General features: G+C 40.7%; 60 protein-coding genes (1 of these 60 only partly in view). 40 read left to right on the top strand and 20 right to left on the bottom strand.

Annotation, left to right across the window (positions count from 1 at the left end; genetic code table 11):
• Positions 1-263: 263 nt before the first annotated feature.
• The 9 genes from I2F62_RS04030 (at position 264) to I2F62_RS03990 (ending at position 9,216) form a co-directional block, all read left to right on the top strand.
• Positions 264-479, top strand: coding sequence for a hypothetical protein (locus I2F62_RS04030; protein WP_324625734.1), 216 nt, complete (start codon positions 264-266; stop codon positions 477-479).
• A gap of 123 nt (positions 480-602) precedes the next feature.
• Entirely contained in the window at positions 603-1,505 is a 903-nt protein-coding gene (gene prmA / locus I2F62_RS04025) for a 50S ribosomal protein L11 methyltransferase (RefSeq protein WP_324625733.1), read from the top strand.
• Positions 1,506-1,521: 16 nt separating this feature from the next.
• The gene (locus I2F62_RS04020) at positions 1,522-2,316 is read left to right on the top strand and encodes a DUF3426 domain-containing protein (RefSeq protein ID WP_324625732.1); all 795 of its coding nucleotides are present in this window, start codon (positions 1,522-1,524) and stop codon (positions 2,314-2,316) included.
• A gap of 481 nt (positions 2,317-2,797) precedes the next feature.
• Positions 2,798-3,067 carry a DNA-binding transcriptional regulator Fis gene (gene fis, locus I2F62_RS04015; RefSeq protein ID WP_001086304.1) on the top strand — a complete coding sequence of 90 codons (270 nt, stop codon included), beginning with the start codon at positions 2,798-2,800 and terminating at the stop codon, positions 3,065-3,067.
• Positions 3,068-3,138: 71 nt separating this feature from the next.
• Entirely contained in the window at positions 3,139-4,713 is a 1,575-nt protein-coding gene (gene purH, locus I2F62_RS04010) for a bifunctional phosphoribosylaminoimidazolecarboxamide formyltransferase/IMP cyclohydrolase (protein WP_324625731.1), read from the top strand.
• A 98-nt stretch (positions 4,714-4,811) separates the two neighbouring features.
• Positions 4,812-6,095 carry a phosphoribosylamine--glycine ligase gene (purD, locus tag I2F62_RS04005; protein ID WP_324625730.1) on the top strand — a complete coding sequence of 428 codons (1,284 nt, stop codon included), beginning with the start codon at positions 4,812-4,814 and terminating at the stop codon, positions 6,093-6,095.
• A 460-nt stretch (positions 6,096-6,555) separates the two neighbouring features.
• Positions 6,556-7,428 carry a MetQ/NlpA family ABC transporter substrate-binding protein gene (locus I2F62_RS04000; RefSeq protein WP_324625729.1) on the top strand — a complete coding sequence of 291 codons (873 nt, stop codon included), beginning with the start codon at positions 6,556-6,558 and terminating at the stop codon, positions 7,426-7,428.
• Positions 7,429-7,498: 70 nt separating this feature from the next.
• Positions 7,499-8,524, top strand: a complete 1,026-nt coding sequence (locus I2F62_RS03995) for a methionine ABC transporter ATP-binding protein (protein WP_324625728.1) — start codon at positions 7,499-7,501, stop codon at positions 8,522-8,524.
• Positions 8,521-9,216: a methionine ABC transporter permease gene (locus tag I2F62_RS03990; RefSeq protein WP_324625727.1), complete on the top strand. Its 696-nt coding sequence runs from the start codon at positions 8,521-8,523 to the stop codon at positions 9,214-9,216. The genes I2F62_RS03995 and I2F62_RS03990 overlap by 4 nt, the downstream gene beginning before the upstream one ends.
• A gap of 72 nt (positions 9,217-9,288) precedes the next feature.
• Here I2F62_RS03990 and carO read toward each other — a convergent pair whose 3' ends face one another.
• Positions 9,289-10,026: an ornithine uptake porin CarO gene (gene carO / locus I2F62_RS03985; RefSeq protein ID WP_324625726.1), complete on the bottom strand. Its 738-nt coding sequence runs from the start codon at positions 10,024-10,026 to the stop codon at positions 9,289-9,291.
• Positions 10,027-10,417: 391 nt separating this feature from the next.
• Between carO and dapD the strand changes: the two genes are divergently transcribed.
• The 5 genes from dapD (at position 10,418) to I2F62_RS03960 (ending at position 13,727) form a co-directional block, all read left to right on the top strand.
• Positions 10,418-11,239 carry a 2,3,4,5-tetrahydropyridine-2,6-dicarboxylate N-succinyltransferase gene (dapD, locus tag I2F62_RS03980; protein ID WP_324625725.1) on the top strand — a complete coding sequence of 274 codons (822 nt, stop codon included), beginning with the start codon at positions 10,418-10,420 and terminating at the stop codon, positions 11,237-11,239.
• A gap of 113 nt (positions 11,240-11,352) precedes the next feature.
• Positions 11,353-12,066, top strand: coding sequence for a 7-carboxy-7-deazaguanine synthase QueE (queE, locus tag I2F62_RS03975; protein ID WP_324625724.1), 714 nt, complete (start codon positions 11,353-11,355; stop codon positions 12,064-12,066).
• A 25-nt stretch (positions 12,067-12,091) separates the two neighbouring features.
• A complete protein-coding gene (gene queC, locus I2F62_RS03970; RefSeq protein ID WP_324625723.1) occupies positions 12,092-12,763 on the top strand; it encodes a 7-cyano-7-deazaguanine synthase QueC in 672 nt (223 codons plus the stop codon).
• 13 nt (positions 12,764-12,776) lie between these two features.
• Complete coding sequence (locus tag I2F62_RS03965; RefSeq protein ID WP_324625722.1) at positions 12,777-13,178, top strand: hypothetical protein; 402 nt, start codon at positions 12,777-12,779, stop codon at positions 13,176-13,178.
• Between the two features lie 84 nt (positions 13,179-13,262).
• The gene (locus tag I2F62_RS03960; RefSeq protein WP_324625721.1) at positions 13,263-13,727 is read left to right on the top strand and encodes a peroxiredoxin; all 465 of its coding nucleotides are present in this window, start codon (positions 13,263-13,265) and stop codon (positions 13,725-13,727) included.
• 64 nt (positions 13,728-13,791) lie between these two features.
• Here I2F62_RS03960 and I2F62_RS03955 read toward each other — a convergent pair whose 3' ends face one another.
• Positions 13,792-14,349, bottom strand: coding sequence for a nicotinate-nicotinamide nucleotide adenylyltransferase (locus I2F62_RS03955; RefSeq protein WP_324625720.1), 558 nt, complete (start codon positions 14,347-14,349; stop codon positions 13,792-13,794).
• 114 nt (positions 14,350-14,463) lie between these two features.
• On the opposite strand from I2F62_RS03955, the gene I2F62_RS03950 reads away from it, so the two are divergent.
• Complete coding sequence (locus tag I2F62_RS03950) at positions 14,464-15,315, top strand: enoyl-CoA hydratase-related protein (RefSeq protein WP_324625718.1); 852 nt, start codon at positions 14,464-14,466, stop codon at positions 15,313-15,315.
• Between the two features lie 108 nt (positions 15,316-15,423).
• A complete protein-coding gene (locus tag I2F62_RS03945) occupies positions 15,424-16,176 on the top strand; it encodes a nitroreductase family protein (protein WP_324625717.1) in 753 nt (250 codons plus the stop codon).
• A gap of 7 nt (positions 16,177-16,183) precedes the next feature.
• On the opposite strand, the gene I2F62_RS03940 is transcribed toward I2F62_RS03945, so the two are convergent.
• The 3 genes from I2F62_RS03940 to purL all read right to left on the bottom strand — a co-directional run bounded on the left by I2F62_RS03940 (position 16,184) and on the right by purL (position 20,995).
• Positions 16,184-16,498: an NGG1p interacting factor NIF3 gene (locus I2F62_RS03940; RefSeq protein ID WP_324625716.1), complete on the bottom strand. Its 315-nt coding sequence runs from the start codon at positions 16,496-16,498 to the stop codon at positions 16,184-16,186.
• A 27-nt stretch (positions 16,499-16,525) separates the two neighbouring features.
• On the bottom strand, positions 16,526-16,933 hold the full coding sequence (locus tag I2F62_RS03935; RefSeq protein ID WP_324625745.1) for a hypothetical protein: 408 nt from the start codon (positions 16,931-16,933) through the stop codon (positions 16,526-16,528).
• Positions 16,934-17,161: 228 nt separating this feature from the next.
• Complete coding sequence (gene purL / locus I2F62_RS03930) at positions 17,162-20,995, bottom strand: phosphoribosylformylglycinamidine synthase (RefSeq protein WP_324625715.1); 3,834 nt, start codon at positions 20,993-20,995, stop codon at positions 17,162-17,164.
• Positions 20,996-21,451: 456 nt separating this feature from the next.
• On the opposite strand from purL, the gene I2F62_RS03925 reads away from it, so the two are divergent.
• The 9 genes from I2F62_RS03925 to pal all read left to right on the top strand — a co-directional run bounded on the left by I2F62_RS03925 (position 21,452) and on the right by pal (position 29,299).
• Positions 21,452-22,792, top strand: coding sequence for a deoxyguanosinetriphosphate triphosphohydrolase (locus tag I2F62_RS03925; protein WP_324625714.1), 1,341 nt, complete (start codon positions 21,452-21,454; stop codon positions 22,790-22,792).
• A 13-nt stretch (positions 22,793-22,805) separates the two neighbouring features.
• Positions 22,806-23,405, top strand: a complete 600-nt coding sequence (gene ruvA, locus I2F62_RS03920) for a Holliday junction branch migration protein RuvA (protein WP_324625713.1) — start codon at positions 22,806-22,808, stop codon at positions 23,403-23,405.
• Positions 23,406-23,409: 4 nt separating this feature from the next.
• On the top strand, positions 23,410-24,411 hold the full coding sequence (gene ruvB, locus I2F62_RS03915; protein ID WP_324625712.1) for a Holliday junction branch migration DNA helicase RuvB: 1,002 nt from the start codon (positions 23,410-23,412) through the stop codon (positions 24,409-24,411).
• Between the two features lie 12 nt (positions 24,412-24,423).
• Positions 24,424-24,837 carry a tol-pal system-associated acyl-CoA thioesterase gene (ybgC, locus tag I2F62_RS03910; RefSeq protein WP_324625711.1) on the top strand — a complete coding sequence of 138 codons (414 nt, stop codon included), beginning with the start codon at positions 24,424-24,426 and terminating at the stop codon, positions 24,835-24,837.
• A 14-nt stretch (positions 24,838-24,851) separates the two neighbouring features.
• The gene (tolQ, locus tag I2F62_RS03905; RefSeq protein ID WP_324625710.1) at positions 24,852-25,553 is read left to right on the top strand and encodes a protein TolQ; all 702 of its coding nucleotides are present in this window, start codon (positions 24,852-24,854) and stop codon (positions 25,551-25,553) included.
• Positions 25,553-26,005, top strand: a complete 453-nt coding sequence (tolR, locus tag I2F62_RS03900) for a protein TolR (RefSeq protein ID WP_324625709.1) — start codon at positions 25,553-25,555, stop codon at positions 26,003-26,005. The genes tolQ and tolR overlap by 1 nt, the downstream gene beginning before the upstream one ends.
• Positions 26,006-26,011: 6 nt before the next feature.
• Positions 26,012-27,328 (top strand): cell envelope integrity protein TolA, encoded by a 1,317-nt coding sequence (gene tolA / locus I2F62_RS03895; protein ID WP_324625708.1) that lies wholly within the window; start codon positions 26,012-26,014, stop codon positions 27,326-27,328.
• 82 nt (positions 27,329-27,410) lie between these two features.
• Positions 27,411-28,694 (top strand): Tol-Pal system beta propeller repeat protein TolB, encoded by a 1,284-nt coding sequence (gene tolB / locus I2F62_RS03890; protein WP_324625707.1) that lies wholly within the window; start codon positions 27,411-27,413, stop codon positions 28,692-28,694.
• A gap of 35 nt (positions 28,695-28,729) precedes the next feature.
• Positions 28,730-29,299, top strand: a complete 570-nt coding sequence (gene pal, locus I2F62_RS03885; RefSeq protein WP_324625706.1) for a peptidoglycan-associated lipoprotein Pal — start codon at positions 28,730-28,732, stop codon at positions 29,297-29,299.
• A gap of 51 nt (positions 29,300-29,350) precedes the next feature.
• Here the strand turns inward: pal and I2F62_RS03880 are convergent, their stop codons facing one another.
• Positions 29,351-29,554: an NF038105 family protein gene (locus I2F62_RS03880; protein WP_324625705.1), complete on the bottom strand. Its 204-nt coding sequence runs from the start codon at positions 29,552-29,554 to the stop codon at positions 29,351-29,353.
• 180 nt (positions 29,555-29,734) lie between these two features.
• On the opposite strand from I2F62_RS03880, the gene I2F62_RS03875 reads away from it, so the two are divergent.
• From I2F62_RS03875 to I2F62_RS03855, 5 genes are all read left to right on the top strand, one after another.
• Positions 29,735-30,706, top strand: a complete 972-nt coding sequence (locus tag I2F62_RS03875) for a class 1 fructose-bisphosphatase (RefSeq protein ID WP_324625703.1) — start codon at positions 29,735-29,737, stop codon at positions 30,704-30,706.
• 70 nt (positions 30,707-30,776) lie between these two features.
• Positions 30,777-31,556 carry an RNA methyltransferase gene (locus I2F62_RS03870; RefSeq protein WP_324625702.1) on the top strand — a complete coding sequence of 260 codons (780 nt, stop codon included), beginning with the start codon at positions 30,777-30,779 and terminating at the stop codon, positions 31,554-31,556.
• Positions 31,557-31,778: 222 nt separating this feature from the next.
• Positions 31,779-32,390 (top strand): RNA polymerase sigma factor, encoded by a 612-nt coding sequence (locus I2F62_RS03865; protein ID WP_324625744.1) that lies wholly within the window; start codon positions 31,779-31,781, stop codon positions 32,388-32,390.
• Positions 32,383-32,715 carry a hypothetical protein gene (locus tag I2F62_RS03860; protein ID WP_324625701.1) on the top strand — a complete coding sequence of 111 codons (333 nt, stop codon included), beginning with the start codon at positions 32,383-32,385 and terminating at the stop codon, positions 32,713-32,715. The genes I2F62_RS03865 and I2F62_RS03860 overlap by 8 nt, the downstream gene beginning before the upstream one ends.
• Complete coding sequence (locus I2F62_RS03855) at positions 32,705-33,124, top strand: DUF3106 domain-containing protein (RefSeq protein WP_324625700.1); 420 nt, start codon at positions 32,705-32,707, stop codon at positions 33,122-33,124. The genes I2F62_RS03860 and I2F62_RS03855 overlap by 11 nt, the downstream gene beginning before the upstream one ends.
• Before the next feature lie 10 nt (positions 33,125-33,134).
• Here I2F62_RS03855 and hda read toward each other — a convergent pair whose 3' ends face one another.
• Entirely contained in the window at positions 33,135-33,848 is a 714-nt protein-coding gene (gene hda, locus I2F62_RS03850; protein WP_324625699.1) for a DnaA regulatory inactivator Hda, read from the bottom strand.
• A 27-nt stretch (positions 33,849-33,875) separates the two neighbouring features.
• Positions 33,876-35,072, bottom strand: coding sequence for a chloramphenicol efflux transporter CxpE (gene cxpE, locus I2F62_RS03845; protein WP_324625698.1), 1,197 nt, complete (start codon positions 35,070-35,072; stop codon positions 33,876-33,878).
• 128 nt (positions 35,073-35,200) lie between these two features.
• On the opposite strand from cxpE, the gene purM reads away from it, so the two are divergent.
• Together purM and purN are read left to right on the top strand one after the other, a co-directional pair.
• The gene (gene purM, locus I2F62_RS03840; RefSeq protein ID WP_324625697.1) at positions 35,201-36,268 is read left to right on the top strand and encodes a phosphoribosylformylglycinamidine cyclo-ligase; all 1,068 of its coding nucleotides are present in this window, start codon (positions 35,201-35,203) and stop codon (positions 36,266-36,268) included.
• Positions 36,265-36,897, top strand: a complete 633-nt coding sequence (gene purN, locus I2F62_RS03835; protein WP_324625696.1) for a phosphoribosylglycinamide formyltransferase — start codon at positions 36,265-36,267, stop codon at positions 36,895-36,897. The genes purM and purN overlap by 4 nt, the downstream gene beginning before the upstream one ends.
• Positions 36,898-36,926: 29 nt before the next feature.
• Here purN and I2F62_RS03830 read toward each other — a convergent pair whose 3' ends face one another.
• Complete coding sequence (locus tag I2F62_RS03830) at positions 36,927-37,733, bottom strand: alpha/beta hydrolase (protein WP_324625695.1); 807 nt, start codon at positions 37,731-37,733, stop codon at positions 36,927-36,929.
• Between the two features lie 24 nt (positions 37,734-37,757).
• Positions 37,758-38,786 (bottom strand): signal peptide peptidase SppA, encoded by a 1,029-nt coding sequence (gene sppA, locus I2F62_RS03825; RefSeq protein WP_324625694.1) that lies wholly within the window; start codon positions 38,784-38,786, stop codon positions 37,758-37,760.
• Positions 38,787-38,913: 127 nt separating this feature from the next.
• Here sppA and I2F62_RS03820 point away from each other — a divergent pair, with 127 nt between their 5' ends.
• Positions 38,914-39,873 (top strand): lysophospholipid acyltransferase family protein, encoded by a 960-nt coding sequence (locus tag I2F62_RS03820; RefSeq protein WP_420713710.1) that lies wholly within the window; start codon positions 38,914-38,916, stop codon positions 39,871-39,873.
• On the opposite strand, the gene I2F62_RS03815 is transcribed toward I2F62_RS03820, so the two are convergent.
• The 5 genes from I2F62_RS03815 to I2F62_RS03795 all read right to left on the bottom strand — a co-directional run bounded on the left by I2F62_RS03815 (position 39,844) and on the right by I2F62_RS03795 (position 45,998).
• Complete coding sequence (locus tag I2F62_RS03815; RefSeq protein ID WP_324625692.1) at positions 39,844-42,270, bottom strand: DNA internalization-related competence protein ComEC/Rec2; 2,427 nt, start codon at positions 42,268-42,270, stop codon at positions 39,844-39,846. The genes I2F62_RS03820 and I2F62_RS03815 overlap by 30 nt on opposite strands.
• A gap of 80 nt (positions 42,271-42,350) precedes the next feature.
• Positions 42,351-43,034 carry a lipoprotein-releasing ABC transporter ATP-binding protein LolD gene (lolD, locus tag I2F62_RS03810; RefSeq protein ID WP_324625691.1) on the bottom strand — a complete coding sequence of 228 codons (684 nt, stop codon included), beginning with the start codon at positions 43,032-43,034 and terminating at the stop codon, positions 42,351-42,353.
• Positions 43,027-44,262 (bottom strand): lipoprotein-releasing ABC transporter permease subunit, encoded by a 1,236-nt coding sequence (locus I2F62_RS03805; protein ID WP_324625690.1) that lies wholly within the window; start codon positions 44,260-44,262, stop codon positions 43,027-43,029. The genes lolD and I2F62_RS03805 overlap by 8 nt, the downstream gene beginning before the upstream one ends.
• Before the next feature lie 319 nt (positions 44,263-44,581).
• Entirely contained in the window at positions 44,582-45,514 is a 933-nt protein-coding gene (locus I2F62_RS03800; protein ID WP_324625689.1) for a DMT family transporter, read from the bottom strand.
• 1 nt (position 45,515) lies between these two features.
• Positions 45,516-45,998, bottom strand: coding sequence for a YaiI/YqxD family protein (locus I2F62_RS03795; protein WP_324625688.1), 483 nt, complete (start codon positions 45,996-45,998; stop codon positions 45,516-45,518).
• Positions 45,999-46,210: 212 nt separating this feature from the next.
• Between I2F62_RS03795 and I2F62_RS03790 the strand changes: the two genes are divergently transcribed.
• Complete coding sequence (locus tag I2F62_RS03790; protein ID WP_324625743.1) at positions 46,211-47,137, top strand: hypothetical protein; 927 nt, start codon at positions 46,211-46,213, stop codon at positions 47,135-47,137.
• Positions 47,138-47,186: 49 nt separating this feature from the next.
• Positions 47,187-47,324 (top strand): hypothetical protein, encoded by a 138-nt coding sequence (locus I2F62_RS03785; RefSeq protein ID WP_324625687.1) that lies wholly within the window; start codon positions 47,187-47,189, stop codon positions 47,322-47,324.
• A gap of 64 nt (positions 47,325-47,388) precedes the next feature.
• On the opposite strand, the gene serC is transcribed toward I2F62_RS03785, so the two are convergent.
• On the bottom strand, positions 47,389-48,468 hold the full coding sequence (serC, locus tag I2F62_RS03780; protein WP_324625686.1) for a 3-phosphoserine/phosphohydroxythreonine transaminase: 1,080 nt from the start codon (positions 48,466-48,468) through the stop codon (positions 47,389-47,391).
• Positions 48,469-48,817: 349 nt separating this feature from the next.
• On the opposite strand from serC, the gene I2F62_RS03775 reads away from it, so the two are divergent.
• The 5 genes from I2F62_RS03775 (at position 48,818) to I2F62_RS03755 (ending at position 54,383) form a co-directional block, all read left to right on the top strand.
• Positions 48,818-50,326 (top strand): TolC family protein, encoded by a 1,509-nt coding sequence (locus tag I2F62_RS03775; protein ID WP_324625685.1) that lies wholly within the window; start codon positions 48,818-48,820, stop codon positions 50,324-50,326.
• 19 nt (positions 50,327-50,345) lie between these two features.
• On the top strand, positions 50,346-51,434 hold the full coding sequence (locus I2F62_RS03770) for an HlyD family secretion protein (protein ID WP_324625684.1): 1,089 nt from the start codon (positions 50,346-50,348) through the stop codon (positions 51,432-51,434).
• 2 nt (positions 51,435-51,436) lie between these two features.
• Complete coding sequence (locus tag I2F62_RS03765) at positions 51,437-52,564, top strand: ABC transporter permease (protein ID WP_324625683.1); 1,128 nt, start codon at positions 51,437-51,439, stop codon at positions 52,562-52,564.
• Positions 52,561-53,664, top strand: a complete 1,104-nt coding sequence (locus I2F62_RS03760) for an ABC transporter permease (RefSeq protein ID WP_324625682.1) — start codon at positions 52,561-52,563, stop codon at positions 53,662-53,664. The genes I2F62_RS03765 and I2F62_RS03760 overlap by 4 nt, the downstream gene beginning before the upstream one ends.
• A 356-nt stretch (positions 53,665-54,020) precedes the next feature.
• On the top strand, positions 54,021-54,383 hold the full coding sequence (locus tag I2F62_RS03755; RefSeq protein WP_324625681.1) for a DUF5339 family protein: 363 nt from the start codon (positions 54,021-54,023) through the stop codon (positions 54,381-54,383).
• Between the two features lie 154 nt (positions 54,384-54,537).
• Here the strand turns inward: I2F62_RS03755 and groL are convergent, their stop codons facing one another.
• From groL to I2F62_RS03735, 4 genes are all read right to left on the bottom strand, one after another.
• Complete coding sequence (gene groL / locus I2F62_RS03750) at positions 54,538-56,172, bottom strand: chaperonin GroEL (protein ID WP_324625680.1); 1,635 nt, start codon at positions 56,170-56,172, stop codon at positions 54,538-54,540.
• Between the two features lie 61 nt (positions 56,173-56,233).
• Entirely contained in the window at positions 56,234-56,524 is a 291-nt protein-coding gene (locus I2F62_RS03745; protein ID WP_324625679.1) for a co-chaperone GroES, read from the bottom strand.
• A gap of 192 nt (positions 56,525-56,716) precedes the next feature.
• Complete coding sequence (locus tag I2F62_RS03740) at positions 56,717-57,478, bottom strand: metallophosphoesterase family protein (RefSeq protein WP_324625678.1); 762 nt, start codon at positions 57,476-57,478, stop codon at positions 56,717-56,719.
• Positions 57,459-57,671, bottom strand: partial view of a diacylglycerol/lipid kinase family protein gene (locus I2F62_RS03735; protein WP_324625677.1) — the 3' portion only. The gene runs 729 nt beyond the window's last position; the window shows 213 of its 942 coding nt (coding positions 730-942); the start codon falls outside the window, past its right edge; its stop codon occupies positions 57,459-57,461. The genes I2F62_RS03740 and I2F62_RS03735 overlap by 20 nt, the downstream gene beginning before the upstream one ends.

Here is a 57,671-nt window from a genome sequence, read left to right as displayed (position 1 = left end):
ATTTATCTGACTTGTTTAGCTTTAGGCATGATCGAAATTTTTAAACATTGCTTGGGCGCGATATTGAAGCATGCTAAAAAACCGTTTTATTTGTAACAAACTAAGACAACATCATCTGTTTTATTTATTTGTATTTCATGAAAATTTCACAAAAAAAGCTTTTTCCCATTTTTAATTTGAATTAAACACAGTAAATGCGCAGCTTGAATTTCTTAATTTTTCGATTATATTCCGAGCAATGTTAGCTTATAGAAGAAGTCGGTATGCGTGTTTGGCAAAAATTATTCGCAACACATACAGAGCGTAATGCCCATAAAAATCATGTGGCATGGATTGCCAATCATGGAATATGCAAAACCAACCAACAATTGCTGCAAACCTTAGCCAACACTGAAGATAAAGATATTATTCAAGGCATTACTCAAATTCTGCTCTCTCGCGGCTTTAGCCGAAAAGAATTACTACAGCGCCGTAACTAATGGAGAAAGCATTATTCTCATGTACGAAAAACAGCGTGAGAATTTTTATTGCGGCTTTGTCACTTTCCCAAGTTCCTACGATCTCGTACAATGGTCTAAACAATTCTTTTAGGTTATCTCTACGTGAAGTGGCTACAAATACATATTACTGTTGATCAAGCACAAGTTGATTTTGCAGAAACCCTCTTTTTATCTTTAGGTGCAGTCAGTGTCACTTTAGATGATGCAGAAAATCAGGAATTGCTTGAACCACTTCCAGGGGAAACACCTCTTTGGAATAAAGTCATTGTGACGGGTATTTTCCAACAAACTGACGAAGAACCTGTCGATGCAGTATTGCTGACCCAGTTCTTAGAAAACCAAATTCCAAACGCACCGATTCGTTCGGCTGAACTTGAAGATCAGGTTTGGGAACGTGCGTGGATGGATTATTACGAGCCAATCGAAATTTCAAATAAATTTTGGATTGTGCCAGAATGGCTAGAACCCCCTGAAGCCGATGCTGTAAATATTAAGCTCGACCCAGGTTTAGCCTTTGGTACAGGCAACCATGCTAGCACATTCCTATGTTTGCAATGGTTAGGACAAACCAATCTTAAAGATAAAATCGTGATTGATTACGGTTGTGGATCAGGCATTTTAGGTGTGGCTGCGTTGTTACTTGGTGCTAAAAAAGTCTATGCAACCGACATTGACCCACAAGCAGTTTTAGCAACTAAACAAAATGCAGAATTGAATGGTGTGTTAGACCGTTTATTTGTTGGACTTCCAGAAGAATTCAATAGTGAATTCAAAAACCAACAAGCAGATGTTTTAGTCGCAAATATTTTAGCAGCGCCGCTTATGGCTTTAGCACCAGAATTTGCCAAACTACTTAAACCTGCGGGCGAATTTGCTTTGGCAGGTGTTATTGATGAGCAAGTTGCAGATGTATCTGAAGTTTATCAAGAGTTCTTCGACATTTTAAATATTGAAAAACGTGAAGAAAATTGGTGTCGTATTTCTGGTCAACGTCAAGTTAACTAAAGATTAGGCATAGCTTATGTCAGACATATTTGTTCAATGCCCTAAGTGTTCTCGTAGCTACGTGGTGTCGCCCATTCAGCTCTCGCTTTCGCATGGACAAGTATGCTGCACAGGCTGTCAATTCAAGTTTAATGCTTATGACTATTTAAGCCTTAAAAATATGAATCAGGTGCTTCCGGTTAAATCCGACACAATATTGGCAACTCCACAGTTAAACAGCCCAGCCTCACACAATGCCGCTTTAAAAATTTTTGATCGCACCATCGCAGCATCAAATATCGACTTTAAAACCTATTTAAATAATGCCAAAGCTGTAGATATCGAGCCGCCTTTTTTTGATCAAGCATCAACAGAGCAGCTTCATGTAAAAGAATTGCCCTTAAATCAGCGTCAGCCCAAACCCATCATGCCCTTTGTTTACATGTGGCTTGGCACCCTTTTATTTGTTGTTCTCATTCTACAATTCATCGAGCGTAGCGAAAATTTGCATTCGACCTTGCCATTCACGCAGCACACGTTAACCACTACAATTATGAGCACAGAACAAGATGAACCGAATCTGCTGCGCATCACTGGACAGATCAGCAATAGCGCTCAAATGGCACAGCTGTATCCTAATTTAAATATTATTGTTAAAGCGCAGAATGCAAAGGAACAGCAATTTGTGTTTAAACCTGATGAATATTTGCCCTTGCATTTAATTGCCCAGCAAAAAATTCAGCCACAGCAAGAATTGCTCTTTCAGATCGAGCTTCCGATTCAATCTTCAAGTTCTCAATCCATCCGTATTGAGTCAAAATACGCAAAGTAACTTTGATCTAAATTACATCATATTTACAATTTTAAAATTGATTGCAGATAAAAGCCTCAGTTTCACGGCTTTAATCTAAAAGATAGATATTAAAATGAATAACAATCCAAAAAAACGATAAAATTTAACTTTTTTTTGCAGCAAATTTACTCATTTTTTTTTAGACAATGGTATTATACGCGCCACGAAAGCTTGGCTACGCAAACGTCTCGTATATAAATCCCATAACTAAATGTCTACAGAATGTGCATAAAGTATTTTTTGCATATTGAGTGGCTTTTTTTATTTTGATTTTAAGGCTGTAACAATTTTTAAATAACTGTTACGCTTATTTTTTAGCCAAATCGAGAAGTTTGTGGCAAGCTAGCTACTGATTTTTTAATGTTGATCTTATCAAATATAAGATCTGCATTTTTTAGCCTTTTATAAACTCAAACCACTTTACCCAAGTGGTTATAGATTAATTTCGGATTAAAAACGCATGAATAGCAAATCTCCTATTTTTACTGCACAATCTGATGTTGCTCTTCGCATCCATGTGGATCGCGCAGTTCGCCATTATTTTGCACAATTGCAAGGTGAGCAACCATCTCAGGTTTACGACATGGTGTTAGCAGAAATGGAGAAACCTCTTTTATCTGTGGTCTTAGAATATACCCGTGGCAACCAAACCCGCGCCGCTGAAATTTTAGGACTTAACCGCGGGACTTTACGTAAAAAATTAAAAGCTCACGGTTTGATGAGTGAATAATTGATAAAATGCTCACGTTTTCGTGGGCATTTTTTTTGCCTATTTATTTTGATCTAAAGACTTGATATCTCATGACTATTAAACGCGCATTAATCTCTGTTTCTGATAAAACTGGTATTGTTGAGTTTGCTCAAAACTTGGCAGCTTTAGGGGTAGAACTTCTATCGACTGGCGGCACATATAAATTGTTAAAAGACAATAATGTTGCTGTGGTAGAAGTGTCTGAGCACACGGGCTTTCCTGAAATGATGGATGGTCGTGTAAAAACATTACATCCAAAAATTCACGGTGGTATTTTGGCGCGTCGTGGCGTTGATGAAGCTGTGATGCAAGAACACAACATAGACCCAATCGATTTAGTGATTGTCAACTTATATCCATTTGCAGCAACGGTTGCAAAACCAAACTGTTCATTGGCAGATGCTATTGAAAACATCGATATTGGCGGACCAACAATGGTTCGTGCTGCGGCAAAAAACCATGCTTCTGTGGGTATTATTGTCAATGCGACCGATTACGACACCGTAATTGCTGAATTAAAACAAAACGGTGCGTTGTCTTACGAAACGCGTTTTGACTTAGCGGTAAAAGCTTTTGAACACACCGCACAATACGACGGCATGATTGCCTCTTATCTTGGTGCGCGTGTAGGCAAAACTGAAGGCGAAGCAGATACTTTTGCACGTACGTTTAATACGCAATTGGTCAAAGCACAAGATTTACGTTACGGCGAAAATCCACACCAAGCGGCAGCATTTTATGTTGACCCTACGGCAAAAGAAGCGTCAGTTTCAACGGCAAAACAATTACAAGGCAAAGAATTGTCGTACAACAACATTGCCGACACAGACGCAGCCCTTGAATGCGTGAAATCTTTTGCAAAACCTGCTTGTGTGATTGTAAAACATGCTAACCCTTGTGGTGTTGCGGTATCTTTAGACGGCATTCAAGCCGCTTACGATTTAGCGTATGCAACCGATCCTGAATCTGCTTTTGGTGGCATTATTGCATTTAACCGTGAGTTAGATGTTGCAACGGCACAAGCGATTGTAGATCGTCAATTTGTAGAAGTGATTATTGCACCAAGCATTGCTGACGGCGTACTTGAAGTAACTGGCGCGAAGAAAAATGTTCGTGTACTCACCTGTGGTAGCTTACCAAATATTGATGAACGTGCTGCACAGTTAGACTACAAACGTGTGAACGGTGGTTTACTGGTACAAGATCAAGACTTAGGCATGATTAAAGCAGCCGACTTGAAAGTTGTAACCAAACGCGCACCAACGGAACAAGAAATTGATGATCTTATTTTTGCATGGAAAGTTGCAAAATATGTAAAATCAAATGCGATTGTGTATGCCAAAGGCCGTCAAACCATTGGTGTGGGCGCAGGTCAAATGAGCCGCATCAACTCTGCACGTATTGCCGCAATTAAAGCGGAACATGCAGGTTTAGTGGTTGAAGGCGCTGTTATGGCATCGGATGCATTCTTCCCTTTCCGTGATGGAATTGACAATGCAGCCAAAGCCGGCATTAAATGCATTATTCAACCGGGCGGTTCTATGCGTGACGAAGAAGTGATTGCAGCAGCAGATGAAGCCGGCATTGCCATGGTCTTCACGGGCATGCGTCATTTCCGCCATTAAGATAGACATAACAATCAACACGTTCTAAATAACTTTACAAAGCCCTGAAAATTGAACTTTCGGGCTTTGTGACTTTTCGATTCATGGAGTATGAACCGATGAATATTTTAGTTTTGGGTAGCGGTGGTCGTGAACATGCATTGGCATGGAAAATCGCGCAAGATGAAAAAGTCAGCCAAGTTTTTGTTGCGCCAGGCAATGCAGGCACTGCAACAGAAAACAAATGTCTGAATGTAGAACTCAATATTTTAGATAATCCTGCCATTATTGCTTTTGCCAAAGAAAATAATGTGGCATTAATTATTGTTGGCCCAGAAGCACCATTGGTTAACGGTGTGGTAGATGCTTGCCGCGCGGCAGATTTAAAAATTTGGGGACCAACCCAATATGCAGCGCAGCTTGAAGGCTCAAAAGCGTTCGCGAAGCATTTCTTAAAACGCCACAATATTCCAACTGCATTTTATGATGTGTTCACTGAAGTCGATGCTGCCAAAGCCTACATCACAGAAAAAGGTGCGCCGATTGTCATTAAAGCCGATGGACTTGCTGCGGGCAAAGGTGTAATCGTTGCCATGACCAACGAAGAAGCATTTGCTGCGGTTGAAGACATGTTAGCCGGCAACAAATTTGGTGATGCAGGCTCACGCGTGGTGATTGAGCAATTCCTTGCTGGTGAAGAAGCCTCGTTCATTTGCATGATTGATGGTAAAAACATTTTACCAATGGCTACATCGCAAGACCACAAACGTATTTTTGAGGGCGATCAAGGCCCAAATACCGGTGGTATGGGGGCATATTCTCCTGCGCCTGTGGTTACAGCAGACGTCTTTGAGCGCGCCATGAATGAAGTGATGCGTCCAACCGTTGAAGGTATGGCCGCCGATGGCCACGTTTATACAGGCTTCTTATATGCCGGTTTGATGATTGATGAACAAGGTCAGCCACGTGTCATTGAGTTTAACTGCCGTTTTGGCGACCCAGAAACCCAGCCAATTATGATGCGTTTGCAGTCGTCATTGGTTGAATTGGTCGAAGCCGGCATTGAAGGCAATTTACCTGCTGAAGCTGAGTGGGACGCACGTAAATCGATTGGTATTGTGCTTGCAGCAGAAGGTTATCCAGAAACTGTGCGTAAAGGCGATGTCATTTCTGGTTTAGGTCAATCTCCGGAAGGCACAAAAATTTTCCATGCTGGCACAGCAATGTCTGAAGATGGTCATGTCATCACTTCAGGTGGGCGTGTACTGTGCGTAACCGCACTAGGCGACAGCGTACTCGAAGCACAAATTAATGCTTTAGAAGTCTGTGGCCAAGTGAACTTTACGGGCATGCAATATCGTTCAGATATTGGTTACCGTGCCATTGCGCGTGAAAAAGCCTAACTGCACTTGCACATTAATTGCACTAAAAAAATGCATGCTTCGGCATGCATTTTTTTATACAAAAAATCTAATTCATTATTTCTCATATACATTGTGATTTTTATTGTTTTGACTTATATCAATAAAACTTTATAATTCCAATTACTTACATTAACACCTGTATGAAATTGTGTTGTCATAACTCAAGTCATATTTAACACCAATACATCAACTAAAATTCAGCACGGTTTTATTGCTATAATAAAATACAACCTATGCACCAATTTAGTTTGCATTTATGTCAAATACTTTTGATGATAGTGCAGTAATTTTCGTATTTGGTAAGAGTGATGCCCTTCTTTTATAAAATCTAGATGCTGCTTTGCTCTTTGTTTTGATGTGATTCCGATTTCATCATGTTTTGATTCTCTGCTCTGCATATATTTTAGAGCCATATTATTTTAGGTAGGAATTTTAGCTCATGAAACAAGTATTGAGTGTTGTATTAGGTGCAAGTGTTTTACTTGCAGCAGGTTGTAGCAAACAAGAATCTGCAAGTACAGAACAAAAATCATCTGATGGTCAATTACAAAAAATTGTTTTGGCATCGACTGGTTCAGATACCGATGTTTGGAAATTTATTGCAACGTTACCTGAAACCAAACAAGCAGGTATTGAGCTTGAAGTGAAAAACTTCACCGACTATGTGGCAATGAACACCGCAACGGCGAACAAAGAAGTCGATGCGAACGCATTCCAATCGTACAACTACATGGTTGCTTATAATACAGCCAGCAAAATTGCCAAAGTTGCGCCTGTTTCAACTACCTATATTGAACCAATGGGTATTTACTCAAGCAAATACAAAAAAATTGACCAATTCCCTGCCAATGCAACCATTGCTATTCCAAACGATACAGCCAATGAAGCGCGTGCATTGTCTTTATTACAAACTGCAGGCTTAATTAAGCTCAAAGCAGACTTCAACCCAATTCAAGGGACAGTCAAAGACGTTACGGCGAATCCAAAGCAATTGCAGCTTAAACCAATTCCAATGGCAACTGCGGTACGCGTAAAAAGTGATGTTGACGCAATTGTGCTCGGCAATACTTTAGCGATGGAAGGTGGTTTAAATGTATTGAAAGATGCGTTATTCTACGAGCCAATTGACCAATCAACTAAACTTTATGTCAATCTAATCGCGACCACAGCTGGCCGTGAAAACGACCCGATCTTGCAAAAATTAGGCGCGTTGTACCATACCGCAGCAGTGAAAAAATTCATTGATGAAAAATTCGGTGGTACTAAAATTGATGTAAACAAACCTGTCAGCTATTTTACTGAAACCAAGTAAGTCAAATAGATGTGAATGAACAGGCAAAGTTTCTTTGCCTGTTTTTCTTTTTAGAATAGTTTCCGACCGTATGATCCAATTTAAAAACATCTCCAAACACTATCAGCTCAAAGGCCAAACCATTCGGGCGCTCGATCAAATCAACCTTGAGATTCCTGAAGGCAGTATCTTTGGCATTATTGGCTATAGTGGTGCAGGTAAAAGTACCCTGATTCGTTTGATTAATTTACTTGAGCGACCAAATGAAGGCCAAGTCATTATTCATCAAAAAGACTTTACTGCATTAGATGCACGTACCTTACGGCAAGAACGTACCAATATTGGCATGATTTTTCAGCATTTTAATTTGCTTGAAACCAAAACTGTGGCTGAAAATATTGAAATGCCAATGCAGCTTGTCGGTTTAAGCAAAGAAAAACGCCAAGCACGTTTAAATGAATTACTCAGTTTCATTGATCTTGCGCATAAAAAAAATGCTTATCCAGACGAACTTTCTGGTGGTCAAAAACAACGTGTGGGTATCGCGCGTGCGCTAGCCAATCATCCTAAAATCTTACTTTGTGATGAAGCGACCTCTGCACTTGACCCGCAAACCACTAAATCTGTACTGGAATTGCTGAAAAAAATTAATCGCGAACAGGGCATTACCATTGTGATGGTCACCCACGAAATGGATGTGATTGAACGCGTGTGTGATTATGTTGCGGTTATGGAAGCGGGTAAAGTAATTGAACAAGGTTCAACCATTGAAATTTTTAGTCGCCCACAGCACCCAACCACCAAAAATTTCATTCAAACAGTATTGCAACAACAATTACCACGCAATATTTTGAACCGACTTGAACATCCACTGGAAAATAGTATTTATTGTTTGCAATTTTTAGGTGAAACCGCGCAAGAAACCGTCATTCAAAGCATGATTAAAAAATACGATTTAAGCTTAAATATTTTATTTGCCAACATGACTGAAATTAATGGCACCGTTATTGGTCAAATGTTTGTCCAACTTTTGGGCGATACAAGCACACTACAGCAAGCCATTGACTATCTAAAACAGCAAGGGGTGGATGTGCGTCAAGAAGGAGTATTGGCATGAGAGATTTAATTATTCATTGCTTAACCATTTTGACACAACCGTTTTGGCACAGTTCATTAGGCATTGACCAATTTGTCGATGCCATGCAAGAAACCTTTCAAATGGTATTCTTCTCTTTCATCTTTGGTGGTATTTGGGGACTCCTTCAAGGCATAACCTTATTGGTTACCCGCCCAGAAGGTATTTTACCAAACCGCGCCATTTACCATCTGCTCAATCCGATTGTGAATGCGCTTCGCTCGTTACCTTTTATTATTTTACTTATTGCTTTAATTCCATTTACACAATGGTTGGTTGGTTCATCCATTGGCACATGGGCGGCGATTGTTCCGCTCACCATTTATGTTGGCCCATATATGGGACGTTTAATTGAAACGTCATTGCTAGAAGTGAATGCAGGGATTATTGAAACAGCCCAAGCTATGGGGGCATCTCCAGCACAAATTATTTTTAAGTTTATTGTACCTGAAGCGCGTAGTTCACTCATTTTAAACATGACCACAGCTACCATTAGCTTAATTGGTGCCACCGCAATGGCGGGTGCTGTAGGCGCAGGCGGGATTGGTGACTTGGCTATTTCTTATGGCTACCAACGTTTTGACAATAGCGCGATTATTTTAACTGTCATTGTGTTAATTATTTTGGTGCAAATTGTGCAAACTTTGGGGAATTGGTTGTCTAAATTACGCTAAATACCAGTTATTTGAATCCACCCAATAAAAAAAACGAGCCGCGGCTCGTTTTTTTATGCATTACTTTTAAAATTAGAATTTATACACCACACCCACTTTGGCAGAAGGCATCCATTTGTATTTTTCGCTGCTTGCGATTTTATTTTCTTCTGCTGCAACAGCATCGTTAAGATTTACGCCGTTGCCATTAGTTGCCGTACCTGTACTATTTAAATTTACACTTGGATTACCCACATAGTACGCACCGACTTCACTAAACATGCCCCAATGGTCGCTAAACATTGGACGCAAACCTAAACCAACATACGGCGCAATGTCATTTTTATAACTCAATTTACCATTCATTTTAACGTCGGATGTGGCATTAAAATCGGTGTTATTCACACTAAAATTACGACCATTGCTTACATTACGTGTAATATCGTAATCGTTATCTAAATACGCCGCACCTGCCGCAACATAGGCAGATTTCGCCCACATACCTTGGCTATTGCCCCAAGGATGAATTTCAGCATTTAAATAAACATTGTTGTTGTTCATATCTAGGTCATACTTAGAGCCGTTGACTTTAAGATTGTCTGACCAAGATACATTACCGCCGTTATAACCCAGCGTTACACCAACAATCGGATTAACATCCCAAGTGAAAGCACCGCCATAACCCGTTGTTCCCCCTTCTGCTCGAACAGAGCTTGGCAAATAGGTTTTATAGGTATTGCCTGGCTCTTTAATCACCTGTTCATCTGCCATTGCATAGCCAGCAACAGTTGCAAATGCAGAACAAATTAATAATTTTCGAATTTTATACATCTGGTTCTCCTTAGAAGGATTCAAGCTGAAGGATTTCATTGTGCATGGTTTGATTTAAAATCATGCATTCCTTAAGACAGCTTTCATCATAACTGGCTGAAATTTAACATTGCTTAGCAATTTCAGGTGAAATTAATACGTTTTTTGTGAGCGTATGCTAACTTTCTTATCTGTTAAATAAATTTAATTTTTCACAATCCAAATAAAAAACAGAAACTTAAATTAAAAATGTGTTTTGTGTCGCTAAATTAAGATACGCATTCATTACAAATAGATTGTTTTGTTCTCTGATGAGCAAAGAATTGGCAACTTTTCGCAATTTTCAAAGCCATAAGCGCTTTTTTTCGTGTAAAATTAGCACAATTTTTTGAATTGACTTTGGGAAAAGCAAATGTCTGAGCTTTCAACAATCATTGAGCAAGCCTTTGAAAACCGTGCTAACTTTACCGCAGCAGATTGCCCAGCAGAAGTACGTGCCGCTGTTGAACAAGCACTTCAAGGTTTAGACAACGGTTCACTTCGTGTGGCTGAAAAAATTGACGGTGAATGGGTAGTTCATCAATGGTTGAAAAAAGCGGTCTTGTTATCGTTTAAACTCAATGACAACAAAGCCATTGAAGCAGGCGACTTACGTTTTTATGACAAAGTCGACACCAAGTTCAGCGACTGGACTGAAGCGCAATTTAAAGAAGCTGGTGTTCGTGTTGTACCGCCTGCGGTTGCACGTCGTGGTAGCTTCCAAGCGAAAAATGTGGTGCTTATGCCATCTTATGTCAACATCGGTGCGTATGTTGATGAAGGCACAATGGTTGACACATGGGCAACTGTAGGTTCATGTGCGCAAATTGGTAAAAACGTTCACTTGTCTGGCGGTGTTGGCATTGGCGGCGTATTAGAGCCACTACAAGCTGGTCCAACGATTATTGAAGATAACTGCTTCATTGGCGCACGTTCTGAAATTGTTGAAGGCGTGATTGTTGAAGAAGGTTCAGTCATTTCAATGGGCGTTTACATCGGTCAATCAACCAAAATTTTTGATCGTGAAACAGGCGAAGTACATTATGGTCGCGTGCCTGCAGGCTCTGTGGTTGTTTCAGGCAGCTTACCTTCTAAATGTGGTACATACAGCTTGTATGCTGCCATTATCGTGAAGAAAGTTGATGCTAAAACTCGCGCAAAAACAAGCCTTAACGAATTACTTCGTGACGACTAATTAAGCGCCAAAGGAACATATTTGGTTCCTTTGTGACGTCAGTCGTTCTTCGTCTCTACGATCATTGACGGTCGTAGAGATTTTTCTTTTTAACATACTGCGGTTATTAAACTATGAGTTCCCCGATTCGCTCTTTGGCCATTCCTGTTACCGACCCTGCTGCGGGATTACGTATCACGGAAATTTTTTATTCTTTACAAGGAGAAGCCAATACGGCGGGCTTACCAACAGTTTTTATCCGTTTAACGGGTTGCCCTTTACGTTGCCATTATTGTGACACAACCTATTCTTTTGAAGGCGGCGCACGCCAGTCATTAGACGAGATTATTGCAACAGCAAAAAGTTATAATACCCCGTATATTTGTGTTACGGGCGGCGAACCTTTAGCACAGCCCAACTGTATTCACTTGTTAAATCAACTGTGTGAACAAGGCTTTGAAGTTTCTTTAGAAACCAGTGGCGCTTTAGATGTCTCAAAAGTTCATCCACGCGTGTCTAAAGTGTTAGATTTAAAAACTCCTGCTTCGGGCGAATCGGCACGCAACTTAATGAGTAATTTAGATTTACTGACAGAGCACGATCAAATCAAATTTGTGATTTGTGACCGCGCCGATTACGAATGGTCAAAGCAGCAACTTAAAACCTATCAACTGGATAAAAAAGTCAGTACCGTTTGGTTCTCACCTGCTTTTGCCGTAGAAAAAGGCAATGCTCGCCTACCCGACTTTGCCCGTGACTTGGCACAATGGATTTTAGAAGATCATTTACCCGTCCGTTTTCAGTTACAGTTACATAAAATTTTATGGCAAGATGAAACCGGCCGCTAATCAATTAAATAGTTTGGAGATGAAGATGCGCCCTCGTGCGATTGTATTACTTTCAGGTGGTTTAGACTCAACAACATGTTTGGCTTGGGCACAGGCAAATTATGAATGTATCGCCTTAAGTTTTATGTATGGTCAACGCTCAACCACCGAGCTAGATGCTGCAAAAGCGTTAGCACAGCGCGCGGGTGTTGAACATCGCGTCATTAATATCGATTTAGCCAATTTAGGTGGTTCAGCCCTTACCGACCATAATATTGCGGTACCTGAACAAGCCCAAGATGGCATTCCAGTCACTTATGTGCCGGCACGTAATACCATCTTCTTATCTTATGCATTGGCCGCAGCAGAAGTTTTCTCGGCTGAAGCAATTGTGATTGGCGTGAATGCGGTCGATTATTCGGGTTACCCAGACTGCCGTCCTGCATTTATTGATGCCTTTGCCAACCTTGCAAGTTTGGCAACTAAAGCTGGTGTTGAAGGAAAACCACTAAGAATTGAAACACCTCTGTTACATTTATCCAAAGGGAATATAATACGACTTGGGCTAGAACATGGTGTAGACTACTCTCAAACAGTCTCTTGTTACCAAGCAGATGACCAAGGACGTGCGTGTGGAAAATGCGACAGCTGTCGTTTACGTAAAGAAGGTTTTGCGCAAGCAGAAGTTGCAGACCCGACACGCTACATACCGCAATAAAAGGTAAATTACTATGAAATTCCTAAACTCTAAACTTGTTCTTTCTACTGTTTTTAGCGCAGTCGCTTTCACTGCAACTGCTTCACATGCAGCACAAGATCCATCAAAAAGTGCTGATGTTCGCGGTACTTTAATTAGTAACTGTAAAGAAGGTGCAAGCAAAGGCGGTAAATTAACAGCGGCTGAAGCAGACAAATTCTGTACTTGCCAAGTTGATGCTGAAGGTCGTTTAACCAAAGCTCAAGAATGGCAAATTGTTAGTACCGTAAACCAAAAGAAAAGCCCAAGCACACTGCCTTTTGTTCAACAACAAAATAAAGCCATTCAAACCTGTTTTGGCCCTCAGTTAACCACTAAATTAAAAAGCTTAACTGAAGAAGCCATGAAAAATGCACAGGCTCAACCAAAAAAATAAGCACTTAGGCTTGCTTTGGTTTGCTGTTTAAAATCTAACTAGCCACATTATGTGGCTAGTTTTTTATTTGTATACGAGGTCGCCATGCAACCGATTCAACTTCCAAATCATTCTTTTCCAACAACCTCTGGCGAAATCAATTTAAGTCAGATCGATACTCCTTGGTTAATTATTTATTTTTATCCTAAGGATTCAACACCCGGTTGTACCGTACAAGCGGTTGATTTTAGCGGCTTAAATGCGCAATTTGCAGATTTAAATACACAAATTATTGGGGTGTCGCGCGACTCAGTTAAAGCACATCAAAACTTTACCGCCAAACAAAATTTAAGCATTGAACTAATTAGCGATAAAGAAGAAGTATTATGCCAACTGTTTGACGTCATTAAAGAAAAAAATATGTACGGCAAAAAAGTTTTTGGCATTGAACGCTCAACTTTTATTTTTCACCAAGGCAAATTGGTTAAAGAATATCGTAAGGTTAAAGCTGCGGAGCATGCAGAACAAGTTTTAGCTGACTTAAAAGCATTACAAAATACAGCTGCATAAAAAAAGCCTCCAGCATTTTGTCTAAATGTTGGAGGCTTTTATCTGTTTAAACTTGAACAACCATTTAAGAAGGTTGCTTAATTAAAAACTGTTGTTGTAATTGTTGATAAATCGGGGTTCTTTGAAAATTCTTTAAAAACTCAATGGTGCCTTGTGGTAAAAATTGAGTTTGGATGTCACCTTGATAAAATGCTTCGCGGATAGGTGTTGCAGAGATTGAATTTTGCAAACTGTCTAATTCAATTAACTGCCATGTCGGAAACAAAGATAAATAATAAGACGAGTCATCCTTAAAATGACCAATCAGTCCAACTTGACTGCCCTGCACAACTTTTTCTTGTACCACCTGCTTGACTAAAGCAACCCATTTTTTATCGTCATAAACATCAATAATATGTACAAATTCAATTCGTGCCTGATCTTCAAGGCTGAAATTGCTTAAAATCATTTGCTCACGTTCTGCCACAATAAATGGATTTTTAAGCGTGCGTTCAGGCTGTGCCGAGCCTAATCCTACAATTACTTTTTCACTTTTTGTTAGAGCAATTTGAATTGTTTGCAGATGCGCTAAATGAAATGGTTGAAAACGACCAATGAAAACAACATAATCAAAATGATACATAAGGATATTCCATGACAGCCGTCATAGTTTGGTGGTCAACATGAGAAAAAATAGATTCAAGAGCATAACAATTTAAAGCCTGAAAATCACGGACTATATGTAAAAGGAACAGATATGACAACACTTCAATGCATTGATCAGCCGCACGAGCACCTGATTGCCAGCTTAGACAAAGGCGTGTTAACACTGGCAATTAATCGCCCTTCTACCAAAAATGCACTGTATAAAGAACTGTACTTATGGATTGCCAAAGCCATAGATGACGCCGATGCCAGTGACGACGTTCGGGTGATTATTTTGCGCGGTGCAGAACAAGATTTTACCGCAGGCAACGACATGCAGGATTTTTTACAGTCGATAGAAAAACCACTTGAAGGCCTTGCAGGTGATGAACCTCCGTTTGTATTACTTAAAGCCGTGGCGCGTTTTTCAAAACCATTTATTGTGGCTGTCAAAGGTGTTGCAATTGGTATTGGTGTAACGTTATTACTGCATGCAGATTTGGCCTATGCCGATGAATCGGCTGTTTTCCAACTGCCATTTGTCAGCTTAGGGCTTTCTCCAGAAGGTGCTGCAGGTAAACTATTGGTTGAACAATTAGGTTATCACCGTGCAGCAGAATTACTCTTAACTGCAGAAAAATTTGATGCACATACTGCTGAAAAATACGGCTTAATTAACCAAGTCTTTGCTGAAGATAACGTCCGTGCGCCTTATCATTTAATGGCATTGGGCGATAAAAATGCCTACGGTTATGCAGAAACCACAGCACAAAAATTGGCACAATTGCCGATTGCATCGTTAAAACTGAGCAAAGCTTTAATGAAAAAAGATGTTGCCAGTATTTTAGAACATATTGATATTGAAGCTGAAATCTTTATGGATCGGGTTAAATCGCCAGAACTCAAAGAAGCCGTGCAAGCCTTTTTAGAAAAACGTAATCCTGATTTTTCTCAATTTAACTAATTCAATTAAAAAACAGACATTCACCGTGATGTCTGTTTCATTTATAGCCTTCCCTTTTTTATTTTATCAATGCTAAGCTAAATCATACTCAATGTTTGGCAATCCATCATGACACACGAAAAGCAAGAAAAACCACGCTATTTTGAAGCTGCAGCAATAACCGATGCCGATGCGTTTAAGCAAGTGGTTCAAAGTCGCCGTTCGGTACGTAAATTTACGCAAACCCAAATTCCAGATGAAATCTTACAAGACTGCCTAGACCTTGCCCTACTTGCGCCAAATTCTTCCAACTTACAACCGTGGATGTTTTATGTGGTGCAATCTGAAGCACCGAAACAAGCCTTAGTCAAAGCCTGTATGGGACAACTTGCAGCACGTACCGCCGCAGAGCTCATTGTTTGTGTGGCCCGAACAGACCGTATTGATGAACTGGCTGCAGAAAATATTCGCCAATTTACCTTACCTAAAGTTCCTAAAGCGGTTAAAAGTTACTATCGTTTAATTGGCTTAAATTACAAAACAGGCCTACTCAATAGTATTGGACATGCAAAAAAACTGGCTTATGGCATTGCAAGTAAATTTACCCCGTTACCCATTACCGCCTTTAGCCCTGCAGACCGTAAATTATGGGCGGTTAAAAGCACTGCTTTAGCCTGTGAAAATTTAGTTTTGGCACTTCGTGCTTATGGCTTTGACAGTTGCATGATGGAAGGTTTTGATGAATCGCATGTGCGCAAAATTTTAAAGCTAAACAGTGAAGAATACCCTGTTATGGTGATTGCCGCAGGCGAACGTGCTGAAGATGGTGTCTTTTGGCCACAATTACGTTTTGACCGTAATCTATTTATTCAAAAGATTTAACGCAGTTTTAGTCAAAGCTTAAAATCTGTAAGAACTCAAAAGCAGGCTCTTCATATGGATGGCTTGCTTTAAGCGTCTGTGCGACTTGCTTCGCATGGGCTTCATCTATAATGGTTTCCACGCGCCATTCTTCAACCTGTTCTAGTTGGTCTAGCTGCCCTAAAAATGGAGTTGCACCATGAATTGGTTTGAATTGTCCCATTCCTTTGACTTGCCATGCACAATGCTCGTAATTGCCAATACCACCTGCACCGGCTGCAAAAATAGCAGCTTTGGTACTTTCTAGGTGAGATTCAGGAACATAGTAGATCAGTTTGAGCATTATTTTTCCATATAAAGCTGCGAAGTATTAATTCAATAATTTATCAACGATCTCATCAACGTTTTCTTGAAGATCCTTAAATCTATCAGGAGATAGGCTACTATTAATTTTCCATTTTGCATTGCCAATATAGTTTCTATTTCTATCAAATAAATTTAACTCTATATTTGAAATATATACACCAGCTCCAAAAGATCGACGAGCAACATAAGTTACCCTATATTCACATTCCGAACTTTGAATATTATCTCTTGATATAGTTTTTGTCTTAATATTTTGCTTTGAAAATGCCTCAACTAGAGCAGATTGAATCAAAGCACCATGGAATACACTATTATTTTGCTCCACACATACAGCATCACTACGTTGTAATAGATCTTTATTTACAGGCTTAACCTTAGTTGTCGTCATACATCCTGTTAGTAAAAATGTCATGCAAATAGAAATACCCAATATATTTTTTATCATTAGTTGCCACTCATAACTAAATAATTAATATTACATGATTTACTATCACATAGTCAGTGACAATCAAAAGAACATTCAATAAATAACAATTTTTAGTTACTTAAGATGATTAACTCGAATCACATTTTTATATTACCAAATATATCTAATAAAAACGCCACCCGAAGGTGGCATTCTTATACATCAAAATTTTGATTAACCAATAAACTGACGTGCATTACGGAACATACGTAACCAAGCACCATCTTCTTGCCAATCTTCAGGCTTCCAAGAATGCTGTAAAGCACGGAAGGTACGTTCAGGGTGTGGCATCATGACTGTTGCACGACCATCTTCAGAAGTTAAACCTGTAATTGCTTCAGGTGAACCATTTGGATTCAGTGGGTAATGTTGTGTTGGATTGCCTTGGCTATCCACATAACGCAACACCACTTGGTCATTGCTATTCAAGCTTGCAAGCTGTTCAGCCGATGCAACTAAGCGACCTTCACCATGCGCAACAGCAATTGGTAAAATTGAACCTTCCATATCTTGTAATAATACAGATTTTGATTTTTCTACTCGTACGTTCACAGTACGTGCTTCAAATACTTCTGAAGTATTACAATGGAAACGTCCCCAATGCTCAGCACCCGGAATTAATGGCGCAAGTTGTGACAACATTTGGCAACCATTACAAATACCTAAACTGAAAGTATTGTCGCGGTTAAAGAAGGTTTCGAATTGGTCGCGTAATTTGCCATTGAACAATACAGATTTCGCCCAACCACCACCAGCGCCTAATACGTCACCGTAAGAGAAGCCGCCACATGCCACCAAGCCTTCAAACTCATCAAGACCGATACGTCCTGCAAGTAAATCGCTCATGTGCACATCAATGGTATTAAAGCCGGCTTTGTCGAATGCAGCTGCCATTTCAATATGACCATTCACGCCTTGTTCACGTAAAATTGCCATGTTAGGACGGCGCAAGTTCAAGAACGGTGCTTCAATGGCTTCATTTAAATCGAAGGTTGGTTTTGCAATTAAACCTTGATGATTTGTATCCGAAATTAAGGCAAATTCTTGGTCAGCCGTTTCAGAGTTGTCACGTAAACGTTGAATTTGATGCGACACTTCTGCCCATGCTTGTTGTAATTCAACGCGTGTTAACTCTAAACCATTCACATTTAAACGGTCGCTATTGTTGACTTGACCCACAACTGTAATTGCATCTTTTAAACTTGATGCTGCAATTTCAGCTTGTAAATTCGCCCAATCTGCTGCTTTAATTTGTAGCACTGCGCCAATTTCTTCTGCAAATAAGCTTTCAATGCTTTGTGATTCAAGCGCAACACCTAAGCGTGATGCAAACATCATTTCTGCAACGGTTGCCAATAGGCCACCATCACCAATGTCGTGGTAGGCTTGGATTAAGCCACGATTATTCCAATCCTGTACTAAAGCGAAGAAGGCTTTGACATCATCAAAACTGTCAACATCTGGTGCAGTTGTGCCAAGTGCTTTATAGACTTGCGCTAAAATTGACGCACCTAAGCGGAACTGACCTTTAGATAAATCAATCCGCACAAGGACAGATTCATCACCAGCTTTAAGCTCAGGCGTTAAAGTTTTACGCACGTCATTCACAGGTGCAAATGCGGTAATAATCAGCGACATTGGTGATGTTACCGACTTATCTTCGCCTTGGTCATTCCATGTGGTACGCATTGACAATGAGTCTTTACCTACAGGAATGGCAATATCAAGCGCAGGGCAAATTTCCATACCAATGGTACGCACAGCTTCAAACAAGGCTTGATCTTCACCTTTTTGACCGGCAGCCGCCATCCAGTTAGCCGATAATTTAATATCGCCCAATTGTTCAATATTTGCCGATGCAATATTGGTTAATGCTTCTGCAACCGCCAAACGTGCCGATGCAGCAGGATTTAGCAATGCCACAGGTGGACGTTCACCCATTGCCATTGCTTCACCAGTAAAGCCTTGTAAACTGGTAGTTGTTACCGCAGCATCCGCCACAGGCACTTGCCAACGACCGACCATTTGGTCACGTGCAACCATACCGGTAATTGAGCGGTCACCAATAGTGATTAAGAATGACTTAGAAGCAACCGTTGGATTTTTAAGTACACGGAAAATCGCGTCTTTTAAATCAATGGCCGCAACGTCAAAGTCAGTGCCTTGACGTTCAGTGCTTTCGTACGAGCGTTGCATACGTGGAGTACCACCTAACATCACTTGCATTGGCATATCCACCGCATTGTTTTCAAACAATGGGTCTTCTACGGTTAAATGACGTGCCTCAGTTGCTTCGCCAAGTACCGCAAACGGACAACGTTCACGCGCACAAATTGATTCGAACAATTCTAAAGATTCAGGATGAATGGCCAACACATAACGCTCTTGCGCTTCGTTCGACCAAATTTCCATTGGGCTCATGCCCGGTTCAAGCGATGGAATTTTACGTAAATTGAGCACTGCACCCAATTCGTGATCATTCACTAACTCAGGCATTGCATTCGAGACACCACCTGCACCTACGTCATGCACAGACACAATCGGGTTGTTGTCTTCCATGCGCCAGCACGTATCAATCACTTCTTGGCAACGGCGTTCCATTTCTGGATTTTCACGTTGTACCGAAGCAAAGTCTAAGCTTTCACCCATGGTACCGCTATCAACTGAAGATGCTGCACCACCACCCAAACCAATCAACATAGCTGGGCCGCCCAATACAATCAGCAAATCACCCGGCTGGATTGGGTCTTTTTCGACATGGTCTGGGCGAATGTTCCCGTAACCGCCGGCAATCATAATTGGCTTATGGAAACCTTTTACTTCACCATTGACGTTTTGTTCGAAAGTACGGAAGTAACCATTTAAGGCAGGACGACCAAATTCGTTGTTAAACGCCGCGCCACCCAATGGGCCTTCAATCATAATTTGTAATGGCGATGCCATACGTGAAGGCTTGCCGTATTGATCTTCCCACGGCTGTTCAAAGCCCGGAATATTCAAGTTTGAAACGGTAAAGCCGGTTAAACCTGCTTTTGGCTTACCACCACGGCCTGTTGCCCCTTCATCACGGATTTCACCGCCTGAACCAGTCGCTGCACCTGCAAATGGCGCAATTGCGGTTGGATGGTTATGGGTTTCCACCTTCATTAAAATATGTGCAGCTTGGCTCTTATATTTATAAACAAAATGACCTTGATCATCTGCTTTTGGATAAAAACGCATGGTGTCGTAACCGACAATCACCGAGGCATTGTCTTTATAAGCTGACAATACATCCGCAGGTGATTGTTTATAGGTATTTTTAATCATTTGGAACAATGATAACGGCTGTTTTTCGCCGTCAATGGTCCATTCAGCATTAAAGATTTTATGACGGCAATGTTCAGAGTTGGCTTGTGCAAACATCATCAATTCGATGTCGTTTGGATTACGCTCTAATTTAATAAATGCTGCAGTTAAATAATCAATTTCTTCATCAGACAAAGCAAAACCAAATTCTTGGTTGGCTTTTACTAACGCATCTTTGCCTTGACCTAACACATCAATTGAATTTAATGGTTTTGGTGCTGTTTCTACAAACAAAGCTTGAGCATCATCAATTTGTGCAAATACGCTTTCAGTCATACGGTCGTGCAGTGCCAATTTCAAGGCATCTGAAACGTCTGAAATTCCTTTAAGCGTAAACAAAATACCCCGTTCCAAGCGGTGGATCGGGGTATTACAGTTTTTAAAAATATCGGTTGCTTTCGACGACCACGGGGAAATGGTTCCTAAACGTGGTGTGACAAGAATTTGGACTTCATCCTCTGCCGCCTGACGCAAGCTAAAGCTTTCACCATCATTCAGCAGTTGTAAAGCTGATTGATGCTGCTGCTCGCTGAGCGCTTGATCAAACAGATAAACCCACTGGCTATCAAAAGATTGAACAGAACTAATTGACGATAAACGTGATAATAGTTGAGTTTTCTTAAAAGAAGAATGCGCTGAGGCACCGGCCACGATAAACATGCTGATTTTGGCTCCACGGGCTCGCCTGAAAGGACGTCGCCGCCATGTGACTTGATAGAGAGCCGACATTCTACTTTGATTTTACAATTTGAGCTAGCATGAAGCATGAAAACAATGCTAAAAATTAAGATGATGACGCTTTATTTTTTATCTAAAATTTAAATAGTTATCTTAGGTTGAATTTCAGCCTAAACGATCTGATACAAAAAATATTTCTGTGTTGCTTCCCGTTTTTATCATCTAAGGCAAAAAAGCTATATTTTTCTGACGCTGCATGTAGTTTTTTGTATAAATTCAAACATTAAATCTAGCTCATTGGTTCATTTTGTCATTGCCATGACATATTAAAGATTCATAAACACATACAGCCATCACGACAAGGCTTGACGCTGTAGACTGGAGTCTAGGGTACTTTTTTGGCATGATGTATTTTTATAGAGGAAGTTCATACAATTAATGAAACAAATGCGTTGGTTAGAACTGCTCTCGGCGGTTCGTTTAGGCACAAAAAAAACCAGTAATGAACTTGGACGCAGTCCTTTCCATAAAGATTATGACCGAATTATTTTTTCTCAAAGTTTTAGACAACTCAACCGCAAAACCCAAGTCCATCCACTGACCCAAAATGATGGCGTGCATACACGGCTTACGCACTCGCTTGAGGTGTCGTGTATTGGTCGATCTTTAGGTATGATGGCAGCCGAAAAAATTAAAGATGACTTGCCTGTGTGGATTACCCCTGCAGATGTTGGTGCCATTATTCAAGCGGCGTGTTTGGCACACGATATTGGCAATCCACCCTTTGGACATGCCGGTGAATATTCTATTCGTGAATGGTTCGACCGCGCAGCGAGCACTGGTTTTTTAGATGAACTGACCGAAGAGGAACAAGCCGATGTGCGTCAATTTGAAGGCAATGCACAAGGGCTGCGCTTACTCACCCGCACAGATTACCACCCCAATGCGGGCGGCATGCGCTTAACATCGGCCACACTCGGTGCATATTTAAAATATCCGTGGTTGTCAAAGACCATTGCCGAACAAGGCGATCAGCCGGCACACAATCGGGCAAAGTTTGGCTGTTATCAAACCGAAAAAGAAATTCTTAAAAATATTGCCGAGCAACTCGGTTTAATCCAACTGGGTGAATATCATTATAGTCGCCATCCTCTCACCCATTTACTCGAAGCCGCCGATGATATTTGCTATGCCCTGATTGATCTTGAAGATGGCATTAATTTAAATATTTTAAGCTACGAAGAAGTTGAGCCAATTTTTCTAAACTTAATTGCCGATTTTGGCATTCCGAGTGAATTATCATTACCGTGGACCACTTGGCAACAAAAAATTGCCGCGCTACGTGGTCGTGTCATGAAACGCTTGGTCGATGAAGTCACCACCGCATTTGCGCGCCACCAAGTCGAAATATTGTCGGGACAACTTGAAGGCAGTTTATTGCAGTACTGCCCCAAAGATATTCCAATCGGTATAGAAGCTGCGAAAGCATTAACCCGACAAAAGATTTTTAGTCATAAGCAAAAATTAGAACTTGAAGTAATTGGCCACATGAGTTTGCAATATATTTTAGATGAATTTATGCCACTGACTGTACCAAATAAAACCTTAAGTTTTAAAGAACAAAGCTTAAAGATGCTGTTTAATCAATTTGGTGCACATTTCGAAGGCAATCACTACCAAAATATTATGCAAGCACTCGACATTATTAGTAAATTCTCAGACCATCAAGCCTACGACTTAGCTCAAGTATTACAAGGTCATCGCACCAGTATTTTTTAATTAGGAAACTCACATGATTGGTTGTTTAATTGGCGAAGTTTTTGCGCTAGAAGCCCCAACCGTTTTACTCAATGTTAATGGCGTGGGTTATGAAATCGACACACCACTTTCAACATTTTGCCAATTACAAAAGGGCCAAAAAGTGACACTATGGACACACTTGGCTGTCCGTGAAGATGCACAACAACTGTATGGCTTTAGCGACAGCAAAGAAAAAACGCTGTTTAGAACATTGCTTAAAGTGAATGGGGTTGGACCTAAAATGGCTTTGGGTATTTTATCTACACTCAGTGTAGACCTGTTAATTCAAACCATCGAACATGATGATGTAAATACTTTGGTTAAAATTCCGGGTGTAGGCAAAAAAACCGCCGAGCGTTTACTAATTGAATTACGCGACCGCATTAAACACTTAAGCGCAGGTGCAAGCACAGCAAATGCCACCACAACTCAGCGACTTAGCGTAAATTCTGCCGTGGCTGAAGCGGAGGCGGCATTACAATCTTTAGGATACAAACCTTTAGAAGCACAAAAAGCCATTGCTGCAGTTAAAGACCAATTTACTGACGTTGCCGATTTAATTCGTGCTGCCCTTAAATCGATGATGAAATAAGCCCATGCAAGATCGAATTATTAGTGGTTCAGAAAAACCTGAAGATCAAATAGATCGCGCCATTCGCCCGACAACTTTGGCAGATTATGTCGGACAACCCGTGGTCCGTGAACAAATGGAGATTTTTATTGGGGCGGCACGTGGGCGCGGCGAAGCACTTGACCACACCTTAATTTTTGGTCCGCCGGGTTTAGGTAAAACCACTTTAGCCAATATTATTGCCCGCGAAATGGGTGGCAATTTAAAATCAACTTCAGGGCCTGTGCTTGAACGCGCGGGCGATTTAGCCGCACTGCTGACCAATCTTGAAGAAGGCGATGTTTTATTTATTGATGAAATTCATCGACTTTCGCCAGTCATTGAAGAAATTTTATATCCAGCCATGGAAGATTACCAACTGGATATTATGATTGGTGAAGGCCCTGCTGCTCGTTCAATCAAACTCGATTTACCGCCATTTACCTTAGTTGCCGCAACAACACGTGCAGGCTTACTCACCTCACCTTTGCGTGACCGTTTTGGTATTGTGCAACGCTTAGAATTCTACTCGGTTGAAGATTTAACCTCTATTGTGGCCCGTTCGGCCTTTTTAATGGATGTACCCATGACCGAACAAGGTGCGCAGGAAATTGCCCGCCGTTCGCGTGGTACACCACGAATTGCCAACCGCCTTTTACGTCGTGTGCGTGACTATGCCCAAGTTAAAGGCACGGGTGAAGTCACTCAAGAAATGGCTCAACGCGCACTCGATATGCTTAATGTCGATAAGGCCGGCTTAGACACACTCGACCGCCGGTATTTAAGCATGTTACTCGAACGTTTTGATGGTGGCCCAGCAGGCGTTGAAGCCTTAGCTGCTGCCATGGCAGAAGACAGTGGCACACTAGAAGATGTAATCGAACCGTATTTAATCCAACAAGGCTACGTGATGCGTACTGCGCGCGGACGTATTGCCACCAATCAATCCTACTTGCAGTTTGGATTGACTCCTCCTGAATCATCATAATGGAACACTTTCATGGCTAATCGTTTTGAGTTCAACATTCGCGTTTATATTGAAGATACCGATGCAGGTGGCATTGTGTATCATGCCAATCATATTCGTTATATGGAACGTACCCGAACTGAATGGCTACGTGCATCTGGCATAGATCATTATTGGCATCAAACCGATTACAACTTTGTCGTGCATAAAATTGATATCAAATATCACCGTCCAATTTTAATGGATAACCTGATTACTGTTACTGCACGTGTTATTTCTTGTAAAACTGCGTCTTTTTTATTGCAACAAGAAATTTATCGTGATGAAATCTTGCTAGCTTCGGGTGAGGTGGAATTAGCGTGTTTAAGCAAAGACATGCGTCCACGCCGTTTACCTGAATATTTAAAACATCTGATCCATGCTCAAATGGAGCAAGAATCCAACTAAGTGACCGTTTTACTATGGCAAATCCTGTGACTTCCTCAACATTGCATATTTCCGATTTAATTTTGCAAGCAAGCCCTGTCGTTCAAACGGTCATGCTGCTGTTACTGCTCGCATCTTTATATAGTTGGTATTTAATTGCGAGGTTGCACTTAGGCTTTAAAAATGCCCAAAAACAAGATGAACACTTTCAAAAAATCTTTTGGTCTGGCGCAGAATTGAGCACCCTGTATAACAATGCACAGCTTAATTCAAAACGTTCTGGGCTTGAAGATATTTTCTATAATGGCTTAGGCGAATTTTTAAAACTAAAAAAACGCCATGCCACTTTGGCGCAAAACATTGAAGGTACCGAGCGTATTTTAAGTGTTGGCTTAAGCCGCGACCAATCGAATATGGAACATGGTTTAGGTTCACTGGCAAGCATTGGTTCGGTTGCGCCGTATGTTGGTTTGTTTGGTACAGTTTGGGGCATTATGAATGCCTTTATTGGCCTTGCAGCTGTTGAACAAGTCACCTTAGCAACCGTTGCACCCGGTATTGCAGAAGCGCTGATTGCAACGGCAATTGGTTTATTTGCTGCTATTCCTGCGGTACTTGCTTTTAACCACTTTACCTCAAAAAGTGAAACCATTTACGCAGATCGTGCATTATTCTCTGAAGAAATGATTGCGCTATTACAACGCCAATCTTTAGGGGCAACACAGGACACTGAATAATGCCGATAAGACGTTCTAGCAAATTTGCACGAGTTAAAAAACCGCTAAAAAGTGACATGAATGTCGTGCCCTATATTGATGTCATGTTGGTGCTTCTGGTTATTTTTATGGTTACTGCACCCATGATTACCAGCAGCATTAAAGTCGATTTACCCAAAGCCAATAGCACGCCATTTGAGTCTAAAGACAAACCCGCCATTGTGTCTTTAAAAGCTGATGGCGAATATTATTTAGACTATAAAGATCAAAAAAATGATCAGGCACTCAGTTTAGATGAACTGAAAGCCACTTTAAGCCAAGCACAGCAAGATGCTGAACAACGCAATCAGCAATTGAATGTATTGGTGAATGGTGATCAATCTCGCCCTTATGGCGATGTTGTGGCACTGATGGCAAATTTACAAGATGCAGGTTTGTCGCAAGTTGGTTTACTCACAGCACCTGTGAAGTAGGTTGTTATGAACAAACGTCAAACCCAACACCCCCCTTTTAAACAAAAAGCCATTGCAATCGGTTTTACCCTTGGGGTACACACCATTGCAGTGGTCGCTTTATTGTATTTGGGCTTAAGTAAACCACCCGAGCCACCCAAACAGATTAAAACATTTCTTGTTTCGCCTGAAAGCTTAACTAACCATACAGATTCAGCCGCACCAAATCCTGAACCAAGTAGCAATACCCCTGCTGCAACTGCTGCCGAACCTCTGCCAGAACCCGTTGAAAACACACCAAGTAACGCTCAAGCACAAGCTCAGGCACTTTTACAGCAACAAAAAAAATATGCTGAAGAAAAGCAACTGCAACAAGCCAAAGCCGCAGCAGATGCATTAGCACTCGCCCAAAAGCAACACACAGATAAAGAGGCACAGCGTAAAGCTGCTTTAGAAGCCAAGCATAAAGCTGAAGAGGCGGAAAATGCCAAACATAAGGCTGAAGCAGATGCTAAAGCCAAAGCTGCCGCAGATGCAAAAGCACTGGCTCAGAAACAGCAAACTGAAAAAGACGCGAAACAAAAAGCCGCTTTAGATGCTAAGCATAAGGCTGAAGCAGATGCAAAAGCCAAAGCTGCGGCGGATGCAAAAGCACTGGCTCAAAAACAGCAAGCGGAAAAAGATGCGAAGCAAAAAGCCGCTTTAGATGCTAAGCATAAGGCTGAAGCAGATGCAAAAGCCAAAGCTGCGGCGGATGCAAAAGCACTGGCTCAAAAACAGCAAGCTGAAAAAGACGCGAAACAAAAAGCCGCTTTAGATGCTAAGCATAAAGCTACCGCAGATGCTAAAGCCAAAGCCGCTGCTGACGCAAAAGCCAAAGCCGCCGCAGATGCAAAAACTAAAGCCGCTGCTGACGCAAAAGCTAAAGCTGCCGCAGATGCAAAAGCCAAAGCCGCTGCTGAAGCAAAAGCTAAAGCCGCTGCAGATGCAAAAGCCAAAGCCGCTGCTGACGCACAGGCCAAAGCCGATGCAGATAAAAAAGCGGCTGCTGCAAATAAACAAGCTGAAATTAAACGCACGGCATCGAATGCGAAAAAAGACTTTACCAACAAAATTAAGAGTGCTTGGGATGTTCCTTCAGGCACAACAGGTAAAACTGCCAGTGTTACTGTCACTTTAAGTGACTCAGGTTCAGTGGTTGCAGCAATCGTCAATTCAAGCGACCCTGATGTAAAAGCAAGTGTAGAGGCCGCCATTCGTAAAGCTGCCCCCTACCCAATGCCAAGCGACCCTGACGCACGCCGCGAAGCAAGACGCTTCAGTGCAACATTTACAGCAAAATAATAGTTATTAAACCTGAGATGTTTTACAGTTAAAGCATCTCATGACACCAAAATCTTATTTTAAAGATGCGAACATAACCACTATGAATATGAATCGTAAACGTTTAATTGCTTTAGCAATCATGGCTGTCTGTGGACAAGTCATCTCAACCACCGCATCGGCGCAGTTGCATTTAGAAATTGCCAAGGCGCCCGATCAAGCACCTAAAATTGCAATCGTTCCATTTAGTAACGACCAAAATATTTTCCCTATTGTGGAAAATGATTTAAATCGTTCAGGTCGTTTCTCAAGCGCATCGCAAAATTTACCCTCAACCGCAAGCTTAGATTCAATTCAGGCAGATGCTTGGAAAAATGCGGGCATTCCGTATGTTGTTGTTGGTAAAGTGACACAATCCGATGCCAACAGCTATCAAATCCAGTACCAACTCTATGATGTAGACAAACAAAAATATCTACTTAATGAAGTTTTAACTGCACCTAGCTCGAGATTAAGACAAGCTGGGCACACCATTAGTGATGCAATCTACCAAGCACTCACAGGCATTCAAGGCGACTTTAGCGGTCGTATTGCTTACGTTTTGCGTAATCCAAACACGCCAAACCAACGTTATACGTTACAAATTGCAGACACCGATGGCGAACGTCCATTTACCGTCTTATCTTCGCACGATCCTATTTTGTCGCCAACATGGACACCCGATGGCAAACAAATCGCCTATGTGTCTTTTGAAACCAAACGCCCTGCAATTTACTTGCAAAACTTATCTACCGGACAACGTCAAGTTGTGGCGCATTTCACTGGCTTAAATGGCGCACCAAGCTTTTCGCCAGATGGCCAATCTATGCTGTTCACATCTTCTATGGATGGAAACCCCGATATCTATCGAATGGATTTAAGCACACGTCAAGTTCAACGCATGACCAATGACTCAGCGATTGACACAGAGGCGCGTTATACACCCGATGGTAAAGCCTTTATTTTCACATCCGACCGTGGCGGCTCTCCGCAAATTTATCGCTACACCTTCGCCGATGGCTCAACCAAACGGATTACCTTCCGTGGTAGCTTTAATGCGCGTGGCTCGATCAGCGCAGATGGAAAAAAACTGGCGATGGTCCACCGTCAATCAGGAAGCAATTTTAAAATTGCCCTACAAGATTTAGACTCAGGTGTACTTAGTATTCTAACCCCAACCACCTTAGATGAATCGCCAAGTTTTTCTCCAAATGGACAAATGGTGGTGTACGCAACTCATGAAGGCAACCGCGGTTTATTGTCAATTGTGTCTACCAATGGGCAGTTCCGCCTCAATCTTCCAAGTGAACAAGGTGAGGTTCGTGAACCTGCTTGGGCACCCAAATAACAACTTTTTATCCGATAACTTTCATGGAGTCGAAAATGAAAGCAATAAAATTACTCATTATTCCAGCACTTGCTTCAACCATGATTATGACCGGTTGTGCAAGCCGTAAACCAGCTACGCAAGTCGATGGAACAACAACACCGACTGCAGCTACCAATGTAAATACTACTGGTTTAAGCGATGATGCTGCATTAGCTGCAAAAAATTTAGCTGGCGCTTCATCTAAAGGCGTGACCAATGAGAATCGTGCATTTTTAGCACAGCGTGTTGTTCACTTCGATTATGACAGCACCGATTTATCACCTAATGATTACCAAACTCTGCAAGCACATGCACAATTTTTAAAAGCCAATATGGGTTCTAAAGTGGCATTAACCGGCCATACCGATGAGCGCGGGACACGTGAATACAACATGGCCTTAGGTGAACGCCGCGCTAAAGCGGTACTCAACTACTTGGTTTCTTATGGCGTTAATCCAACGCAACTTGAAGCAGTGAGCTATGGTAAAGAAATGCCAGTCAATCCTGGGCACGACGAAGCAGCGTGGAAAGAAAATCGCCGCGTAGAAATTAACTACGAAGCCGTTCCACCATTATTAAAATAATGCTGGAATTGAACTAAAAATAAAAAAGTCGCTCAAGGTTTGGGCGACTTTTTAGTTATTGTGCGATTTTTTTGTTAAATCATCACCAATTTTACACGATTGCATAGATTCAATCATATCGTGTTTATTGAACTCTTTATATTCCGGTTTAGATTTATATTCAGCCCAAGCAGTTTTGACTTTTTCATCTGAAATATCTTTAAAATCAATTGCTTCACATGGCGTAGGCATTGCATCAAAAGTTTTTGTTGTCATCTTATCCTACCTCTTACTAATGAGAGCTATACTTCAAAATATCACGTTATTTAGAAAATTCAAGTAGAAAAATATTCAGAATTATGTCAAGAAAATTTCTATTTTGCCCCGTTCTCATCTAAAATACCCACCAGCTGTCTAGCCTGATACAAATTGCATAAGATTTGGAGCAACTTCATTATGTCAAACACCACATTATCCCAATACTTAAAACAACAAAAGGGAAATTTAACACCAGCTTTAGCCAGCGTAATTGATGCCATTGCTGACAGTTGTAAGATTATTGACCGCACTTTACAAAAAGGTGCACTTGAAGGTGTTTTAGGCAGCGCAGAACATGAAAATGTTCAAGGTGAAACGCAAAAAAAACTAGATGTTATTTCAAATCAACAACTCATCGACATTTTGCAAGCGCATCCATCTGTTGGTGGTTTAGCCTCTGAAGAACTGGATATTTTCACCCATGCTCAAGAAAATGGTGAATATTTAGTTTTATTCGACCCATTAGACGGCTCAAGCAACATTGACATTAATATGTGCGTAGGCACTATTTTTTCAATTTTGCCTGCCAAAAATGCAATTACTCAAGCTGAAGACTTTATGCAAGCCGGTGTGAATCAAGTTGCAGCGGGTTATGTGCTTTACGGCCCATCGACCATGCTTGCACTCACAGTGGGCGCAGGTGTTGTACTGTTCACGTTTGACATAGACAGCAAAGAATTTATTTTAAGTAAAGATGATGTCGCCATTGAAAGCTCAACACAAGAGTTTGCAATTAACGCATCGAACCAGCGTCATTGGGAAGCCCCTGTTCAGCGTTATATCGCAGAGTTACTTGAAGGCAAAACAGGTGTTCGTGGTAAAGACTTTAACATGCGTTGGGTTGCATGTATGGTGGCAGATATTCACCGTATTCTTTGCCGTGGGGGTATTTTCTTATATCCATACGACTTTAAAAACCCTGAAAAAGCCGGTCGCTTACGCTTAATGTACGAAGCAAACCCAATGAGCATGATTATTGAACAAGCCGGCGGTGCTGCAAGCACTGGACGCGCGCGTATTCTTGATATTCAACCAACCGAATTACACCAACGTGTTCCTGTCATTTTAGGCGCACAAGAAGAAGTTAACTTGGTTACAAGTTATCATTAATTTTTCATTTTTTATCATTTAATATCGAGCATAAGTTCAAACAAACTTATGCTCGATTGGTTTTTATTCTATGTCTATTTTGTATATTGCCTCAAAAGATAATCCTAAAATTAAACATCTACGTGCCTTAATTGAGCAAAATCAATATCGTAAAAAACAACATCAAACTGTTTTAGAAGGCACTCACTTAACGCTAGCATGGTTGCAAAGCCAGCAAGCCATCGTGTCAATCTTTACCACAGAAGCTGCACTTGCCCATCCAGATTTTGAGCAAATTCAGCAGCAATATACTGGACATATTTTTATTCTTAGTGAAGCACTGTATAAAGATTTAAGCACCTTGGGCACCAGTTTGGCTTGCTTAACAATTATTGATATTCCACGAAGTAGTCAGGCGCTGAAGTTTGATGAAGATACTTTAATTTTGGATAACGTCCAAGATCCGGGCAATGTAGGTACCCTGCTTCGCTCTGCTGCAGCGGCAAATGTAAAACAAATTGTCTGCACGCATGGCGTGGCAGCCTTATGGTCACCGCGTGTATTACGTGCTGGCATGGGCGCACATTTTGCACTGAACTGCTATGAAAATGTCGACTTAGCGCAAATTCTGCCACAGTTTAAAATTCCCGTTTTTGTAACTAGCTCTCATCAGCCGCAAAGCATTTATAAACAAGACTTAACCCAAGCCTGCGCATGGATTTTGGGCAACGAAGGACAAGGTGCCTCAGAATTTGCTTTAGAACACGCACAAGCGGTGACTATTCCCCAACCCGGTGGTCAAGAATCGCTAAATGTAGCCATTGCAGGTTCAATTTGTTTATTTGAAATGACCCGACAACGCTTAAATTAAACCTCAACATGCAGTTTTTTATGCGTGAAGATGAATAGACCACAAAATGCTTTTCAGTTTCTTTGTTTATATTCTTTTCACGCCCTATCTTTTTGTCATACAACTCCTTTAAACTGAAAAATAATCAATACGATTGTCAACCTTCTTTATTCATTCAACGTTATTAGTACAAATGCATTGAAAGAATAAGGTGGGTATCCGATGACGGGATTTTCCATCTCTATGGATCTAAAACCAAAAGAGACGCAGTCTGAACTAAGCAGTATCCAAACGGGTACGGCTGAACAACGCCTCAAACATTTTATGCAAGATGTAACAGGTCGCGCTTTGGTGATGATGGAAAATGCAACGCAGGGCCAACAAGGCATTGCAATGGATTTAGTACAAGAAGCCTTTATTGCACTGCATAAAAACTATATAGATAAATCCATTCCCGAATGGTATCCACTGTTTTACACCATTTTAAATAACAAATTACAAGATTGGCGGCGTAAAGAAGCCCGTCGCATTCAGCCCTTTTCTTTTTTTAAAAAGAATGCACTGGATGAAGACGAAGAATTTGACGTAGCCGATGAACAGCAAATCAATCCATCTGAAGCGTTGACACAACTTGCCACAGCAGAAGAAATTCAAACCGCTGTAGCTCAGCTCCCTGTGCGCCAACAGCAAGCATTTATGCTTAGAGCATGGGAAGGCTTTGATATTTCAACTACAGCACAAATTATGGGTTGTAGTGAAGGTAGCGTAAAAACACACTATCACCGTGCGATACAAGGACTGCGTAGCGCCCTGTCTCACCTCAACCCTAATATTGGAGGATCATCACATGAATAAAAATGATGATTTTGCAGATCAAATTACCCAACAACTTGAAAAACTCGCGCAATCGCATGAACAAAAGAAAATTGTCATGCAAAATGTACTTGAGCATGTGCAAGCACAACGTCAGCGCCGGCAAAACATGTGGAAAATGACCAGCTTTGCTCTTGCGGCCACGTTGGCAGGTTTTTTAGTGGTTCCTAATGTGTTTACGCACAATAAACCGCAATCGCAACAAATGATTATCAATACAACGGGCGGTAAACTTTCTCCACAGATGGTCGAAGATTTAGAAATGGTGATGGTTTTTGGTGAGGATAAAAATACTCATGGCAGCTAAAAAATGGATGCTTGGTTTGTGTAGTTTGATGTTTCTACAAACTGGATTCGCAGCTTTCGAAAATTTTTGGCCTTTTTCAAGTAAAACTACGGCAGCTTCGACCGTGGATGACAATTGGAGCGATCTTTCTACAGATCAACGAAAACAGGTTTTACAGCGTTATCAAAACTTAAAAGATATTTCGAATAATCAAAGTTCAAGTTTGCAAAGTCGTATGGACTGGTTTACGCAACTGCCTGAACAAGAGCAACAAAAAATGCGCGAAGCATGGCAACAAATGAGTACGCAACAACGCAACGAAATGCGCTCTCGCATGCAAAAAGCCAAAACAGTCGATGAACGCAATAGCATTCGCCAAGAATATCTACAAAAATTCCAAAGTCTATCTACAGATCAAACCAATAATTAAAAAATTAGAATCAGTGAATCTGTTGATATTCATCAATTAGGGCATAAATTTGGCGCAAATTGGCATTAGATAGCTTGGTTTTTTCGCCTTTTAATAATTTTTCTAAACGCTCTACCGCTTGTAACAATTGTGAGGCTTGGTGTGGCCCATGCAACAACAAATAATCGATAATTTGTTGATCTAAATGCACCCCACGACGCAACAAAACAGACATGACTAAAGCTTGGCGGTCAGCATATAAACTGCCACTTGGCAATTTAACGCTTACTGCTTGGGTTAAACGCGACTGTAAATCAGGCAGTTCTAATTTTAGTTCAATCGGTGCGTAGCGCGATGAAAATACCAATTGCCCACCTTCTTGATTATTATAATTAATCAGGTGAAAAATGGCTTTTTGCCAATGTAACACGCCACTAATCGCTTCAATATCATCTAAAGCAACTAAATCGTAACGCTCAAGACAAGTAATCGCCTCGATCGGTGCATCTAATAATTCAAGCAGTGAAACATGTATAGCAGATTTTCCAATTTCCAAATAGGAATCGCAAATGGCAGAGAGCAAATGACTTTTACCCGTTCCTGCGCCACCATACACATAAAATCGATTCATTAATCCTGCGTGCAGTTGACGAATTGCATCAATGACATGCCCCCAACTTGGCCCAGAGAAATCACTAATTCGAGCATCAAGTTGAGGTTCTATATCCAGTTGTAATTGACGCATAAATACAAATATACCTACAGATTTATTTTAATCTGCGTCAATATTACTTGATTTTCCGGCATCTTGCTGACTTTTTATTTTAATCTCTACATCAGCTAAATTAGAGGTCACTTGCACGTACTCTTCTTCAATGGACACTGTATCGGTAATGGTTTTCGGTTTGCCATATAAGTTGGTTTTTTCATAACATTCGCGCGCATGTTTCAGCAATACCACAATAATTGCAGCCACAGGTAAAGCAACCAACATACCCAAAATTCCGCCTAAATGCGCCCCAGCCAAGACCGCAAAAACCACAGCAACGGGAGGTAAACCAATTTTATCGCCCAATAAAAATGGCTGTAGAATATAGCCTTCAATGATCTGACCGATCATAAACACCACACCCACCAAGAGCAAATGCGTCCAATCCAAGCCAAATTGAAATAATGTTGCGACCACCGCAGAAATAATCCCCACGGCAAAACCTAAATAAGGAATAATGCTCGCTAAACCTGCCACCATGCCAATAATTAAGCCAATTTCAAGCCCAACCACTTGCAGTCCAATGGCATATACAGCACCTAAAAGCACCATCACCAGAAACTGACCCTTTACAAATGCCCCCAAAACACCATGGCATTCACGCACAATTCGCATGGTACTGGCTTCGTATGGACGCGGAATCAGACGACGCATTTGAACAAGCATACGTTCCCAATCTAGCAAAAAATAAAAAGCGACAATCGGTACTAAAATAACAGTCCCGCCAATTTGAATAAAATTCAGTCCGGATTGCGCCAATTTTAAAATCAGCGCTTGAATACTATCGACACTATAATTGGTTTGCACATATCCCATGACTGCATTCGACAACTGATCAGTATTTAAACGCATAGGTTCTAAATTAAAAGTATGCTCAGCCCACGGTAAGAGAGTGTGATTAATCCACGTAATGCCAGCAGGAATACTATTTTTGGCATACATGACTTGTTTCCATAGCAATGGAATAACAAACCAAATGGCAATAAATAAGCCAATCGCAATGCCTAAGAAAACAATACTGGTCGAAAGCCACCGAGGGATATGGTACTCGGATAATTTCCCAACCAACGGGCTAAATAAATAGGCAACTAAAAATGCGCCAACAAATGGCAGCACCACGGGCATAAGGATATAAATCAACCAAACTATTAATGCAATTGCTGTCAAAATAAATATTCGACGTAATGTACGATCGGCCATGTATTCGCCTATTCCTATTCTTGAGGTGATTTATCGAATTATTTTAAGCAAAGATAACATTTATTCGTAGAATTAACGTAAGAATTTCGTATATTAGGGTATAATCTGCCGCCAACACAGACCCCAAGATGAGCAACTCAATGACCTCTAATACTGGCCTAAGTTATAAAGATGCAGGTGTGGACATCGAAGCTGGTGATGCACTTGTCGATCGTATTAAATCTGTAGCGAAACGCACCTCTCGTCCTGAAGTGATGGGTGGTTTGGGCGGCTTTGGCGCACTTTGCAAAATTCCAAAGGGCTATGAAGAACCTGTTTTAGTTTCAGGAACAGATGGTGTCGGAACAAAGTTACGTTTAGCACTAAACTTAAACCGTCATGACACGATTGGACAAGACTTGGTTGCAATGTGCGTAAATGACCTTTTGGTCTGTGGTGCTGAACCGTTATTCTTCCTCGACTACTATGCAACAGGTCATTTAAATGTTGATGTTGCTGCCAATGTTGTTACAGGTATTGGCAAGGGCTGCGAACTTGCTGGCTGTGCATTAGTTGGTGGTGAAACTGCAGAAATGCCAGGTATGTACGAAGGCGAAGATTACGATCTTGCAGGCTTTGCCGTAGGTGTTGTTGAGCAAAGTAAAATTATTGATGGTACAAAAGTTAAATCAGGCGACGTTCTGATTGGTATCGCATCAAGCGGTGCGCATTCAAATGGCTACTCATTACTTCGTAAAATTTTAGATGTTAAAAATGTCGATTTAACACAAGACATTGATGGTCGTGCATTGGCAGATGTTGCTATGGAACCTACCCGTATTTATGTCAAACCTGTACTTGAACTATGCAAAAATGTTGATGTTCATGCTATGGCACACATTACAGGTGGCGGCTTACCAGGTAACTTACCACGTGTTTTACCAAACGGTGCTCAAGCGGTAATTAACGAAAATTCTTGGGAATGGCCAGAATTATTCCAATTATTACAACGCGAAGGCAATGTAGAGCGTTTTGAAATGTACCGTACTTTTAACTGTGGTGTGGGTATGGTGATTGCTGTAGATGCAGCCGATGCTGACAAAACAGTTGAAATATTAACGGCTCAAGGCGAAAAAGCATGGAAGATTGGTCACATCCAAGACAATGCTGAATCTGTTGAAGGCGCTGACGAAAAGATTCGTGTTATTTTCGCATGATCAACATCGCTGTTCTCGTTTCAGGTAGTGGCAGCAACTTACAAGCGTTAATTGATGCTAATTTATCTGGAAAGATTGTAGGTGTTGTGTCAAATCGACCCAATGCCTACGCCTTAGAGCGTGCTAAACAAGCCAATATTCAAACCTGTGTCATTGAACACAAAGACTTCTCTAGTCGCGAAGCTTTTGATAATGCCATGCAACAACAATTGCGTGCATGGAATGTTGACTTGGTTATTTTAGCTGGCTTTATGCGCATTCTGACCGCAGATTTTGTTGTGAAATGGGAAGGTCGAATGTTGAATATTCATCCTTCGCTACTGCCCTCTTACAAAGGCATGCATACGCATCAGCGCGTACTCAATACTGGCGATGTGTGGCATGGTTGTAGTGTGCATTTTGTGACAGCACAATTAGATGCCGGTCAAACCATTGCGCAAGGCGTATTACAGGTCAATCGAAATGATACTGTTGAAAGCTTAGCTGCACGGGTACATCAACTTGAACATTTGGTTTACCCTCAAGTGGTGGAATGGTTTTGTAATCAACAACTGATTTACCAGTCGAATGGCAAAATCAGCCATAAAAACAAGCCGCTCACACGCCCCATTCAGTTTTGCCAAATGTAATAAAAAACGCATCATCAATGATGCGTTTTTTATTGTTCAATGAGCTCACGAATCTGCATCACGGTTTGCTTGGGAAACTCTAATGGAAACATATGCCCACCTCCAGTGACTGAAAAAGGGATATTTAAATGTCGCTGAACCAAATGTGTAAATTTTTGCTGATAAAACACACTTTCTCGCCCCACTAAAATCTGAGCCTTCACCTTAGGCGCAGCCTGCCAAACACGCCACCAATAGGATGGATTCGTTCTAAAAATCTCTACTTCATCCTTCTTTGGAATGGTCAGCGTAACTCCACCGCGCACCACATCATCGGTTAAAGCGTAACGTAAAAAATCATCAAAACAATGTGCGTCAAAGTTTTTATACAGCGCTTTAGGTCGTAGCAATTCTGCGGCTTGTTGCCGCGATTCCCAATGGTCACGCCGATATTTAGACAATCCGGCAGGACTTAAGCGATCGCTCCAATGTTGTGGAAAATGCTTGGCTACATCGAATGCCAACGCGACTTTTCCCATAATAAATGCAGGATCTAGCAAAATAATTTGGCTAAACAATTCAGGGCGTTGTTGCGCAGCAAGATAGGTCAACACCGCCCCCAAAGAATGCCCCAAACCAATCACAGGACGACCCGCGCTTTGCTGCACAATGCTGTCAATCACTTGTTGAACCAAACTTTTCCAATGCTGATCGATGGGATAGCGGCGGTCCGGCCCGATCAAAGGTGTAAAAATAATCTCATAATCGGGTGCAAGTAAGTCAAATAAGTGTTGGTATACCTTAGAAGGTATACCATTGGCATGTGCAAAATGAATGATTGGTTTTAAGGTTTTCATTTTTTTCCAAGCATGAAGGTTGCGTTATTCCAACTCAACCTGTTTTTGGCTACTTAATTTTTGGGTCACAGTTTCACTAAAACCTTGACCAAATTCTTCGCCCATTTTGCCTAAAATGGACTCAAATGGACTATATTGAACTGTATAATCTACAGTTTTATCGATTTTTAACTCACGTTTCAAGCTTTCAAGATTACCTGCACGGTCAGCAATGCCGATTTTAACCGCCTGTGCACCACTCCAAAATAAGCCTGAGAAAATTGCAGGATCATTGGTTTTTAAACGTGCACCACGCCCTTGTTTTACCGCATCAATAAAGTGTTGGTGAACATCATCTAAAACCCCTTGCACATGCGCACGTTGCGCAGGATTAATCGGCTTGGTCATACTCAAGATGTCTTTATTGCTGCCTGAAGTCATGGTGCGGTCTTCTACACCCAACTTCTGCGCTAATCCCGACACGCCATAATTTGGCATAATCACACCAATCGACCCCACCAAACTTGATGGATTCACCCAAATTTCATTGGCAGCAGAAGCAATATAATATGCACCCGAAGCGCCCATATCGCCAATAACAGCATAGACTTTTTTGCTTGGATATTTTTGTTCTAGCACACGAATTTCTTGCCAAATATCATCCGATTGTACAGGTGAACCACCCGGTGAATTAATATTGAGCACAATGGCTTGGCTGTTCTTTGCCGCAAATGCTTTTTTCAGTGCTTTAATGGTATCGTCACTATTGACCGATTTACTACCACTAGAGCCAATGGTTCCTTCAATATCGACCACAGCTAAATGCGGCGCAGCACTGCTTCCTGTTTCGCTGTCATCAGTGCTTGAACAACTACGTAATGTGAGTAACAACACTATAAACAGATAAATAAAGGTTAAGATTTTAAAAAAGATTCCCCAGCGACGCGCTTTTTTCTGTTCATCGACAGAGCTTAACAGTACTTTTTCAAGCAATTGCCATTCTTTGCCAGAAGGCTGTGATGTAGTTTGTTGTTGTATTTGCTCATTTACTGGTTTGGGCGGCCAATCAGACATCCTTGAAGTCCTACTAAGTTTAAATTTCCTTATTATAACGCGACATCAGGCGTGTCTGTTTAAAACATCACTTTTCACATATAATATTTTCTATCCCTAATGACAAAAGATTTTTTCTTCGTTGATCATGTCAAATTCTTATTCTTTTACTTACCGTGCATTGAAATTTATAAGCAAGCAGCCTCTGCATTTCGCCCGCTCTTTTGCTGCGTTATTCGCTTCAATTGCAAATAAAATCAATATTTCAAAAACAGCAGCGGCAGCGAAACTGAATATTCAAATTGCTTTACCTGAATTAACAGATGACGAACATACCCGTATTGCAAAACAAGCCATCCGCAATGAAGTCACCTCTTATTTTGAATTTTTTAATGTTTGGGGTGCAAGCAATAAAAAAAATATCTCCAGAATTCATCATATTCATGGTGAACAAATTTTTCACGATGCGTTAGCACAAGGCAAAGGTGTGGTGTTGATCGTTCCACATTTTGGCACATGGGAAGCGATGAATGCATGGTTTGCATCGTATACCGCTATGACCATTATGTATAAGCCGATTAAGAATCCCGCCGCCGACCAATTTGTGCGTGAAGCACGTAGCCGTGAAAATGCAACCCTTGTCCCAACCGATGAATCAGGTGTTCGCGAGGTCTTTAAAACCTTAAAACGTGGTGGCACCACGGTAATTTTACCCGACCATACCCCAAACATAGGTGGCACCATGGTCGACTATTTTGGTATTCCGTTGGCATCGAGTAATTTATCTGCCAAATTAATTCAAAAAACCAAAGCCCGCGCGCTGTTCTTATATGCCATTCGTAATGACAATGCCGGCTACGATATGTTTATCGAAGCGGTAGATGATGCCATTTATCAAGGTACAGACGTTGAAGGTACGCAAATTATTCATCGAATGATTGAAAATCTGATTAATAAATATCCAGAGCATTATCACTGGAGTTATAAACGCTTTAAGGCGAATCCTGTTTTAGACGATGTTTATCACCTACCGACTCAAGAGGCTTTAGCAACGGTTGCCAAAGTACGCGCCGATAACTTAGTGAAAACCACCGAGCCACGGCTTTAATTCACGTAAATTTTGCTGCTGTAACTCGCCCGAAGCATTGATTCTAAAACGAATCGAGCCGAGTTCAGCAGTGTTATACAATGGAATGTTCAAGTTTTGCAGATGCTTTTTGACTTCAATACTTGGATGCCGATAACGATTGTCAAATCCTGCCGAAGCGATTGCAATTTTAGGATGTAATTGTTTTAAAAATTGGGACGATGAACTGTGCCGACTGCCATGATGCCCCAACAGCAATACATCCACTTTTAAATGCGGATAATCCTGTAAAATTCTTTGCTCTGCCAACTGCCCTGCATCTCCCATCACCAACACATTAAAACTTCCCTTAGCATGTTGATACTGCAAATACAAAACACAAGATAATTCATTACGTTGTTGAGGCACAGCAACCAAGTCGCTTGGCAATGGCGACAGCACATGAATAGTTAAATGATGCTGTACAAACTTTTGCCCCGCCAGACAATATTGAAACGGAATTGAAATATCGAGATGCGGATTTTCATTGGCCATTAAACTGCCAATTTTGATTTCAGGAGCAATGCTGCTGAGCGCGCCACTATGGTCGATATCCAAATGGGTTAAAATAATTTGATCTAAACGTGAAATGCCTTGTTGTGAAAAAAATGGCAATAAAACGTACTGACCAATTCCTAAAATCTGTTCTTGGTATTTGCCGCCAGTATCAATTAAAAGCGTTTGATCTTGCTGTTGCACATACAGCGCTTGCCCCTGACCCACATCTAAAACTTGAAACTCAAAATCTGACAGCGTTTTATTCGGCAATAATAATGGTAAGCAACACAACATTGCCCAAGTTTTAGGTAGCACGCCACGCGGTAAAAAAAGAATGATTAAGCCAATGGCAATAAAAAATAACTGCCATGGCGTAAAATGGCTCCACTGAAAAGTATTTGGAATGGCATACAGCACATCTAAACACCAAACCAGCGCCTGCAAGTTCCACTGTACAATTTGGTAGACACCCAAGCCTAAAACAGGTGAAAACCAAGACACCAATGCCGCGAAAATATCTAGTGGTACGATCACCGCGCCCATCCATGGAACGGCGAGTAAATTTGCAAGCGGGGCAAGCCAAGAGACTTTCTTAAAAAACAATAGCGTGAGCGGCAATAAACCAAGAAATATTTTCCACTGCGACTGAATTGCAAGCCCGCCATAAAAACGCACCTTTGCTTGCCAATTTAAAAGTGCGTGTGAAGGCTGCTGCAAACAGGTTTGGTAAATTCGCAATAAAATAAAACATGCGCCATAAGATAACCAAAACCCTGCTGACCACAGACTAAACGGATCTAAATACAGCATCAAAGCCGCACTATTTAGCAAAATCATGATTGGCGAAATCCGTTGATATAACCACAAACTCGCCACCATAATGCTTGTGGTTAGAAGGGTTCTCCACGCAGGAATTTCAAAGCCGACAAAGGCAGAATAAAATAAAACCCCGAATAAAAAAGGCAGACTAAGTAAAAATGGTTTTGAATAACGCAGATAAAGCTGTGGACAAAACCGAATAATTAATCGATGCAAAAACCAACACAACATTGCAGAAAAAATGAGTACATGTGGCCCAGAAATTGCCAATAAATGACTGATGCCGAGCGCTTGAAATTTCTGTTCTGTGTCAGAATTAAGTAAGCTTTCATCTCCAGTTAACAGTGCCAATAATAAGCCCTTTTGTGCAAAAGGCTGAGCTTGAATAAATAATCGCTGATTAAGGCGTTCTTTTTCAATAGCCATTTTAAAGCGAACCCACCAAGTTTTATGCGATTGAATAAACTGTGGTTGAGTAAGTGCCAACGCCTGTAGTTCGGATATTTCCTGAATGGCTTCAACCTGAATATTGGCTTGTAAATTTTGCTGTAAATACCATTTTTCTTGATCAAACACCCCATCGACCACATAACTGTGTGCCGGATGTACCTTACCGGTGAGCAAATAATAATGTCCAATTTTTAAAGCCGATTCTGACGAATGAACTGAGGATATTTTAACGCGCGCCAGCCAATTCACGGGTTGTGCATGTTTAGATGAATAAATTTGAACTACTTGCTTTGACCCTTGCGCAGTCAATTCATCCATTTGGGCAGCAAAGGCAACGACTTGCACTTGCCGTGGAATGCGTTCAACTAAAGCTAAACGCTTTTCAAAACTGGCTTGTGCGTAAAATATTGCGCAGAGAAATACTGTAAAAACCCAACAGATTTGGCACAGCCATTTAACTTTGCTGTATGTGTTTTTGAATAGATAAAAATGTAAGGCAGTTGTAATTACGCTAAAAAGTATGGTTGCCACAAGCATGGTTTTAGTTAAGTCTGCGGCTACGGGCGTACCCAGTGTTGCAATGCCTAAAATCCAGGCGATAAGAATGAACATCCACATGTTATAAATATATTCTTGTTTTACTAAACGAATTAAAGCCCACTTATGGGGCTTTAACAAGAGTTTGTTTTAATTTATTTTTCTAACCAAAGACCATCTTGCATATGCATAATTTTATTGGCAGATTGAGCGAGCTGTTCATCATGCGTGACAATTAACATCGACATTTTCAGCTCTTGTTTTAAATCGCTTAACAATTCAAAAATGCTCATGGCGGTATTACGGTCTAAATTACCGGTAGGTTCATCCGCCAACACCAATTTAGGGCTGGTTACTAAAGCACGTGCCAAGGCAACACGTTGGCGTTCCCCCCCCGACAACTCACCCGGTTTATGCGTCAGGCGATGCGACAAGCCTACCCGCTCCAACAAGTATTCGGCCTTTTGCTTAACTTCAGCGTATTGTGTGCCATGACGTAGCATGAGTGGCATTGCCACATTTTCTAACGCGGTAAATTCTGGCAATAAATGATGAAATTGATATACAAAGCCCAAATGCTGATTACGTAAATTGCCACGCGTGGTTTCATTTAAATGATCAAAACGTTCCGAGTTCAACCAAACTTCACCTTGCGTCGGGCAATCCAATCCACCCAAAACATGCAATAAAGTACTTTTCCCAGAACCACTTGAACCGACAATCGAAATAAACTCGCCTTCTCGAACCTGTAAAGATAAGCCTTTTAACACTTCAACACTGGTTTTACCATCGGTAAAGGTTTTATTAATGTTTTTCGCTTCTAAAACCATGTTACTCATAACGTAAAGCCTCTGCAGGTTGAATTTTCGCGGCACGTAATGCAGGATAAATGGTAGCAAGGAAACTCAAGATTAACGATACGCCCACAATAATCACTACATCTTGCCATCTTAAATATGACGGTAAATAATTAATAAAGTACGCATCAAACAAATGCCAACCTAATCGGGTATTTAGCCAATCCATAATATTACTGATGCTAGTCGCAAAAATAATACCCAATACTGCACCTACCAGTGTCCCAATCACCCCAATAATGGTGCCTTGCACCATAAAAATTCTGGTAATGGTCGCAGGCGATGCACCTAGTGTTCTTAAAATAGCAATGTCGGCTTTTTTGTCCGTCACCACCATCACCAAAGAAGACACAATATTAAAAGCTGCCACCAACACAATTAAAAACAGCAGCAAACTCACCATCGATTTTTCCATCTGAATGGCGCTAAATAAGTCACCTTGTGTATAGGTCCAATCTGACCCATAAAAATCTTTCGGTAACGTTTTGACAATATCTTGGGTCACTTGTGGCGCTTGAAATAAATCATCAAGTTTCATCCGAATGCCCTGCGCCCCATCTGGCAAACGCAATAATGTTGTAGCATCATTTAAGGCAATATAGCCCAGTGAACCATCGACCTGCGCACCAATACTGAAAATACCGACAATTTTAAATCGCTTAAAGCGTGGCACAATTCCCGCAGGCGAAGGCGTGGCTTCAGGCAAGACCAAAGTCACATAATCGTTCAAACCTAAGCCTAAGCTGTCGGCCATTTGCTTACCCAGCACAATGCCAAAACTGCCTTTTTTTAACGCATCAATACTACCTGCCACCATGTGGTCTTGAATAATCGATACATTTTTTTCAAATTTTGGTTCAATTCCATTTACCATTAAACCCGAAACTTGACCTTGTGCAGTCAGCATGCCTTGTAATTGGGTAAATGGCGCAACGCCTGTGACATGTGGATGTTGCTGTATTTTTTTAGCAAGCTCAGGCCAATTGGTAATAATTTCATTTGAAGATACCGTGGCTTGTGGAATCATACCCAGAACGCGATTTTTCAGCTCACGGTCAAATCCATTCATGACCGATAACACTGTAATGAGTACCGCAACCCCAAGTGTAAGCCCGATCATCGACACTAAAGAGATAAATGAAATGAAGTGATTACTACGCCGAGCACGTGTATATCGCAGTCCGATATACAGCGAAATTGGTTTAAACATATGACCCTAATCCAAGGTTTTTTATCAAGTTTTAACAATATAGCGGGTTAAATCTATTTTAAGCTGATACAGCAAAAAATATTCAACTACTGACTATTGCGCTAAAATTAAAAATGCACATCGTTTGCAACAACGTATATATTGCTGAATAAATAAGTAAAAAGAAGCACCTATTTTTATCTTGTTGCAAGATACGCAGAAAAGACAGCAAAATCTTATCCTGATTCCAATAAAAGTAAACGCTTAATCGATTGATCTTGTTTGGAGTATTGTACAAAGCATGTTACTTGTTACCTGTTTGCGCTTATTTTACACCCATTTATTTAAATTTGGTTTGCTTTGTGGCATTAAAGCGCTTTTCCCACACCTGCAATAGTTGTAAATCTTTGAAAAAATAAATGAATAATCCGCTTAACAGCACCAATGCCCCCAACATCACATGCAGTGAAATTTGCTCGTGGTTTAAGGCCGCGCCGATCAACAGTGCAAATACGGGCGTCATAACATTGGTTAAAGACAATGTGGTGGGTTGAATCTGCTGTACCAATTTAAAATAGCAAAACATCGCTAAAAGAGAAGCCATCAACACGCAATAGACAATTGCAAGGATTGACCTTAACGATGGAACATGTTGCGGAACATCTGCCCAAATAAATGGAATAATGCAACACGAGATTAAAGTCGACACTAAAATTGAACCCGTTGCCTGAACCAATGGTGAAAGTTGCGCTTCAACTTTTTTAACCCAAAAAATTGACATTGCGTAATTAAATACACTGATCAGCATTAAAAAAATGCCCGCAATTTGAATATGCTGTTGCTGATGACTAAAGCAAATTAAGCCCAAACCACACACAGCCACCAACATACCCAACCACTGCATAAAACGTAAAGACTGGTTAAAACACACCCAACCAATTAATCCAGCAATAATGGGCGACAAGCCAAACATTAACGCAATCATGCCTGAACTTAAATACTGCGTTGCCATATAGGTAAAAAACTGGGAACCAATCAGGCTAAATGAACCTGCAACATAACTATGTAATGCACGCGCATGCAGTGCAAATTTGAGTTTTAAGATTTTTAAAAGTAAAAATGCTAACGGACATGCCAGAAAAAATCGGAACAATAAAGCCCAATACGGGTTTAAATCGGTTACGCTCCACACAATAGCCAAAGGCGTAGATGACCAAATCAGCACCAATAAAGCATAGGTTAAGGCGAGATGATATTTAGAAAAAAAGGACATGTTAAACTTTGGTCTTTCGAATTTGACGTTGAATGGTTTGATCTAAAGCACTCGAAAATTCGCGTTTATCGCGGTCATTAATTGGTTTTGGCCCGCCCGTTTGTACCCCTGAACCGCGTAAAACATCCATATAATCACGCAAATGCAGGCGCGCTTTAATATTTTCGGTGGTAAAAATTTCCCCACGAGGATGTATTGCCACACCGCCCTTTTCAATCACCTGCGCGGCCAACGGAATATCTTGTGTGACCACAATATCGTGCGCAGCCATTTGTTTAACAATTTCTTGATCGGCCTGATCGGCGCCACTTAAGACCTGTAACGATTTAATTCGGACAGAAGGTGCAATACCCAGTGGTTGATTGGCAACAAAAATAACATCTAATAAATATCGGTCAGATGCCCTAAAAATAATTTCTCTTAAAATTTTAGGAATTGCATCGGCATCAATCCATAATTTAAAACTGACCACAAAATTACTCATTTGCTTATATGTTGCGCTAGTCTAACAAATTCAATCTGCTTTGGCAGATTTAGCGGTGTTTTCATCACAGAAGAATAAGACATGAATAATTTTTAAGCTAAAAAGACCACAATAACTCTATTTCATGTAGATAATTGTACCTTTGCCCTTGAAAAATACGTATTTATCCTCGATAAACATATAAAACAAGGCAGACAAGTGTGCTTATGACTATGCAAAATAACAGACCAGAAGTCGTTACTATCGATGATACCCATTTTGGCAGCCATATCGAACATTGGAGCCTGTTAACCGAAGAACCGAGTCAAAACGTCCCGACATGGTTAGGCCTTGCCCTTGATGCCCCAATTATGCCAATGGGCTTATGCACAACAGAAGAAGAAATGGCAAACGACGCATGGCTCATTCAAGGTCCAAGCAATGCCACTATTCAATTTACTCAGGTGGTTGCTGTCGAGGACAACCGTCCTAAAGCGGTTCAAATTGCCTTTCCAAGCTTTGAAAACCCGTATGCAACCACAGCACAAGTGGAACGCATTATTCAAAATCAGTCCAAAACTCAGGCGGTTCTGCGTTTAAATGTGGGGCAAAATGCAACTGTGTATGCTTTTGATACCTTGTACTGTGTCAATCATCCACATTATGAAGTTCAGCAAAATTATCAAGTTCATTTAAATGCGTGGGCATATCAATTAGAAATTGTAAATGAACATGAGCACATTGTGGTGGATGACCCTGCCTCAATTAAGCATCACCGCGCACTCAACGAGATTTTGTCTGAACATAACGGGATTGCTCCGCCCAACCTACAAGAACTGATTGATGCATGGCAACCCAAAACTGAAGATGATAAAGCCCCCGTCACTGTCGATTTTTCACAAATGGTGGCCTATTTATATGGTGAAAACCTCGGGCAAGAAGATGAAGCATGGTTTCAAGGTAAGATTGTTGGCAAATCATCCACTCAAGCCATGGATTCAGAATATACCCTGTATGATGTGACTTTATTGCTTGAAGAACATCAAGAAGCTACCCTTGTTCGAATTGCCACCAAAGATGCTGTCTATAAAAATTTTGAAATTGGGCAATATATTCGTGGAAATCTCTGGATTCAGGCTACTATTTATGCTAAAAGGTAAATATATATAAGCTAAGTATAAGTAATTGATCATATTTAGGCAGTTATCAATGAAAATTACACAACAACAGACGTCTAGCATGATTCAACAGCACACCCAACCGCGTATTAAACTCGATTTTGGAGCCATGTGCTTTTTTATGTTGGGTATGTTCTTGGTTGGCTTACTCTGTCATTTTTTATTCTAAAATAATCAATCATTGAATTAAAAAAGGTGCTAAAAAAATTCAGCACCTTTTTTATGCTTAAGATTTATCCATGACGCTGTGCAAAGTCATCCATAAAGCGGACCAATGCCTGAACTGCTTCTAATGGCACCGCATTATAAATACTGGCACGCATGCCGCCCACAGAACGATGCCCTGCTAAATTCAGCAAATGATTTTTCTCTGCTTCTTCTAGGAACAGTTTATCGAGTGAGCTATCTGCCAAAGTAAATGGCACATTCATGAGTGAACGGTTTGCAAGCGCAATTGGGTTGTTATAAAACTCGCTGTCGTCAATATAACCATATAACAACTCAGCTTTTTGTTGATTCACTGTGTGAATTGCCTCGACACCACCTTGCTCGAGCAACCATTCAAACACCAAGCCCGACAAATACCACGCATACGTTGCAGGAGTATTTACCATCGACTCATTTTTGGCTTGTGCTGAATATTTAAGTAAGCTTGGAATTTCAGGTTTAGCTTGGTCAAGCAAGTCTTCACGTACAATCACGATGGTTAAACCCGCAGGGCCAATATTTTTTTGTGCCCCAGCGTAAATCAAGCCAAACTTAGACACATCAATGGGTGCAGATAAAATACTAGACGATAAATCAGCAATTAATGGGGCTTTAGTTTCTGGAATATGGCTAAATTGCAAACCACCAATGGTTTCATTTTCGCAATAATGCACATAGGCTGCTTGGTCTGAAAGCGTCCACTGACTCGCATCTGCAATGGCAAATTTCCCATCAATTTTGGTTGCTGCATCAACAACATGAATTTGACCGTAACGCTGTGCTTCTTTAATGGCTTTTTCTGACCAAATACCTGTATGGATATAATCTGCATGCGCATTTTTACCCAACAAATTCAAAGGAATGGCAGAAAATTGTAAGGTTGCACCGCCTTGTAAAAATAAGACTTTGTAATTTTCAGGAATATTCATGAGTTTACGTAAGTCAGCTTCTGCTTTTTCTGCAACGGCAACATAATCTTGACTACGATGACTCATTTCCATGATGGAAACGCCTTTACCTTGCCAATCCAATAGCTCGTGTTGAGCTTTTTCCAAAACAGCTGTCGGTAAGGCCGCAGGACCAGCACAGAAATTGTACGCGCGCATGATTTTTCCTTTCATGGTTAAACACAATAAAGTTGCCGATATTTAACCATAGAATACCCAAGTGATGTATTTTTCATTGATGAATATTTCTATTTAAATAAGACATATAGCAAGGTTTTTAAAATGCTAAACATCAATTCAAGACACGACATTTAAGCGCTACAATTTTTCATGCTAATATCGAATAAGTTACGTTATAATTCATTCTTTTATAATCAAATATTAAATGCTTATATGTTCACCCCTGTAAAAATATATTCAAAGATGTAGCTACTGCACCTGATTAAATGAAAACCTTAGATTCCACCACATTTTAATATAGATATATAAAACAGCGAGTTAGAATAATATGCCTCTACTTCAGTTTTTAACTATAAAACAAAAACAGCATAATCCCCATTTTTTTGGGAAAAATAAACTTGCGCTTATTCCACTATGTTTATGCTTAACTCAGCTTGGGCACACGCAAGAACTCAGTTATAACGATGCAGAAAATACTGTTTTAAAGCACAGTTATAGCACCCAAGCCAGCGCTGCATTACAACAAGCGGCCAACTTAAATGCCGATGCGCTTAAATATTTAGCCCTGCCCCGCGTCACATTCAACGCCATAGGTTACTCGTTTCGTACCGAAAGCTCGATTCCACTTAATAGCGTAAAAGACAGCATTAAAAATTCTTTTTCACAAGGCTTAACTAATCAATTGTCTGATGTGCAAAGCCAACTGGGGCTGAGCGATGAAGCAGTCAAAGCCATCAATAGCGGGACGCAAGAAGCCGTTGGTCGAGGCGTAAATTTAATTCCAAACAATGTGGATGTCACGGTTAAAGATCACGGATTTACCCCCTCTATTTCGATGATTATGCCGCTTTATACTGGTGGGCTGATTCGTACAACACAAAAGATTGCCCAGTTGCAATCTGGCCGCAGTGCTTTAAATGATCAACAACAACAAAATATTCAACGCTTTGAAGTCATTCAAAATTATTTTAATGTGCAGTTACAGCAACAACTATTTAATGTGGCGCAACATAATTTAAATACCATGCAAAGACATCTTGATAATGCGGTAAAACTGGAAAAACAAGGTTTTATTAGCCAAGGGCAACGTATGCAATTTGAAGTTGCACGAAATACCGCTTCACGGGCGCTCGAAAGTGTGCAAATTGAACGAAGTAACAGTTTGTTTGTACTGCATAATCTACTCAAACAACCAGACGATTTGCAGCTTTTAACGCCACTCTTTATTAATCAACACATGGTGCAAGATTTATCTTCTTTGCTGCAAAGCTACCCACAACAATCTGCGCTTATTCAAAAAATGCAGTTAGATAGCGCAATTGCTGAACAAAATGTAAAATTACAAAATGTAGCGCGCAAACCAAGTATTTATGCTTTTGGTGATTACGGCTTAGACAAACACCACAATTGGATTGTGGGCATTGCGGCACGATATAATTTATTCTCAGGTATTGATGCTAAGAAAAAGGCCGAAGCTGCTGAATTTGAACACCAAGCAGTCGAATTATCGACTGAAAAAAGCAAACAAGAAATTGAGAATATTTTATTTAAAGCTTTTTCAAGCATGCAACGCTGCCAAAAAACCAATGCATTATTACAACAAGATAAACAGGCTGCGCAAGAAAATTTGAGAATCCAAAATTTATCATTTAAAGAAGGTATGGGCACCCCGACTCAAATCATTGATGCTGAGAATGCCTTGAATGCCATTCGCGCAGAAGAAGCCATGAACGCGTATCAATACATTTTGGCATTGGCAACGCTATTGCAAAGTCACGGTTCGCTCGACCAATTTACAAGCTACATCACCTTACCAAATACTGTTTACATCCGTTAAGAGATGCATGAGGAATATTATGACTTCAAAAGACGAATCTCAACATGACCTCCCGTCAAATTCTGCGGAAGATACGTCTGAACAGCATGAAAAAACCAATTCGAATGTAAACAAAACAGCAAAAAATGGCAAAGTTAAAATCATTATTGCAATTGTTCTGCTGCTGTTATTGCTACTGATTGCCTTTGGTCTTTGGAAAAGCTATCAACCACAATATGTCGATATTCAAGGGCGTGTCGAAGCCGATACCATACAAGTCACCACCAAAGTGCCTAGCCGCTTAGAAGAAATTTATATAGAAGAAGGTCAACACATACAAAAAGGTCAACCTTTGGCTCGCTTGTATAGCCCCGAAGTCGATGCAAAAAAACAACAAGCTTTAGCCGCTTTACAATCTGCACAAGCACTTCAAGAATCTGTGGCACGCGGTGCACGTGAAGAAAATGCCGACAGCTTATATGCCAATTGGCAAAGTCTGAAAGCACAAGAAGTTTTGGCAGCAACCACTTACCAACGTGGGGCAAATTTATATCAACAAGGGGTGATTTCTCGGCAACGTAAAGATGAATTATGGGCCGCAAAAAAGTCGAGCAGCGAAATGACTGAAGCGGCGTATCAACAATATAAACGCGCCAAAGCCGGCGGTACAACGCAGCAAAGAAGTAGTGCCGCAGCGCAAGTCGATATTGCCCAAGCCGCGGTCAATGAAGCCAATGCACTGGTCGCAGAAACCCAATTAATTGCGCCCATTACTGGAACTGTATCGAAAATTTATGGCAAACCGTCTGAATTAGTTGCAGCCGCTGTACCAATTGTTAGCGTGTTAGATACTAACCATCTTTGGGTGAGTTTAAATGTTCGTGAAGATCAATACGCCGATATTTATAAAGCCAAAGTTATTGAAGGCACCATTCCCGCGCTGAATAAAACTATGAACTTTAAAATAGACAGTATTGATGCCGAGGGTGATTTTGCAACGCTACGTAATACTCGGCAAACTGGCGGATACGATATTCGCAGCTTTAAATTACATCTTAGCCCTGAACACGGCAGTGTCGATTTAAAAATGGGCATGAGTGTGATTTTTAAAGTGAAACAGGCCAATTAAGCATGTTTTCTAGCATGCGCCGTGAACTGCGCTATTTATGGCAACATAAATGGGATTTAAGCATGCTCACCCTTGCACCACTCATCATTATTGTCTTGTTTGCAAGCATGTTTTATGCCGGTCAGGCGCGTCATTTGCCAATTGCGATTGTCGATCAGGACCATAGTCAATTAAGCCAAACCATTCAGCAGCGACTCCGTCAAAATAATACGCTGCATATTCAATATGTCACCACACAAACTGCCGAAGCCGAACATTGGTTAAATAGCACAAAAATTTGGGGCTATGTAAGCATTCCCGAAGGCGCAGAACAGCGTCTGGTGAAAGGACAAGATGCCCACATTGGCATTTTTTATAACCAAGCGTTTTATAGTATTGGCAATAGCATCTCAACGGCAATGCAATTGGCAACTTATCAAGCCAGTTTGAGTTACTTACAAGAAGATTATCTGAAAAATAGCCTTCCCTATCTAGATGCACCTTTACCGCACTTAAAAGTTTCGGCACTGTATAACCCAAGTTTAAGTTATGAATTTTTCTTAGAACCCTTCATAATTCCTGCAATGTTGCACCTTTTACTTTGCTGCACAGTCGCGTTTAGTGTAGGCCAAGAGCTAAAACGAAAAACTGTCGATACATGGTTGAACACATCCACATTCAACGCCTTATTGGGAAAAATTTTGGTCCATGTTTTCATTGTCTGTTTTTGGACTTGGGCTTGGATGTATTGGCTGATTTTCTTTAGAGGATGGTTTGTTGCAGGCAGTGTCTGGCTGATTTTAACCGCGCAATTTCTGATGTATTTTATCTATGCCTGTATTAGCTGTGTGATTGTTTTAGCCACCAAAGATTTAAACAAATCCTTCGGCGTGATTGCAATTTACGGCGGATCCTCATTAAGTTTTGCAGGTGTAACCTTGCCTGTAAATAATGCACCACTGTTTACTCGATTTTGGTCAGAACTTTTACCCTACACGCCTTATGTAAAACTACAAACCCAACAATGGGTAGTTGGCAGTTCATGGACTGTTTCTATTTTACCGTTGCTCATTTTAGTTATTTCGGCAGTGTTTTATTTAGGATTAAGCCAATGGTTGGCAAGTAAAATTAAAAAGGCAACCGGCGTATGAAAAATTTTTGGCATTTTTACCTTCAAACATTTCAAAACATTGTTAAAAACTCATCCGTTTTTACAACTATGGTGCTGGCCATTCTGCTCTATGGTTTTTTTTATCCAACTGCCTATCAAGCACAACATGCCGAAGCCATTCCAATTGTTATCGTTGATGAAGAACAAAGCCAATTAACCCAAATGATGATTCAAGCGGCATCACAAAGCCCGAACATCCACATTAAAAAAATTACACCGCAATTTAATGAAGCACAAAATATGCTGCAAAATCAGCAAGCCGAAGGCATGTTGTATTTACCACAAAACTTAAGCCAAAGTTTAAGACATGGGGAAACTGGCGGAATTGGGCTGTATTTAAGCGCGGCTTATTTTCTGCGTTTAAAAGAAGCTGGTACAGGACTTGCAGAAGCACTTGAATCGGTTGCCGCTGAATATGCAGCAAAATATTCGCAAATTTCGCATTTTGAAATTACACCGAGTATTCATAAAGTAACCCTGTTTAATCCTCTTTCAGGCTATGGCAGCTATATTTTTCCTGCGGTTGCGCCCTTAATTATCCATCAAACGTTGTTACTCGGATTTACCATGCTCATTAGCAGTTACCGAGAAAAAAAATGGCGACCATCTAAAACTGAGTTTTTTGCCCATTTTGCCAGTGCCATCACCATCGGTTGCTTAGGCTGTTTTTATTTATTTGGCTTTATATTTTGGTTGTATGACTATCCGCGTGGTGGAAATTTCTGGGGAATGTTACTCACTGTCCCCATTTATGTGAGTGCCGTTGCAGCAATGAGCATGTTATTGGCTTCATTTTTAGACATGCAAGAACGGACTGGACATCTGCTTGTAGTCAGTTCCATTCCCCTATTTCTACTTTCAGGGATCGCATGGCCACATGAAGCCATGCCCTTCATTGTGCAAAAATTAGCATGGATTCTTCCATCGACCCAAGGCATTCAAATGTTTGTACAACTCAATCAAATGGGTGTACCAACGACAATTATTGTACCCAAACTCGCCTATTTGCTAGGTTGTATGCTCATTTTTTTAAGTTTTGCATATTGGCGCTTAGTTAAAGTGAATTCTAAACAAGTGTAGTACTGAATTATTCGATTCAACTTTATTTAGATTTATTGCAGTAATGCCCGATTTAAGACTAAATTTCAAAGTATAGAGATAAATATTCGCATCTAATGTACTCAGTTTATATTTCAAATGGATATAATCTTGCAAATAAAAAATTCTGGTACGCATTATTAAACATCATTGCGTACACACTGATTGCTTTGGATAAAGTGAAAATTTGAGTGCTCATGACTTGCAATGCAATAACCCACTTACACATGCACATTGTAAATATTTAAACGCTCAGACGAATAACCTAATTTAATATTGATTAAAGTTGTTATTTATATTAATTTATGTGAACCAATTAACATAAATGGATTTATTCTATGAAAACTAAGTTTGCTTTTTCATTTTTACTTCTTTCTTTAGCACTTACTGCATGTTCTAAACCTGAAAATAAAGAAAGTTCAGAAACTACTGCAACTGCTTCAGCGGCATCTGCTCCTGCCACCACAGCAACTGCTTCTGCACAAACTCAATTGCCAGAAAGCTGTGAAAAATATTTCACCACGGTTGAAAATTTCATTAAAGATTACCCACAAGTGGCTGAAACCTATAAAACTCAATTAGACCAAGCACGTACACAGTGGGCATCTATTTCGGACAAAACACAATTGACACAAGCATGTGAGCAAGCAAATACCCAATTTGAAACAGTACTAAAATCGATGCCAAAAAAACCGAGCTAATAAAAATTAGTTTTTTAAATTGCTTAAAAATAAAAAAGGTCGCAATTAAGCGACCTTTTTTATTTTTAAGCTTAGTGGAGTAATCTAGTGAGTCACATCAAAAAAAATTAATGAATGACAACAAAATTACAGACACTTCTTAGGCATTAAGCGATTACATCATACCGCCCATTCCACCCATACCGCCCATGTCTGGTGCAGCAGGTTTATCTTCTGGAATATCAGTGATCATCGCTTCAGTGGTCAACATTAAACCTGCAACAGATGCTGCATGCTCAAGAGCTGAACGAGTCACTTTAGCAGGGTCTAAAATACCCATTTCAAGCATATCGCCATATTCGCCAGTAGCTGCATTGTAACCGAAGTTACCTTCGCCTGCTTTAACCGCATTAACAACAACAGACGGTTCATCACCTGCGTTTGATACGATTTGACGAAGTGGCGCTTCAATCGCACGGCGTAAAATGTTGATACCCACAGTTTGGTCATCATTTGCGCCAGTTAAGCCGTCAAGTGAATTTACTGCGCGTACTAGTGCAACACCACCACCAGCAACAACACCTTCTTCAACCGCAGCACGCGTTGCATGAAGCGCATCGTCTACGCGGTCTTTCTTCTCTTTCATTTCAACTTCAGTTGCTGCACCAATTTTGATAACTGCTACACCGCCTGCTAATTTAGCAACACGTTCTTGAAGTTTTTCTTTGTCGTATTCAGACGTAGATTCTTCAATTTGTGCGCGGATTTGTTGAACACGTTCAGCGATTTGCGCTGCATTACCAGCACCATCAACAATCACGGTGTTTTCTTTAGATACTGTTACTTTATGCGCAGTACCTAAATCTTGTAGCGATGCTTGTTCTAAAGACATACCAATTTCTTCAGAAATCACAGTTGCGCCAGTCAAGATTGCAATATCTTGCAACATTGCTTTACGACGGTCACCAAAACCTGGTGCTTTCACTGCACAAACTTTAATAATACCGCGCATGTTGTTCACAACAAGTGTAGCAAGCGCTTCACCTTCAACATCTTCAGCGATGATTAAAAGTGGTTTACCAGTCTTAGCAACTGCTTCTAAAGTGGTGATCAACTCACGGATGTTGCTGATTTTTTTATCAACAAGCAGAATGAACGGATTTTCAAGTTCAGCAGTTAGCGTGTCTTGTTTGTTGGCAAAGTATGGGCTGATGTAACCACGGTCAAACTGCATACCTTCAACAACGTCAAGCGCATCTTCGAAGCCAGAACCTTCTTCAACTGTAATTACGCCTTCTTTACCGACTTTTTCCATCGCTTGAGCGATCAATTTACCAACAGTTTCGTCAGAGTTTGCAGAAATTGAACCGACTTGCTCAATGGCTTTAAAGTCATCCGCAGGTTTTGCTGTATCACGAATGTTGGCAACAACTGCTTTAACCGCAATATCAATCCCGCGTTTTAAATCCATTGGGTTCATACCAGCAGTCACTGATTTGATCCCTTCATTTAAAATTGCTTGCGCCAATACAGTTGCAGTTGTTGTACCGTCACCTGCAATATCGTTGGTTTTGCTTGATACTTCACGTACCAACTGCGCACCCATGTTTTCAAACTTGTCTTTTAGGGTAATTTCTTTGGCAACCGTTACACCATCTTTAGTGATGTGCGGCGCACCAAAAGAACGGTCGATCACAACGTTGCGACCTTTAGGACCTAAAGTTACTTTTACTGCATCTGCAAGTACGTTTACACCTGCGATCATTTTTGAACGCGCTGAATCACCGAATTTTACGTCTTTAGCTGACATGTCTTACTCCGAATTTTTGAATCAATATAATCTGAAAAAATAGCAATCTAAAACTGGGGGCTTAGCCTTCAAGCACTGCTAAAATATCAGACTCTTTCATAATCAATAGCTCTTCGCCGCTGACTTTCACTGTTGTACCTGCATAAGTACCGAACAATACTTTATCGCCAACGTTTACATCTAATGCGCGCACACCATTGTCGGTGATTTGACCATTACCCACTGCAATGACTTCACCTTGAGCAGGTTTTTCAGCAGCTGAACCTGGTAATAAAATGCCACCAGCCGTTTTTGTTTCTTCTTCTACACGACGAATCACAACGCGATCATGTAATGGACGAATAGTGCTCATAGGAAACTCCATTAAGTTAAGTTTTTTCACAATGTTTGATGACTTTATAATCCTTAAAGCCACCAACTATATTTTGTAAGGATGTCATTGTTTTGGGGATGGAAAATAATGCTTCAAGGGGCGAAGCTAAAAAAATCACGTTTTTTTGCATTTTTTTGATCACAACAACCACACTCGCTGTTTTTTTAAGCGCTACGGCATTAAAACAAACTGTTGTTGTATTCGATGAAACTGATAATGCTGCACCTGACCGTCTGGCATGAGCACATTAAAACTGTTGGGATAGTTCTGATGTAAGCGAAAAGAGGTTGCCGTGCCGGCATGAATTTCTAATACGGGATGCGTTTGCTGCAAATGATAGATTTGATTTAAATCATAGACCGCAGCCTGATGCACATGCCCATGCAACAATGCAAATAAGCCATTCTTACTCCACGCCTGCAAAGCCATTTTGCCAAGAATCGGACAATCTTTTAACCCATGCGGATGTTGCGCAGACGCATAAAACGGTTGATGCACCACCACCATTTTTAATTTATGTTTAGGCATGTGCTTTAAAATTTCATCAATATATTGAATTTGCGCTAAGGAAATATGCCCTCGGGTATGATGTCGCCTACGAATACTATTCACGCCAATTAAACAATAATGTTCGGTTTCCAAAACCCGCTCAGTTTCACCGAAAAAAAGCTTATAACTTGCAAATGGTTGCAGCATACGATGCCAAACATGGTACAGCGGAATATCATGATTTCCGGGGACTACCAAATAAGGAATATCCAAACTATCTAAGAAATGTTTACATTTTAAAAACTGTACAAACTTGGCGCGCTGGGTTAAATCCCCGCTCACCGCAATTGCTTCAATCGGATGCTGCCTACAAAACTGTTTAATGGCGGTTAAACATTCGGGTTTTTCAGTGCCAAAATGCAAATCAGACAGATGTAACAACATACGGCACCATCAAATTTAAGGCATTTTTTTCAACAGTTAACTTCAGTGGCAATTGCTCGGTACGTAATTCACCATCCACCGCCACACGAATAGTTTTGGCTTTTTTCACATATATTTCGACAGAATCTGCACTAAAACTGTAAACCTGTGGTGCTTTTTCAATCTCGCCTCGTACCAATTGAATCAAAAGCTT

Origin of the sequence: Acinetobacter sp. MD2(2019) (assembly GCF_035615615.1) — a bacterium.
In the GTDB taxonomy this organism is placed as follows: Bacteria; Pseudomonadota; Gammaproteobacteria; order Pseudomonadales; family Moraxellaceae; genus Acinetobacter.
The sequence above is the reverse complement of the archived record's forward strand: the minus strand, read 5'-3'. Positions and strand labels throughout refer to the sequence as shown.

Coding starts and splice junctions, on each gene's coding strand:
- I2F62_RS03740 (WP_324625678.1), bottom strand. CDS start 57,478: ATGTTGTTACATCTGTCTGATTTGCATTTTGGCACTGAAAAACCCGAA.
- I2F62_RS03960 (WP_324625721.1), top strand. CDS start 13,263: ATGCAACCGATTCAACTTCCAAATCATTCTTTTCCAACAACCTCTGGC.
- I2F62_RS03955 (WP_324625720.1), bottom strand. CDS start 14,349: ATGTATCATTTTGATTATGTTGTTTTCATTGGTCGTTTTCAACCATTT.
- I2F62_RS03800 (WP_324625689.1), bottom strand. CDS start 45,514: ATGTCCTTTTTTTCTAAATATCATCTCGCCTTAACCTATGCTTTATTG.
- I2F62_RS03795 (WP_324625688.1), bottom strand. CDS start 45,998: ATGAGTAATTTTGTGGTCAGTTTTAAATTATGGATTGATGCCGATGCA.
- lolD (WP_324625691.1), bottom strand. CDS start 43,034: ATGAGTAACATGGTTTTAGAAGCGAAAAACATTAATAAAACCTTTACC.
- I2F62_RS03815 (WP_324625692.1), bottom strand. CDS start 42,270: ATGTTCATTCTTATCGCCTGGATTTTAGGCATTGCAACACTGGGTACG.
- queE (WP_324625724.1), top strand. CDS start 11,353: ATGAGTTCCCCGATTCGCTCTTTGGCCATTCCTGTTACCGACCCTGCT.
- fis (WP_001086304.1), top strand. CDS start 2,798: ATGAATAGCAAATCTCCTATTTTTACTGCACAATCTGATGTTGCTCTT.
- serC (WP_324625686.1), bottom strand. CDS start 48,468: ATGCGCGCGTACAATTTCTGTGCTGGTCCTGCGGCCTTACCGACAGCT.
- ruvB (WP_324625712.1), top strand. CDS start 23,410: ATGCAAGATCGAATTATTAGTGGTTCAGAAAAACCTGAAGATCAAATA.
- purH (WP_324625731.1), top strand. CDS start 3,139: ATGACTATTAAACGCGCATTAATCTCTGTTTCTGATAAAACTGGTATT.
- purD (WP_324625730.1), top strand. CDS start 4,812: ATGAATATTTTAGTTTTGGGTAGCGGTGGTCGTGAACATGCATTGGCA.
- dapD (WP_324625725.1), top strand. CDS start 10,418: ATGTCTGAGCTTTCAACAATCATTGAGCAAGCCTTTGAAAACCGTGCT.
- tolR (WP_324625709.1), top strand. CDS start 25,553: ATGCCGATAAGACGTTCTAGCAAATTTGCACGAGTTAAAAAACCGCTA.
- tolA (WP_324625708.1), top strand. CDS start 26,012: ATGAACAAACGTCAAACCCAACACCCCCCTTTTAAACAAAAAGCCATT.
- I2F62_RS03775 (WP_324625685.1), top strand. CDS start 48,818: ATGCCTCTACTTCAGTTTTTAACTATAAAACAAAAACAGCATAATCCC.
- I2F62_RS03765 (WP_324625683.1), top strand. CDS start 51,437: ATGTTTTCTAGCATGCGCCGTGAACTGCGCTATTTATGGCAACATAAA.
- I2F62_RS03860 (WP_324625701.1), top strand. CDS start 32,383: ATGAATAAAAATGATGATTTTGCAGATCAAATTACCCAACAACTTGAA.
- I2F62_RS03870 (WP_324625702.1), top strand. CDS start 30,777: ATGTCTATTTTGTATATTGCCTCAAAAGATAATCCTAAAATTAAACAT.
- I2F62_RS03760 (WP_324625682.1), top strand. CDS start 52,561: ATGAAAAATTTTTGGCATTTTTACCTTCAAACATTTCAAAACATTGTT.
- I2F62_RS03925 (WP_324625714.1), top strand. CDS start 21,452: ATGAAACAAATGCGTTGGTTAGAACTGCTCTCGGCGGTTCGTTTAGGC.
- hda (WP_324625699.1), bottom strand. CDS start 33,848: ATGCGTCAATTACAACTGGATATAGAACCTCAACTTGATGCTCGAATT.
- groL (WP_324625680.1), bottom strand. CDS start 56,172: ATGTCAGCTAAAGACGTAAAATTCGGTGATTCAGCGCGTTCAAAAATG.
- I2F62_RS03755 (WP_324625681.1), top strand. CDS start 54,021: ATGAAAACTAAGTTTGCTTTTTCATTTTTACTTCTTTCTTTAGCACTT.
- queC (WP_324625723.1), top strand. CDS start 12,092: ATGCGCCCTCGTGCGATTGTATTACTTTCAGGTGGTTTAGACTCAACA.
- pal (WP_324625706.1), top strand. CDS start 28,730: ATGAAAGCAATAAAATTACTCATTATTCCAGCACTTGCTTCAACCATG.
- I2F62_RS03820 (WP_420713710.1), top strand. CDS start 38,914: ATGTCAAATTCTTATTCTTTTACTTACCGTGCATTGAAATTTATAAGC.
- I2F62_RS04000 (WP_324625729.1), top strand. CDS start 6,556: ATGAAACAAGTATTGAGTGTTGTATTAGGTGCAAGTGTTTTACTTGCA.
- I2F62_RS03935 (WP_324625745.1), bottom strand. CDS start 16,933: ATGACATTTTTACTAACAGGATGTATGACGACAACTAAGGTTAAGCCT.
- purM (WP_324625697.1), top strand. CDS start 35,201: ATGAGCAACTCAATGACCTCTAATACTGGCCTAAGTTATAAAGATGCA.
- cxpE (WP_324625698.1), bottom strand. CDS start 35,072: ATGGCCGATCGTACATTACGTCGAATATTTATTTTGACAGCAATTGCA.
- I2F62_RS04020 (WP_324625732.1), top strand. CDS start 1,522: ATGTCAGACATATTTGTTCAATGCCCTAAGTGTTCTCGTAGCTACGTG.
- I2F62_RS03875 (WP_324625703.1), top strand. CDS start 29,735: ATGTCAAACACCACATTATCCCAATACTTAAAACAACAAAAGGGAAAT.
- I2F62_RS03790 (WP_324625743.1), top strand. CDS start 46,211: ATGCAAAATAACAGACCAGAAGTCGTTACTATCGATGATACCCATTTT.
- I2F62_RS03940 (WP_324625716.1), bottom strand. CDS start 16,498: ATGCTCAAACTGATCTACTATGTTCCTGAATCTCACCTAGAAAGTACC.
- I2F62_RS03945 (WP_324625717.1), top strand. CDS start 15,424: ATGACACACGAAAAGCAAGAAAAACCACGCTATTTTGAAGCTGCAGCA.
- carO (WP_324625726.1), bottom strand. CDS start 10,026: ATGTATAAAATTCGAAAATTATTAATTTGTTCTGCATTTGCAACTGTT.
- ruvA (WP_324625713.1), top strand. CDS start 22,806: ATGATTGGTTGTTTAATTGGCGAAGTTTTTGCGCTAGAAGCCCCAACC.
- purN (WP_324625696.1), top strand. CDS start 36,265: ATGATCAACATCGCTGTTCTCGTTTCAGGTAGTGGCAGCAACTTACAA.
- tolQ (WP_324625710.1), top strand. CDS start 24,852: ATGGCAAATCCTGTGACTTCCTCAACATTGCATATTTCCGATTTAATT.
- I2F62_RS03950 (WP_324625718.1), top strand. CDS start 14,464: ATGACAACACTTCAATGCATTGATCAGCCGCACGAGCACCTGATTGCC.
- I2F62_RS03785 (WP_324625687.1), top strand. CDS start 47,187: ATGAAAATTACACAACAACAGACGTCTAGCATGATTCAACAGCACACC.
- I2F62_RS03990 (WP_324625727.1), top strand. CDS start 8,521: ATGAGAGATTTAATTATTCATTGCTTAACCATTTTGACACAACCGTTT.
- I2F62_RS03965 (WP_324625722.1), top strand. CDS start 12,777: ATGAAATTCCTAAACTCTAAACTTGTTCTTTCTACTGTTTTTAGCGCA.
- I2F62_RS04030 (WP_324625734.1), top strand. CDS start 264: ATGCGTGTTTGGCAAAAATTATTCGCAACACATACAGAGCGTAATGCC.
- I2F62_RS03805 (WP_324625690.1), bottom strand. CDS start 44,262: ATGTTTAAACCAATTTCGCTGTATATCGGACTGCGATATACACGTGCT.
- I2F62_RS03855 (WP_324625700.1), top strand. CDS start 32,705: ATGGCAGCTAAAAAATGGATGCTTGGTTTGTGTAGTTTGATGTTTCTA.
- I2F62_RS03745 (WP_324625679.1), bottom strand. CDS start 56,524: ATGAGCACTATTCGTCCATTACATGATCGCGTTGTGATTCGTCGTGTA.
- ybgC (WP_324625711.1), top strand. CDS start 24,424: ATGGCTAATCGTTTTGAGTTCAACATTCGCGTTTATATTGAAGATACC.
- I2F62_RS03770 (WP_324625684.1), top strand. CDS start 50,346: ATGACTTCAAAAGACGAATCTCAACATGACCTCCCGTCAAATTCTGCG.
- I2F62_RS03865 (WP_324625744.1), top strand. CDS start 31,779: ATGGATCTAAAACCAAAAGAGACGCAGTCTGAACTAAGCAGTATCCAA.
- I2F62_RS03880 (WP_324625705.1), bottom strand. CDS start 29,554: ATGACAACAAAAACTTTTGATGCAATGCCTACGCCATGTGAAGCAATT.
- sppA (WP_324625694.1), bottom strand. CDS start 38,786: ATGTCTGATTGGCCGCCCAAACCAGTAAATGAGCAAATACAACAACAA.
- tolB (WP_324625707.1), top strand. CDS start 27,411: ATGAATATGAATCGTAAACGTTTAATTGCTTTAGCAATCATGGCTGTC.
- I2F62_RS03830 (WP_324625695.1), bottom strand. CDS start 37,733: ATGAAAACCTTAAAACCAATCATTCATTTTGCACATGCCAATGGTATA.
- purL (WP_324625715.1), bottom strand. CDS start 20,995: ATGTTTATCGTGGCCGGTGCCTCAGCGCATTCTTCTTTTAAGAAAACT.
- I2F62_RS03995 (WP_324625728.1), top strand. CDS start 7,499: ATGATCCAATTTAAAAACATCTCCAAACACTATCAGCTCAAAGGCCAA.